Consider the following 57,671-nt stretch of genomic DNA (forward strand, 5'->3'; position numbering starts at 1 on the left):
TGTTTTGGCGAATACAAAACTAACCACTTTTACCGCCGTTTTCTATTAATTCACGCTAAGGTGCGATGAACCTTTTTTTATGGGAGCCAAAAGAGTTATCAGCACCGCCGGCTGGCGGTTAGTGCCGGCGGGGCACTTTTTCCCTGCTGACTGCCCTGTTAACCCGGACGATTTGCCGCTACAGTGAATACACCACTCACGACCAGGGAGGCGACTATGCTCTATATCTTTGATTTGGGAAATGTCATCGTTGATATTGATTTTAATCGTGTTCTGGGCGTCTGGAGCCACTTAAGTGGCGTGCCATTAGCTCAGTTGCAACAGCGTTTTACCTTTGATCAGGCTTTTGAACAGCATGAGCGCGGTGAGATATCCGACCAGCAGTTTGCCGACGCGTTGTGCAAGACTCTGGGAGTCAATCTCAGCTATGCCCAGTTTACGGAAGGCTGGCAGGCGATTTTTGCCGGTGTCCGCGACGATACGCTGGCACAGATGCATGCCCTGCGGGCTGCCGGACACCGGGTGGTTATTTTATCCAATACCAATAACCTGCACTGTACGTTCTGGCCGCAACAGTATCCGCAAATTGAGCAGGCTGCCGATGCAGTTTATCTTTCTCAGCAGCTAAAAATGCGTAAGCCGGAGGCGGCTATTTATCAGACGGTGCTGGAAAAAGAAGGTTTCGCGGCCATGGATGCAGTGTTCTTTGATGATAACCAGGCCAATATTGATGCGGCACGTCAGGCGGGGATCCACAGTGTACTGGTCAGCGGACCGGAGAGTATCCGCCAGTGGTTTGCTGCTCCTGGGGTGTAATGCTGAATGACCGCCACCGGCTGCTGTAGCGGTGTTGTGCAGGGAGCTGAAAACGATGAAACGATTTTTAAAATCAGCCATAAGCTGGCTGGCGGTGCTCTGGCGCAGAATCGATGAAGACAATATGACGGTACATGCCGGTAACCTGACATTTGTCTCACTGCTGGCGCTGGTCCCTTTAGCCACAGTAGTGTTTGCTTTATTTGCCGCCTTTCCGGTATTTTCAGAGATCAGCGTGCAGCTGAAACACTTTATTTTCAATAATTTTGTCCCGGCAGCGGGGACGGTTGTCGAAGACTATCTCGAACGCTTCGTTTCCAATGTCAACCGGATGACGGCAGTCGGCGCTATCGGGTTGATCGTAACGGCATTACTGTTAATACACTCGATTGACAGTGCACTGAATACTATCTGGCGCAGCCCGAAACAACGTCCGCTGGTCTTTTCTTTTGCAGTTTACTGGATGGTACTGACTCTGGGGCCGTTACTGGCCGGGGCTAGTCTGGCGATCAGTTCCCTGCTGTTTTCTGCCCGATGGCTGAATGACAGCGGTGTCACCCATTTTCTGGAACCGGCATTAAGGTTGTTCCCGTTATTACTGTCGGTGCTGGCTTTCTGGCTGCTGTACAGTATCGTTCCCACCCGACAGGTGGCATCACGGGATGCGCTGGCGGGGGCGGCGGTCGCCGGCATGTTATTTGAAGCCGGAAAAAAAGCGTTTTCGCTGTATGTCACCATGTTCCCGTCATATCAGATGATTTACGGGGTCCTGGCGGTGATACCTATCTTATTTCTCTGGGTCTACTGGACCTGGTGCATTGTATTGCTGGGCGCTGAGATTACTGTATCCATTGAACATTACCGGCAGCTTAAACATGCTCCGCAACAAGAGTCAGAGGTTTCATGATTGCGTTAATTCAGCGGGTTACCCGCGCCAGTGTCACCGTCGACGGTGAAATTACCGGACAAATAGCCGCAGGATTACTGGTCTTACTGGCCGTGGAGAAAGATGATGACCAGGCAAAAGCCCGGCGTTTAGCTGAACGGGTGCTGGGGTATCGGGTATTCAGTGATCCACAGGGAAAAATGAATCTTAACCTGCAACAGGCCGGCGGTAGTCTGCTGGTGGTATCGCAATTTACCCTGGCCGCAGATACCCGGAAAGGGATGCGGCCGTCATTCTCCGGAGGGGCGGCGCCGGATCAGGCCCGTGAGTTATATCATTATTTTAGTGACCACTGTCGCCAGCAGGGGGTGAATACTGAAAACGGCCGCTTTGCGGCAGATATGCAGGTCAGTCTGGTTAACGACGGGCCGGTGACATTCTGGCTACAGGTATAGGTGAGTTGCTGGCGACGGCAGCCTCGCTATCGTCGTCAGGCCACAGGGAGGATCGGTTGATGTATCATTTGCGTGTACCCCGGACAGCACTGGAACTGGAACGTTATTTCCGGTTTCGCTGGGAAATGCTGCGTAAGCCCCTGCAACAACCCGAAGGCTCAGAAAGAGAAGCCTGGGATGCTACTGCCCATCATCAGATGGTGGTGGATGAACAGAATAATCCGGTGGCCGTCGGACGGCTGTATATCAACGGGGATTATGAAGCATCAATACGCTTTATTGCGGTAGACCCGGCCCTCAGGGGGAAAGGACTCGGTACCTTGCTGATTATGACGCTGGAATCTGTCGCCCGCCAGGAGGGCGTAAAACGAGTGACCTGCAGTGCGCGGGAAGATGCCATCGAGTTTTTTGCCAAACTGGGGTATATCAATCAGGGCGAAATTATGGCGGCCCGCACCACACCGGTACGCCACTTTCTGATGATTAAACCGATGGTCTCCATGGATGATATTTTGCACCGGGCGGACTGGTGCGGACAGTTACAGCAGGCATGGTATGACCATATTCCCCTGAGCGACAAAATGGGGGTCAGGATCCAGCAGTATACAGGGCAGCGGTTTATGACCACGATGCCGGAAGCCGGCAACCAGAATCCCCACCATACCCTGTTTGCCGGTAGTCTGTTCTCGCTGGCGACTTTAACCGGCTGGGGGCTGATCTGGCTATTGCTGCGCGAGCGTCACCTGGGGGGAAATATTATTCTGGCAGATGCCCATATCCGCTATAAAAAACCGATTACCGGCCGTCCGGCGGCGGTGGCTGATTTAGGGTCGTTATGTGGCGATTTAGACCGGCTGGCCCGTGGCAGAAAAGCCAGGGTCAGGCTGGATGTCTTGTTACAGGGCGATGATGTTACCGGGGCGGTGTTTGAGGGAGTCTATATTGTATTACCGGCAGATCCGTTACTGACACTGGAGCAGGGTGGCTCAGGAAGTGAGTAACGCCCTCAGCCCGGTCACCGCAGGGCGGTAAGCGGGCTGAGGGAGGGGTTACTGATTTTTTCCTGCAGACATATCGTACTGCTGACTGCCGGTTGCGGTGGTTACCCGCAGTGAGCCGCTGACGGACGGACGCAACGGAAGATCAGCCTGTAAGCTGCCGCGGGCATTGAACGTAATATCACCTTTCCCCGGCTCGCCGGTTACCGGCCATCCCCAGTCAGTAAACATACTCACCGGTACCGCCTGACCCCGCAGGCTGAGGCTGAAATCACGTGAAGGCAGCTGAGAAATTTCAGCATTGCCGATCACCGGCCCCTTATCGGCCAGCATTTTGATATCGCTGACACTGATTTTCTGCCCGTCCGCATGCAGCTTCAGCCAGGGGGCGCGGAGATCCCGGCGGTTAAAGGTCGCTTCTGCGGCCTGCCATTCACTGTCCCCTGACCAGATCCCCCACTGATGCTGACGCGCCAGCAGTAACTGATTTCCCGTGGCATGTAATGCCGTCATCTGAAACGGGAAAGCCGGATTGATATCAATGATCAGCGAGTTATCGATAGTCAGCTTATGCAGCATGACAGAGTCGAGCCATTCCGGCAGGGGAGACAACCAGAACTGACGCCAGTCCTGAGGCAGGGTGTATTCCAGCCCGTTAAATGACAGGTTATTCAGTGCCAGTTGCCGGGTATCCTTCAGCCATTCACCGTCAGCGGTCACTGTTCCGTTTACCCAATGGGTACTGAATTTATTGATCTTCAGCCCCTGCGGGGTCGCTTCCAGCTCAGCCTGTGGACGGGTCAGCGCGTAGTCCCGCCAGACGAACTCGTTTGCCTGCAGGGAGAGTGTGCCGTTTTCTGTCAGCAGATTATTTTGCGGTATCGCCGGATTACTGAGTTGCAGAGTGAAATCGGTCACTGCCCAGTCAGGGCCGACAATAGTGGCGTGGTTCACCGAAATCTGCCGCGGGCGGATATTATGTTGTACCAGTGGTGCCAGAAAGTCAGGCAGTGTCTGCTGTGTCTGAAAGCGGGTATTCTCCAGGGACAGCTGCCGGATTTGCCAGTGGCCCTCTTCGCGGGTCATTGAACCGGAAAAGGTTCCGCGTTCTGCGCTGCCGCTTATCGTCTGCAGGTTAATTTGCTGCGGGGTAACGCTTCCCGTCGCATCAATGGCAGTCAGCTGCTGCTGCCCCAGTGTCAGCCGGCCGATACCTGCGCGAAAACGGTAATCACTGCCCAGCATATGAGCCGGGTCAGGTTTCCACGGCGTAATATCTGCAGAGGTCTGGCTGGCCTGAAAACCAGGGGTATCATCAGGCTGCACAATACTGATATTGTTCAGGGATAAGCGGTTGGCCTGCAACGGGAATGCTGTGCCGGGACGGATATTGGCCAGATCAATTTCACCGTCAGTCAGGGTCAGACTGTCAAAATGTGACGGATCGCTGAACTGCAGTAAAGAAAGGCCGAGCGTCACTTTCCCGGCGACCACCATGGCTGGCTGACCATCGTTCCCGAAGGTAAAATCGTCGAGGGTAACGACCAGTGGTGAACTGAGAGAGTGCCGTATTCTGCCGATAGACAGGTGATAAGCAGTATCGTCACTGATCCAGCGGCTCAGCGTACCTGCTCCCCAGGTACTTTTCAGGGCGAACCAGGCAGCAATCACTAACAGCAAAAGGATAAGCAGCAGTATCAGGAAAAATTTTCCAATAAATTTCATTATGTCAGTCCTGAGTCCTGAAAATAAGCTACTGCCTGTTATGCCTGAATTTCGCTCAGACCTCAATGTTGAAGATGCCGGTTACTGTCAAAAAAGCCGATAAATCGCCGGATAAGCGTTAAAAGAAATGAGCATTAAAAGAAAGCAGCCTGCCTCCCGGTGAGGGGGCAGGCCGGAAACTATGCATCCCGTCCGGTTTCCGGAAAAATCAGGTTAAGGATAATGGCGGTCAGGCCACCGGCGGCAATTCCGGAAGAAAGTAATGTTTTTAACCATTCCGGAGCAAATTGCAGAATTAACGGTTGCTGAGAGACACCGAGCCCGACGGCCAGGGAAATAGCAATGATCATAATCGCGCGACGGTCGATAGCCTGTCTTGCCACAATACGTACCCCGGAAGCGGCAATGGTGCCAAACATCACCAGAGTTGCTCCGCCGAGTACCGGTTCAGGAATATGTTGTACGATTCCGCTGACGGCCGGAAATAACCCCAGCAGGATCAGCAGCAGAGCGACTAAAAACCCGACATAGCGGCTGGCAACTCCGGTCAGCTGAATAACCCCGTTATTTTGTCCGAAACAGGAGTTCGGGAAGGTATTAAACAGGGCAGAGACACAGGAGTTCAGTCCGTTGGCCAGTACACCACCTTTCAGACGTTTCATATAGACCGGGCCGCTGACCGGCTGTTCTGAGACATCGGAAGTTGCTGTGATATCACCGATGGTTTCCAGCGAGGTCACCATAAAGACCAGCATTAAAGGCAGTAGCAGGTTCCAGTCAATGCCCAGCCCGTAATAGAAAGGTGTCGGCACCATAAGTAACGGCGCGTCGGCCTGCGGTGCGCTTGCCGGTAACATATTCAGGCACCAGGCCAGCAGATACCCTACTGCCATCGCGATCACCAGTGAGGCAATGCGCAGGTACGGGTTTTTCTGGCGGTTGAGCAAAATGATTGTCAGCAGGACTGCCCCGGCCAGTAACAGATTTTTCGGTGCCCCGAAGGTATGGTTATTCAGAGCGCTGAAACCACCTCCGATAGAGGTCAGCCCGACCTGAATCAGTGACAGCCCGATGATCATGACCACAATGCCCGAAACCAGCGGGGTGATCACCCGCCGGGCATAAGGCAGGATACGGGATAACAGCATTTCGGTGCAGGATGCCAGCATCAGGGTACCAAATAAGGCTGCCATCATACTGCTAATGTCTGCCCCGCCCTGTTTCAGGGCCAGCCCGCCCATGATCAACGGAGAAACAAAATTAAAGCTGGTGCCCTGAATAGATAACAGGCCTGAGCCTACCGGACCCCAGGTCTTGATCTGTAAGACAGAAGCAACGCCGGAAGCGAATAACGACATACTGATAATATGCCGGGTATCCTCAGGGGGCAGCCCCAGCGCCTGGCAAATTAATAATGCCGGGGTAATCACGGCGACAAACATCGCCAGCAGATGCTGGAGTGCCGCGAACAGTGCCTGAGGCAGAGGGGGGCGGTCATCAAGGCGATAAACCAGTTCACTGCGTGAAGATACGCTGGATTGACGGTAATGCGGAGCGTCGGCGGACATGAAACCTTTCCCGGTGGCAGAAAAAACAGCGATTTTAATTATCTGCCGCCTAAAAGCAAACGTTTGCCGGACGAAGGCAGAAAAAATCAGGCATGGCTAAAACGTTCGGTGGCCGGCAGCCAGCGTTCAATTAATGCGGCCGACTGTTGCGGATATTTCTGGTGAAGGTGACGGGCGATACGTTGTATCGCCGGAATCATCGCCTGATCACGCAGTAAATCGGCAACTTTAAACCCGGCATTACCGGTCTGGCGGGTACCCAGCAACTCACCGGGGCCGCGTATTTCCAGGTCATGCTGGGCAATCACGAAGCCGTCATTACTGTCACGTAATACCTGTAACCGTTTGCGGGCGGTTTTACTGAGGGGCGCTTTATACAACAGAACACAGTGTGATGCGACGGCACCACGGCCGACACGACCTCTTAGCTGGTGGAGCTGTGCCAGGCCCAGTCGTTCCGGGTTTTCGATAATCATCAGGCTGGCATTAGGTACATCGACACCCACCTCAATAACGGTGGTGGCAACCAGTAGCTGTAGCTGATTTTCTTTGAACTGCTGCATGACAGCCTGTTTTTCGGCAGGTTTCATTCGGCCGTGTACCAGGCCGATTTTCATCTCAGGCAGTGCCAGTTGCAGCTCCTGACAGGTTGCTTCGGCGGCCTGAGCTTCCAGTTGATCAGATTCTTCAATCAGCGTACATACCCAGTAGGCCTGACGTCCCTGCTGACATGCCTGTTCGACACGACGGATAATCTCTTCGCGGCGGGTATCCGGAATAGCCACTGTCGAGACCGGGGTACGGCCCGGAGGCAACTCATCAATGGTGGAGGTATCCAGGTCGGCATAGGCGGTCATTGCCAGGGTCCGCGGAATCGGGGTAGCGGTCATAATCAGCTGATGTGGGTGAAACCCCTGCTGTTCGCCTTTTTCGCGCAGTGCCAGCCGCTGATGAACGCCGAAGCGATGCTGTTCGTCAATAATAACCAGTGCCAGAGAACTGAAAATAACCTGTTCCTGAAACAGGGCATGGGTACCGACAATCATCGATACCTCGCCACGGGCGATGGCTTCCTGTTGTGCCTGACGGGCTTTGCCTTTTTGCTTTCCGGCCAGCCAGCCGACGTTAATCCCCAGCGGGGCCAGCCACTGGCGAAAGTTGGTGGCATGTTGTTCTGCCAGCAGCTCTGTCGGCGCCATCAGTGCAACCTGATGGCCACTGGCGATAACCTGCAGTGCCGCCAGTGCCGCAACCAGGGTTTTCCCTGATCCGACATCACCCTGTACCAGACGCAGCATGGGGTAATCCCGCGCCAGGTCCTGTTCAATTTCCTTGCTCACCCGCTGCTGGGCTGCCGTCGGGGTAAAGGGCAAGCTGGCGAGGAACTGGTGGGTTACAGGCTGACTGGCGGGAACCGGTAATGCATGATAGCGCTGAGCACCTGCCCGTACTGCCAGCATGCTCAGGTTATGGGCCAGCAGTTCTTCGGTGATCAGCCGTTGCTGAGCCGGGTGTTTGCCTTGTTCCAGCTCGGAGAGCTGCATCTCTGGCGGCGGACGGTGTAATACTTTTAATGCTGCGGGCAGAGACATCATGCCGCGGCTCAGTTCTGCGGGCAGTAATTCAGTGATCGGGCAGCTGTCCAGCAGTTGCAAAGCCTGATCCGTCAGTTTACGCAGTGTTGCCTGGCGTATCCCTTCGGTGGCCGGGTATACCGGCGTCAGGGTTTCCTGTAATTCGGTGTGATGTTGTTGTCCGGTGATACGGTATTCCGGATGGATAATTTCCGCACCACGCTGCCCGCGCTTAATTTCTCCATAGGCCACTACATGGCTACCGCTGGCCAGATTATTTTTCATTCCGGCATTAAAATTGAAGAAACGCAGGGTCAGAATACCGCTGCCATCACTGATTTGGCAGACCAGCATACGACGGCGACCGAAGGAGACTTCGCTGGAAAGTACCTCGCCTTCGACGGTGGCATAAAGACCTGGCAGCAGGTCATTAATCCGGTAGAGACGGGTACGATCTTCATAGCGTACCGGCAGGTGGAGCAACAGATCCTGCAGATTATGCAAGCCGAGTTTTGCCAGCTTAGCAGCCTGGCTGGCACCGACGCCGGTCAGGGTATTCAGCGGGATAGCGTCGAGCAGACGGCCTTTCATCTTTTCATCTTTCGGCTGCGTTCGGTTTCCTGCATAGCAGACCACCAGTCATCATCAGCCTCAATCTGCCCTTGCGGGTTGATATGCGGGCAGGGCAGGCCTTTCTGTTTCGCCACCCGCGCCAGTACCGGATAACCGCCTTCAAACAGCAGCCGTTGTTGTTCCTGGTTATCGAGCAGGCAATGACTGCGCTGATACATCCCGGCGATTTGCCGTTGCCGCTGGGCCTCATAGAGGATCAATGCCGAGGCCACGGAAACATTCAGCGACTGAACCATGCCCAGCATAGGAATAATAATGTCCTGATCGGCCAGCGCCAGAGCTTCGCGGGTAATGCCGGTTTTTTCCTGACCCATCAGAATACACACAGGACGCGTATAATCGATATCGCGAAAATCGACAGCCGTGTCTGACAGGTGAGTGGCCAGTACCTGCATCCCCTGCGCCTTTACCGCGCCGACGGCCTCGCCGATAGTGCGATGAGTGATAACTTTCACCCAGCTGTTGCTGCCGGCAGACGCAGAAACCATGGTGCGCATCCGGTCTCCGGGCCAGACGGCATGGACGTGAGGGATCCCTACCGCATCTGCGGTACGGATCACCGCAGAGACATTGTGGGGTTTGTGTACCTGCTCCATGCAGACCGTCAGGTCATGCTGGCGGCGGGCCAGCATTTCCGAGATCCGGGCAAAACGTTGGCTATTCATGCAAACTAATTTCGGTTCCGGTGTACTTTTATAACATCCGGCATGACACGGATTTTCCGCATAATATCTGCCAGGTGAATACGGTCATGGACCGTGAGGCGCATATACGCACTGTAAACTCTGCCATCCCGTTCTTCCGTATTCAGGCTCTGAATATTTGACTGGCTGGCATTGATCGCTGCTGTCAGGTTGGCAAGCGCGCCCTGATGATTCAGCATATCGACTTTTATTTCTGTGACAAAGTCCTGACCTGCTCCGCTGTCGTCCCACTCCACCGGCATAAATTTCTCGGCTTCTTTCTGGTAACCACGGATATTCCTGCAGGAATCATGGTGAATAACCAGCCCTTTACCGGGGCTGACATGCGCCACAATCGGGTCTCCCGGGATTGGACGGCAGCATTTGGCGAAGGTAATCAGCACACCGTCTGCCCCTTTGATCGGCAGCTTATGTCTTTTCGCCGATGCCTGAGGCAGGGTATCGGTAGTTTCCCCCGGCAGCAGATTTTTAGCCACCACCACACTCATCGCATTGCCGAGCCCGATTTCTGCCAGCAGGTCATCGAGACTGGCCAGTTTCATCCGTTCCAGTTCCTGTCGGATATTTTCCTGCGGTACGTCAGCCAGTTTTTTACTGCCTCCCAGCGCATGGCTGAGCAGGCGACGGCCGAGGCTTACGGACTCTTCCCGTTTCAGGTTTTTCAGTAACTGACGAATTTTCGCCCTGGCTTTGGAACTGACGACGAAATTCAGCCATGCGGCATTCGGTCGTGCGCCCGGGGCTGTGATAATTTCGATGGTCTGGCCGCTGCTCAGTGGCTGTGACAGGGGATAGGGCTGACGGTCGACCCTGGCACCAACACAGGCATTGCCGATATCTGTATGTACGGCATAAGCGAAATCGACGGGTGTGGCTCCGGCAGGCAATTCAACAATCCGGCCTTCCGGGGTAAAGACGTAAATTTCATCGGGAAACAGGTCCGATTTTACACTTTCGATAAATTCAAACGAGTTACCGGCACTTTGCTGCAATTCGAGCAGGCTTTGCAACCAGCGCTGGGCCCGCACCTGCGCAGTGGTGGTGCCGCTTTCTCCTTGCTGTTTATAAGCCCAGTGTGCCGCGACCCCCATTTCTGCCATCTGATCCATATCTTCGGTGCGGATCTGGACTTCTACCGGTACGCCGTGCGGGCCTATCATCGAGGTATGAAGCGACTGATATCCGTTGGCTTTGGGAATGGCAATATAGTCTTTAACACGGCCCGGACGGGGTTTGTACAGACTGTGCATTTGTCCGAGTACGCGATAGCAGGTATCCACATCTTTTACGATAACGCGGAAGGCGTAGATATCCATGATGGAATGAAAACGCTGCTCTTTGAGATGCATTTTCTGATAAATCGAGTAGAGATGTTTTTCCCGGCCACTGACGCGACACAGGATTCCGGCTTCCTGTAATCTGCCGTCTATTTCGGCGAGGATTTTCTGGATCATCTCTTTACGGTTACCGCGCGCCGCTTTTACCACTTCTTTGATAACGCGGAAACGGTTCGGGTACAGGGCTTCAAAGCCCAGCTCTTCCAGCTCGGTTTTCAGATGATGAATACCCAGCCGGTGAGCTAGCGGACTGTAAATCTCAAGTGTTTCTAAGGCGATACGCCGCCGTTTGTCCGGCCGCAGCGAACCAAGGGTTCGCATATTGTGGGTCCGGTCTGCCAGCTTGATTAATATGACCCGGATATCCTGCACCATGGCCATAATCATCTTGCGGAAGTTTTCTGCCTGGGCCTCTTTCTTATCGCGGAATTTCAGCTTATCCAGTTTGGATACGCCCTCGACTAATTCGGCGACACTGGAGCCAAACAGCTGTTCCATATCCTGGAAAGTTGCCGGGGTATCTTCAATGACATCATGTAACAACGCGGCCATCAGTGTTTCATGGTCGAGTTTCATTTCTGCCAGGATACAGGCAACCGCCACCGGATGGGTAATATAAGGTTCACCGCTGGAACGCGTCTGACCCTCATGAGCATCACGAGCGACAAGGTAAGCCTGCCTGAGTCGTTTAATCTGATCTTCAGGCAGATATTTTTCAATCAGTTGATTGAGGCTTTCAAACAGATACAAGGGCGGCCTGCAACAGTCAGATTAACGGTGACCTTCAGCAATCGCGGTGACAGCCTGAAGTTCGGCGGCTTCCTGCTCATGCTGTTCCTGACGATCACGGACATCCAGAATCTGGTTTGTGATCAGACCTTCTTCGATTTCGCGTAAAGCGATAACCGTTGGTTTGTCGTTTTCTTCCGGAACCAGGGCATCTTTACCGCCGGTCTGCATCTGACGCGCACGACGTGCAGCGACCAGTACCAGGTCAAAACGGTTTCCAACTTTTTCTACTGCGTCCTGAACGGTTACGCGTGCCATAAAAGTGCTACTCCACAGATGAGGAAATGACTGGGCATAATACTGAAAGCTGCTTCAGTGTGCCAATAGTTTGCTGATTAATGCATCATGCCGGGCCTGCTGACGGCCCATACGCAGACGTTCTGCGCGGATAATCGTTTTCAGGTCAGACAGGGCCAGATCAAAATCATCGTTTACGATCAGATAATCGTACTCTGCGTAATGACTCATTTCATCGACCGCTTTTTCCATCCGTTTTTCGATGACCGCTTCGCTGTCCTGACCACGGCCTCTCAGACGACGATCTAACTCATCCTTCGATGGCGGAAGCACGAAAATGGTTCGTGCCGCAGGCATCTGCCGGCGTATTTGCTGTGCCCCCTGCCAGTCGATATCCAGAAAGACATCGACGCCGGTAGCCAGCACTTGTTCAATCGCCTGGCGTGAGGTGCCGTAATAATTACCAAAGACTTCGGCGTACTCAAGAAATGCCCCGTCAGTAATCATTGCGCGGAACTCATCTTTCGTCACAAAGAAATAGTGGTCGCCCTGAACTTCACCGGGGCGCATATCCCGGGTGGTATGGGAAACAGAAACCTGAGTGTCATAAAGGGGCTGTGTTTTTAACAGCGCCTGAATCAGGCTGGACTTACCCGCACCACTGGGCGCGGAAACAATAAACAGTGTACCTTGAGCCATGATTATCTTGAATTGAGTAAAGAGCGGGGACAATATCCTGCCTATTATACACAGCCTCCGGCCCCGGCGCAGCGTTTGCATGCATTTAGCCGCAGATTTCTTTCTGTCAGTCGCCTGAACCGGCCGCTTCCCCGGCAGCAGTCTGTGGATGAACTCAGGAAATAATGGTGAAAACAACCGGCTGGATGAATATACCGGCCAAAAAGACGCTGACCGGTAATGATATTACGGGAATAATAATAACGGTCTTATTCTGCGTTCTCTCTGTAATAGCCAGAGTTTAAAATAATATGGCTGAAATGTTTATTTTTTTTAATGTTTTGTTTTATTTAATAATTGAAAATTTATTACTTATTAGTAAGTAAAAATATCCTCCTCCCGTTCGCACGAAAAAAACCATAATTTCCGGAAAAGAGACTATCTTTAAAGAGCGTTTTGTTCTGCATTGCATCAGCAGGTAGCTCCTTCTGTCTCTGTGGCTACCAGACCGCTGAAATAAGTGTTTTTCTGCCTGCAGATTCAGAAGGCACGGTGCCGCCTGTTATCCGGTGTTTCCTGACCTGTATATCAGACGACAAACTCCTCTTCAGAGAAATCATGAGGTTTACATGAGCAGCACGACCAAAGATTCCATCCGTGATCAGAACGATGATGTTTATGCTTCCGTTGATTTAGCCGCATCGTTACCTAAGTCCGAATTCCCTGAGCCAGAACGCAATCCGCGTAATGTTTTTAATGCGATCCGTGATGAGTTAATGCTGGATGGTAACTCTCGTCAGAACCTGGCAACCTTTTGTCAGACATGGGTTGATGATGAAATTCGCGAATTGATGGATCTGTCTATCGATAAGAACATGATCGATAAGGATGAGTATCCGCAGACGGCAGAGATTGAAGCCCGTTGTGTCAGAATGCTGGCAGACCTGTGGCACTCACCTTCTCCGGAGACGACCCTGGGATGTTCGACCATTGGTTCTTCTGAGGCTGCGATGCTGGGCGGCCTGGCCCTGAAATGGCAATGGCGTAAAAAAAGAGCGGCACAAGGTCTGCCTGCCGATAAGCCAAACCTGGTCTGTGGCCCGGTACAGATCTGCTGGCATAAATTTGCCCGTTATTTTGATGTCGAATTACGTGAGATCCCGATGGAAGGTGATCGCTTAATTATGTCGGCAGAAGAGGTCGTTAAACGGGTGGATGAAAATACCATCGGTGTTGTTCCGACCCTGGGGGTAACCTTTACCTGTCAGTATGAGCCGGTGAAGGAAGTGAGTGATGCGCTTGACCGTGTGCAAAAAGAGACCGGATTAGATATTCCTATTCATGTCGATGGCGCCAGTGGTGGTTTCCTGGCACCGTTCTGTGCGCCTGATTTGGCGTGGGATTTCAGTCTGCCACGGGTGAAATCGGTGAATGCCTCGGGGCATAAGTTTGGTCTGGCGCCACTGGGTGCCGGCTGGGTAGTGTGGCGTGAAGCCAGTGATCTGCCGGAAGAACTTATTTTTAATGTGAACTATCTCGGCGGTAATATGCCGACCTTTGCACTGAATTTTTCCCGTCCCGGCGGACAGATTGTGGCTCAGTATTATAACTTTCTGCGCTTAGGCAAGGAGGGTTACGCCAAAATCCACAATGCCTGCTACGCCACCGCACAATATCTGGCGGAAGAGATTAGTCGTCTGGGGCCGTTTGAAATTCTGTTTGACGGTGACAGCAGCAAAGGGATCCCTGCGCTGGCCTGGAAAGTCAAAGAGGGTCAGAATACCGGCGGTTATACACTGTATGACCTGGCGGATAAACTGCGCTCCCGTGGCTGGCAGGTACCTGCCTACTCGTTACCCGCCCACCGTGAAGACCTGGTGATCCAGCGCATTCTGGTACGTCACGGGGTTAGCTATGACTTAGCGACTCTGTTAATTGATGATATTAAACGTGCCTTAGAACACTTCAAACAGCATCCGATTGTTGCACCGCTTTCAGAACAAGAAGCCAGTGGCTTTAATCACGGCTGATTACCCTGTTATCTGAACCGGGGGGGATAACCCCCCGGTAATTTCATCTGCATTATTATCGGACAGAATAATCAGCTGTCGGGAGAACCTTATGACTACGACTACGACTAACGCAAATATCAGCCCCAGAAAGTTAACGCTGTTAGGTTTTTTCGCCATTACTGCATCGATGGTCATGGCCGTTTATGAATATCCGACCTTTGCCACCTCAGGATTCTCGTTAATATTTTTCTTATTACTCGGAGGATTTCTGTGGTTTATCCCGGTGGGTCTGTGTGCGGCAGAAATGGCGACTGTCGAAGGATGGCAGGAGGGGGGAGTCTTTACCTGGGTTTCTAATACCCTGGGTAAAAAATGGGGCTTTGCGGCAATTTCGTTTGGGTACTTACAGATAGCGGTTGGCTTTATTCCTATGCTGTATTTTGTGCTCGGGGCCCTGTCCTATATTTTGAAATGGCCGGAGCTGAATACCAATCCGTTACTGAAAACCGTTGCGGCACTGGTCATTTTATGGGGACTGGCACTGACTCAGCTGGGGGGCACGAAAAATACGGCCAGGATTGCGAAAGCCGGTTTCTTTGCCGGCATCCTGTTACCGGCGCTGATTCTGGTCGTGCTGGCTATCTGTTATCTGGCATCGGGCGCACCGGTAGCCATCGAGATGAGCCGTAATACTTTCTTTCCTGATTTCACCCAAATAGGCACCTTAGTGGTGTTTGTGGCGTTTATCCTCAGTTATATGGGCGTTGAAGCTTCTGCCACCCATGTTAACGAAATGAGCAACCCCGGCCGCGATTATCCGCTGGCGATCCTGTTGCTGATGGTGGTGGCGATTATCCTGAGCTCGGTCGGCGGTATTTCGATTGCCTCGGTTATCCCGAAAGACCAGATCAACTTATCCGCCGGTGTTATGCAGACTTTCAGTATTCTGATTGGTCATTTTGGCCAGGGTCTGGAATGGATCGTCAGAGTTATTTCGGCACTGTTGCTGTTAGGCGTGCTGGCTGAGATAGCAGCGTGGATTGTCGGACCTTCGCGCGGTATGCTGGTTACCGCCCAGCAGGGTATTCTGCCGGCACGCTTCGCGAAAATGAACAAAAACGGTGTTCCTGTGGCTCTGGTGATTTCTCAGTTGCTGATCACATCGGTTGCGTTAATTATTCTGACCAATACCGGTGGCGGGAATAATATGTCATTTTTAATTGCCCTGGCTTTAACGGTGGTGATTTACCTGTGCAGCTATTTCATGCTGTTTGCCGGGTATCTGGTGCTGGTGTGTAAGAAAGGTGACCTTAAACGTTCTTTTAATATTCCCGGAGGCCGGGGCGTGAAAATGGTGGTTGCCATTATCGGCTTCTGTACGTCTGCGATTGCGTTTATTGTCTCGTTCTTTCCGCCGTCTGGTCTGCCGGACAGCCACGACAATAGTATTTATGTAACCCTGCTGGTGGTCTGTTTTCTGGTTGTGCTGGCGTTGCCGTTCATTGTTTATGCGATGGGTAAAAAAGGTGCTCCCGGTTCGAATGTCAGGCTGGAGCCGGTTAAAGCGCATACGGCAGATAAAGGCCATTTCTTTATCCACCCGCGTGCCCGTTCACCTCATCATATTTTTGTCGATGATAAGAAGTTACATTAATCCGACCCCGGGTGATCAGGGTCTGTGACTGGTGCTGCGGCGGGGAAACGTGCTCCCCGCCGTACGGTATAACATCCGGCAGATGCAAAAAAGGCAGCCTTGCGGCTGCCTCTCCCGGCAATTCCTTTTGCAACCATTCGGCTGGAGTATTTACAATATCGCGAATAAAATACCTGATAGTTCATATCGTTATCGCTGTACTGACAGGAATGTTAACAACCGTGACCCCGGGTAAAGTGGCAAAAAATGCGGTTGTTGATCTGCGTGGAGGTGGTCTGCTGGCATTGTGAGCGGTGGTTTTATTACCGGTTTTTATCCGCGGGTCGGCCGGACAGGTCTGTGGCTGTCATAAAACTGTCATATTTCTTACATATTAATGTCACCAAACTGTCCTATTTTCCCTCGTGCAGCATGACAAACTCATTTAAAAATGGCACTGAGCCTGAGATTAACTCCCCCGGAGGGAATATGACACTGATGCGTAATACGGTAGCCCGCGTACTGGCAGCGACACTGTCTGTTGGTGCTGTTTCTGCTTTTGCAGCGACAAACTTAACCGGAGCTGGCGGCACCTTTCCTGCGCCGGTCTATGCCCGTTGGGCAGCAGATTACCAGAAGGTCGATGGCAGCCAGGTGAACTACCAGGGTATTGGTTCTTCCGGTGGCGTAAAACAGATCATTGCCAAAACCGTTGACTTTGGTGCGTCAGATGCGCCCCTGAGTGATGCAGATCTGCAGAAAAACGGTCTGTTCCAGTTTCCGACGGTGATTGGCGGCGTGGTACTGGCAGTGAACCTGCCTGGCGTCAAATCCGGTGAGCTGACGCTGGACGGTAAAACTGTCGGGGATATCTACCTCGGTAACATTAAAAAGTGGAATGACCCGGCTATCGAGAAACTGAACCCGGGCGTTAAGTTGCCGTCGACGGCGATTAATGTCGTACGCCGTGCTGATGGTTCAGGCACCTCATTCGTATTTACCAGCTACCTGTCAAAGGTGAATGATGAGTGGAAGGAGAAAATTGGTAAAGGGAATACGGTCAACTGGCCAACCGGTCTGGGCGGGAAAGGTAACGATGGTGTTGCTGCCTTTGTTCAGCGTCTGCCGGGATCTATCGGCTATGTTGAGTATGCTTATGCCAAACAGAATAATCTGACCTATACCAAACTGGTCGATGCCAGCGGTAAAGCGATTCTGCCGTCCGAAAAAAGCTTCAGTAACTCTGCGAAAGGTGCCGACTGGCAGCAAACCTTTGCTCAGGACCTGACCTACCAGAAAGGTGATGATGCGTGGCCGATTTCATCCACCACTTTTATCCTGGTGTATAAAAAACAGGCGGATGCAGAAAAAGGTGCGGCAGTGCTGAAATTCTTCGACTGGGCGTATAACAACGGCGGAAAAACCGCAGAAAGTCTGGATTATGCTGCTCTGCCGGAATCGGTAGTGACACAAATTCGCAGTGCCTGGAAAGCGAATATCACAGACAATAACGGCAAAGCACTGTATCAATAGGGTTATACTCCGTTACATCATGTGAACCCCATGGGCGGCTGATGCCGCCCTGTTAATAGTGAAGACTGAGACTCTTATGGCGGAAAGAAAGCCGACATTTAAAGCACCCGGAAAGCAGGGTGATATCATTTTCAGCGCATTGGTTAAACTCTCTGCGCTGGTGGTGCTATTACTGCTCGGTGGTATTATCGTTTCCCTGATTATTTCTTCCTGGCCCAGTATTCATAAATTCGGCTTTGCTTTCCTCTGGGATAAGACCTGGGACGCGCCGAATCAACAATTTGGCGCTTTAGTGCCGATTTACGGGACAGTTGTTACCTCAATTATTGCTCTGTTAATTGCGGTCCCTGTGAGCTTTGGTATTGCCCTGTTTCTGACCGAGCTGTCACCCGGCTGGCTGCGCCGCCCGCTTGGCACGGCTATTGAACTACTGGCGGCTATTCCCAGTATCGTTTACGGCATGTGGGGGCTGTTTATCTTTGCCCCGTTATTTGCCGAATATTTTCAGACGCCGGTCGGTGACCTGCTGTCATCGGTACCCTTTATAGGCCGGCTATTCTCGGGCCCTGCCTTTGGTATTGGTATTCTGGCGGCGGGTCTGATCCTCGCGATTATGATTATTCCCTATATTGCTTCGGTGATGCGTGATGTCTTCGAGCAGACACCGGTTATGATGAAAGAATCAGCTTACGGGCTGGGTTGTACCACCTGGGAAGTTATCTGGCATATTGTGCTACCGTTTACCCGTAACGGCGTTATTGGCGGAATCATGCTGGGCTTAGGCCGGGCACTGGGTGAAACCATGGCGGTGACCTTTATTATCGGGAATACCTACCAGCTGGATAGTGTCTCTCTGTATATGCCGGGCAATACCATTACCTCGGCGCTGGCGAATGAATTTGCTGAAGCCGAATCGGGACTGCATGTCTCTGCACTGATGGAGCTGGGGCTGATCCTGTTCTTTATCACTTTTGTGGTACTGGCTATCTCCAAACTGATGATCCTGCGTTTGGCGAAAAGTGAAGGAGCGCGCTCATGATTCCGGTGGATATAGAAAACCGCGCAGCGCTGGAAGCATCACGGCGCAAGATGCAGGCATGGCGTGGTTTTAAAAATAAAATCGCCTTATTACTCTCAATACTGACCATGGCGTTCGGTCTGTTCTGGCTGGTATGGATCCTCTGGACTACGGTATCTCGCGGGATTGGTGGCTTATCAGTTGATCTGTTTACCCAGATGACCCCGCCGCCAAATACGGATGGTGGCGGCCTGGCAAATGCCCTGGCAGGCAGCGGTTTACTGATCCTCTGGTCGACCCTGGCAGGCACACCTCTGGGCATTATGGCCGGTGTTTACCTGGCGGAATATGGCCGTAAATCTGTGCTGGCAGAAGTGATTCGTTTTATTAATGACATTTTACTGTCCGCCCCGTCGATCGTGATTGGCCTATTCGTTTACACCCTGGTGGTGGCGTATATGCATCACTTCTCTGGCTGGGCTGGTGCGCTGGCACTGGCACTGTTGCAGATCCCGATTGTTATCCGGACCACCGAAAATATGCTGAAGCTGGTCCCGGATACGATGCGTGAAGCTGCTTATGCCCTGGGAACGCCGAAATGGAAAATGATTCTGGTTATTACGCTGAAAGCCTCCGTCTCGGGCATCATTACCGGGGTACTGCTGGCGATTGCCCGCATTGCCGGTGAGACGGCACCATTACTGTTCACTGCGTTATCGAATCAGTTCTGGAGCACCGATATGATGCAGCCGCTGGCTAACCTGCCGGTGACGATTTATAAGTTTGCTATGAGTCCGTTTTCACAATGGCAAAACCTGGCCTGGGCAGGGGTGCTGATTATTACCCTCTGTGTGTTAGTGCTGAATATCGTGGCACGGATGATTTTTAGCAAACGTAAAAACTAATTTTTGCGGCGCGGCGAGAAGCGGTGCCGGAATAAGAGAGACGAACAATGAGTATGGCAAACATTAACCCGGCGTCGGCAAAAATCCAGGTACGTGATCTGAATTTCTTTTATAACCAGTTCCACGCACTGAAAAATATCAATCTGGATATTGCCCGTAATCAGGTGACTGCTTTTATCGGCCCGTCAGGGTGCGGTAAATCGACGCTGCTGCGTACCTTTAACCGGATGTTTCAGCTGTACCCTGAACAACGCGCAGAAGGACAGATTTTACTCGATGGCGATAATATCCTGGATAACGGACAGGATATTGCGTTACTGCGAGCCAGAGTCGGGATGGTGTTTCAGAAACCGACCCCGTTCCCGATGTCTATTTATGACAATATCGCTTTCGGCGTACGGTTATTCGAAAAATTATCCCGTGCCGAGATGGACGAACGTGTGCAGTGGGCGCTGACTAAAGCGGCGTTATGGACCGAAACCAAAGACAAGCTGAACCAGAGCGGTTACAGCCTGTCGGGTGGTCAGCAACAACGTCTGTGTATTGCCCGCGGGATTGCGATTCGTCCGGAAGTTCTGCTGCTTGATGAGCCCTGCTCTGCGCTGGATCCGATTTCTACCGGACGTATCGAAGAGCTGATCAGCGAATTAAAACAGGATTATACGGTGGTGATTGTGACCCACAATATGCAGCAGGCGGCGCGTTGCTCTGACCATACGGCCTTTATGTACCTCGGTGAACTGATTGAATTCAGTGATACGGATACCCTGTTTACTAAGCCGTCATGCAAGCAAACTGAAGACTATATTACCGGCCGTTATGGCTGATGCTCAGCCGGTATTCTGTAACGCTTAATTTTCGCCACCATTTTTCGCTGCCATACGGGTGCGACACTGGAGAACATGATGGACAGTCTTAATTTAAATAAACATATCTCCGGTCAGTTTAATGCTGAGCTGGAGCACATTCGTACCCAGGTAATGATTATGGGCGGACTGGTTGAGCAACAGCTGACGGATGCCATTAATGCGATGCAGAATATGGACCCGGAACTGGCCCAGCGGGTGATTGATGACGACCATAAAGTGAATATGATGGAAGTCGCGATTGACGAAGATTGCGTGCGTATTATTGCCAAACGGCAACCGGCAGCCAGTGATTTACGGATGGTGATGGCGATCATTAAAACCATCTCTGAACTGGAACGGATCGGTGACGTAGCGGAGAAAATCAGCCGGACGGCGCTGGAGAAATTTGGTCATAAACATCAGCCTTTACTGGTCAGCCTGGAGTCCCTTGGACGTCATGCGGTACAAATGCTGCATGAAGTGCTGGACGCCTTTACCCGTATGGATCTCGAGGCAGCAATACAGATTTACCGGGAAGATAAAAAAGTCGATAAAGAATATGAAGGTATTGTCCGCCAGTTAATGACTTATATGATGGAAGATCCGCGGACAATTCCCAGTGTGCTGACGGCATTATTCTGTGCCAGAGCTATCGAACGTATCGGCGACCGCTGCCAGAATATCTGCGAAATTATCTTCTACTTCGTCAAAGGTCATGATTTCCGGCATATGGGCGGTGATCAACTCGATCAGTGGCTGGCCGGAGATGACACCCCGGAATAACCCGGTGTTCCGCAGTCTGCCCGCCGCGTGGCAGGCTGCCCCTTTCTGTTTTTTCCTTTCTTCCTGATATTGGTAGCGTGTTGGTATCCCTGTTTTTATACTTTGCAGGTTTATTTTTCCGACCAGTCAAGGAACCCGAGCGTGCAAAAAAAGAAAACTGTAACCCCGGCAAAAGCCATGCTGGCTGCTGTCAGCGGCTATGCTATGGATGGATTCGATCTGTTAATCCTCGGATTTATGTTACCGGCTATCAGTGTCTCCTTATCACTGGACCACTCACAGGCGGGCTCACTGGTTACCTGGACGCTGATTGGCGCCGTAGCCGGCGGAATTATTTTCGGTCACCTGAGTGACCGGTTTGGCCGGGTCAGGGTATTAACCCTGACAATTTTAATGTTCTCGGTATTTACCGGACTCTGTGCGACGGCCCGCGGCTACCATGACCTGCTGATTTACCGGACCCTGGCCGGGGTCGGCCTGGGGGGCGAGTTTGGTATAGGGATGGCGCTGATTGCCGAAGTCTGGCCGGCCAGCAAGCGCAACAGAGCCTCTGCCTGGGTAGGTATTGGCTGGCAGGCCGGGGTGTTGCTGGCGGCAGTAATTACGCCACTGCTGCTGACAGTGATTGGCTGGCGTGGCATGTTTCTGGTGGGGCTGGTCCCGGCGCTGTTTTCGTTTGCCATCCGTCACGGGCTGAGCGAACCGGAATCGTTTATTCGTCAGCCAAAGAAAGAACAACAGCGTTCATTTATGTCCCGCCTCAGATTACTGGTAAACGATCGTGCCACGGCAAAAGCCAGCCTGGGGATTTTCATTTTATGCTCGGTACAGAATTTCGGTTATTACGGGCTGATGATTTGGATGCCCAGCTATTTGTCTTCATCGTTCGGTTTCAGCCTGACCAAATCGGGGTTATGGACCGCCGTGACGGTGGCAGGTATGACCCTGGGGATTGGGCTGTTCGGTATGCTGGCTGACCGTTTTTCCCGCTGGAAAATCTTTATTCTTTACCAGCTGGGTGCGGTGGTGATGGTGATTGTCTATGCCCGGCTGACCGACCCGTCCCTGATGCTGGTGGCCGGCGCGGTTATGGGGTTGTTTGTGAATGGTATGATAGGCGGTTACGGTGCATTAATTTCCGATACTTTTCCGGTCGCCTCGCGGGCCACTGCCCAGAATGTTCTGTTTAACCTTGGACGGGGCGTCGGCGGGTTTGGCCCGCTGGTAACAGGGATGCTGGCTTCAGAGTGGTCATTCAGTGCTGCGATTACGCTGCTGGCATTGATTTATGTGCTGGATATTGTGGCAACCCTGTTTCTGCTACCGCGCCACCAGGGCCAGGATGATGCGCTGGGTGCTATCGGCTAACCCCGCCAGCGGACAGACCGGCAATCAGGGTCTGTCCGCAGCGCAACTAATACAATTAAAAGAAATTTATTAATGAAACTTTCTGATAATCAGGTTTTATATTTTTACTGATCACGGTTATTTTCCCGGTTTCCGGAAGTTACCGGCAACCCTGTTTTTTCTTTCTGCCTGTTTCTGATGGATTTTTTTATTCACAGCAAATTACCTGGCTATTTATTGTTAATTACCGGAAGGCATTGTCTGACCGGCGGATAAATGTATGATATTGAAAACAGGGAGGGCAGTGTATATTTTGTTCCGGTAGCAATAACCGGGATATCAGGCTGATGACTGGATTATTGCTACTTACAACACCGGGAATATTAAAAAAAGGAAATTTTTATGAAAGAATTAACACAAACTGAAGTACAGACTGTTTCTGGCGCCGGGACTCTTGCCAGTTCACTGGGCTCGCTGGGTTCTATGGTCGGCGGCGCAATGAAACTGATCGGTATGAAAAACTCTGTCGCGAATGCTGCTGCTATCGGTAACAATATCGGCATGATATTTGAATCGGTATATGGTGCGTTTTCATCGACAGTGAAATTTTTCTTTGATAAAAAATAATTCTCTCTGAATAAAAGGTGTCGCCTTGCGCGACACCTTTTCATATTTCCAAAGGGTGAATAACGGATGTTTATCCTGGTGGTTAATTATACATAGCAATTTACATGGTTATCTGTCATGGAAGGTAAATCTATTTTCAGAAAGGAAGCGCTGGATAATATTAAAAATCAATGGCTGGGGAAGGCATTGTTAATTTCGTCCTGTCCCTCATGGCTGGTCGCTATTTTATCCGGGTTGTTCTTTTTAATAATTATGGCCGGTATTATCTTCGGACAATATACCCGGCGAATTAACGTTGACGGGGAAATTATTTCCCTGCAACAGGCAATCACTATATATGCGCCGCAGCAGGGCGTGGTGACCAGGACATTTCTGCAGACCGGACAACGGGTTAACAAAGGTGAGCCTCTGTATGAGATTGATGTCAGCCGGACCACCAGTAGCGGTAATGTCAGTGCTCGCGGGGCAGAAGCCATTAATTATCAGCTGACTCTGATAGAACAGATCATTGAAAAAACAGAACAAAATAAACAATCGTCATTAAACAGCCTGCAACAGCAACTGGCCCAATACCGGCAGGCTTATAAAAAGTCACAGGAATTGATCAGCAGTGCCGGACGCGGGCTACAGGATATGCAGAAAAGCATGGGTAATTATGACGATTACTTACGTAAAGGTCTGATTAATAAAGAGCAGTTTAATAATCAGCGTTATCTGTTTTATCAGCAGCAATCCTCGTGCAAAGCCTGAATACTCAGCTGATCCAGGAAGGGCTGCAGGTTATCAGTCTGGAGACTGAGATTGCTACCCAGTCAGCCGACTTTGATAATAAAGCAGCAGAATATGCGTTAAAACGCAGTGAGTTACAGCGCGAGCTGGCTGAGGTGAATGCCAGTGGTACGCTGATTATTACCGCGCCTGAAGAGGGTAATATCGAAAATATGGTGTATACGGCCGGGCAGATGGTGGCCGCCGGCGATAGCCTGGCACAACTGATGCCGGGAGGGCGTCCACAGTTTTTGCTGGTGTTGTGGCTGCCGGACAGCAGTGTGCCTTATGTGTCCCCGGGAGATGCGGTTAACCTGCGCTATGACGCTTATCCTTTCCAGAAATTTGGTCAGTTTCCTGGCAGGATTAAATCTGTATCACGGATCCCCGCCAGTGCGAAAGAGCTGATGATGTACAGCAGCATTGCACCTGCGGTGAATAATGGTGCAGGCCAGGCTTACTATAAAACGATTATTGAACTGGCGGCCGACAGCTTCAGGTTCCGTGGAGAATCAATGAACTGGTCAAATGGTATGAAGGCTCAGGCCACCCTGTTTCTGGAACGCCGGCCCTTATATCAATGGATCCTGTCGCCTTATTACGATATCCGGCGTAGCCTCGGAGGGCCGGTCTGATGAATGCCTCTTTTTTTGAGCAAATAAGCCGTCGGGTGAACTTTAGCCTGTGGCGGCGGGTGCCCGCCATCTTACAGACCGAAGCCGCTGAATGCGGGCTGGCCTGCCTGACGATGGTATGTCGCTATTTCGGGATGGACATTGACCTGTTAAACCTGCGTCGCCGTTTTGGTGTTTCATCTCATGGGGCGACACTGACCACCCTGATGCATATTGCCGGGCAACTGGCAATGAAGACACGCCCTTTGTCCCTGGATCTGGATGAAATAAATCAGCTGAAAAGGCCCTGTCTGCTGCACTGGGATATGAACCATTTTGTGGTACTGGTCGCAGTCCGGCGTTCACGGTTTATTATCCATGATCCGGCCCTTGGTCGCCGGATTATTGGGATGCGTGAAATGTCACAACATTTCTCGGGTATTGCCCTCGAAATCTGGCCGGATAACGAGTTTATCCCGCTGAAAGCCCGCTCCCGCCTCAGCCTGTGGTCAATGATGCGGAATATCTCAGGCCTGCCGGGCTTTCTGATTAAAATCTTTTGTCTGTCGCTGGTCGTTGAGGCGGTTAACATTCTTATTCCGGTCGGTACCCAGCTGGTTATGGACCATGTGCTGATTGCCCGTGACCATGATCTGCTGAGCCTGATTTGTCTGGGACTGCTGACCTTTATTCTGTTCCGCACTTTTATCAGTATGCTGCGTTCCTGGACATCACTGGTGATGCAGTCACTGATTGATATTCAGTGGAAAACCGGCCTGATGGATCATCTGCTCCGCCTGCCGCTGGTCTATTTTGAAAAACGCAAAGCCGGTGATATTCAGTCCCGTTTTGCGTCACTGGATACTATCCGCGGTACCCTGACCAGCAGCCTGGTGAACGGCATTATTGATATTATTGTTTCTGTCAGCGTGCTGGTGATGATGTATCTGTATGGTGGCTGGCTGATTTTTGTCGTGCTGGGGTTCACCCTGTTGTATATGCTGCTGCGCTTAACGACTTACCAGCGCTACCGCCAGGCGCAGGAAGAGCATATTGTGAAAGGAGCCCGTGCCAGTTCTCATTTTATGGAAACCTTGTACGGTATCAGCACCCTGAAGGTGCTGGGCCTGTCAGGCACCCGTTCCCAGTACTGGCTTAACCTGAATATTGATACCACCAATGCCGGAATCCGTATGAGCCGGCTGGATATGTTGTTTGGCGGGGTTAACTCGCTGATCTCGACGGTCGATCAGGTCGTCATTCTGTGGCTGGGAGCTTCAATGGTGATTGACGGCAATATGACAGTCGGCATGTTCGTAGCTTTTAATGCTTACCGTGGTCAGTTCTCAGAACGGGCGTCATCGCTGATCGATATGCTATTACAACTGCGTATGCTGGCACTGCATAACGACAGGATTGCCGATATTGTATTGCATGAGCCGGAAGCATTTCAGCCCGCCAGAAGTCTCTGTCAGCCGGATAAAGCAGCCGGTTTACAGGTTCGCGACCTGAGTTATCAGTATGACAAACTCAGCCGGCCAATCTTTTCGGACATAAATATAAGGGTCGATGCGGGGGAAAGTGTGGCCATTACCGGGCCTTCAGGGGCCGGGAAAACCACCTTAATGAAGGTGATGAGTGGCCTGTTAGCCCCGGACAGTGGTTCGATCCTGTGTAACGGCATTGATATTGCCGGGGCAGGAATTAATAACTACCGGCAGGGGATTGCCTGTGTGTTGCAGGAAGATAAATTGTTTGCCGGGTCGATCGCCGAAAATATTTCCGGATTCAGTGAACAAAAAGATATGCAGTGGGTGACTGACTGCGCCAGAAACAGTCATATTCATGACGAGATTATGCAGATGCCGATGGGTTACGAAACACTGGTTTCTGAACTGGGCGGCAGTTTATCCGGAGGGCAAAAACAGCGGCTGCTGATTGCCCGCGCGCTCTATCGTCGTCCCGCGATTCTGTTCCTGGATGAAGCCACCAGTCATCTGGATCTGGATAATGAAGCCAGGGTTAATGCCGCCATCAGCCAGCTTAAAATTACCCGAATTTTTATTGCCCACCACCCTTCAACTATTGCCTCTGCCGACCGGGTCATCGAATTACGCTGACCGGCCGGTACACCTGACACTGTCGTCTCTGACGACAGTGTCTTTCCCTCAGCCCCGGAGACTGGCTATCCCGTACTGCTGGCGGGTGTTTTAATTTTTCATAATATGCTATTGGTTCTGTATTCTGTCTGAATTTCAGCCACAATGATGGCTGCCGGTAACATGATGAGTATTTCAGGGGAAATTAACCGGCAGTACTGATCGGACAAAGGAGCACCGATGGAAATTAGCGGAGTGTTTTGGTTCTGGATCGCGATTGCTGCTATTTTTGCGCTGGTTGAGATATTTACCACCACCTTTTTCGGCCTGTGGATGGCTATTGCTGCCCTGATTCCGGCCATGCTGGTCCTTTTTCTGCCGGACTTCCCGGTGGCCGGGCAGTTGCTGGTCTGGATAGTGGCGTCGGTTCTCTGTGCCTGGGTATGGGTGCGCTGGATACGCAGTAAACCTGAGCCCTGGCTCGCTGAACCACTGACCGGTCAGCAAGGTATACTGGCCTGCGCGCTGACCCCGGGACAGCAGGGTATTCTGTTGCTGAGTAAACCGGTACAGGGACGTCAGGAGTGGCCTTGTATCAGCGACAGGGCGTTACCCAGGCAGACACGGGTAAAAGTGATTGCGATGGCGGGTGACGGTGTAGTGAAAGTTGACCTTGTATAATTGTTCTGTTCACCTTTAAGGAGGAGACCTTATGTCACCGGGACTGATGGCGTTAGGCTTAGTAATTGTGTTACTGGCAGTGACGTTTTTTAAATGTGTGCGTATTGTTCCGCAGGCTGACCAGTGGATTGTCGAGCGACTGGGGAAATATCACAGTACCCTCAATCCGGGACTGAATATTTTAATCCCGTTTATTGATGTGGTGGCTTATAAAATGTCGGCCAAAGACCAGATGTTTGAGGTGAAAGGTATTGAAGGGATCACCAAAGACAATGCCACTGTCGGGGTCAATGCGATTTGCTTTGTCCGGATAGCCGATCCTAACAAGGCGGCTTACGGCGTGGATAGCTATAGTGCGGCGGTACAGAATCTGGTGATGACCACTATTCGTAATGCTGTCGGGGGGATGAACCTGGATGATACCCTGTCTAACCGTGACCAGTTGGCGATTACCCTGCGGGCCAACATGGAAGAGCAGATGAATGACTGGGGGCTGATCCTGAGAACGGTGGATATTCAGGATATCACGCCCTCTGATTCTATGCGTAAATCGATGGAGCAACAGGCAGCAGCAGAACGGGAACGTAAAGCGACTGAAACCCGTGCTGAGGGGAACAAGAATGCAGCGATCCGTGAAGCTGAAGGGAAAAAACAGGCGATGATCCTGGATGCGGAAGCCAGACTGGAGGCCTCCCGGCGTGAAGCGGAAGCGATAGAAACCCTCGCCAGCGGTCAGAAGAAAGCCACCGACCAGCTAGCGGCTGCACTGAATGCCAGCGGCGGACATCAGGCGATGTCATTTCAGCTGGCTAATAACTATGTACAGACCCTGAGTGAGTTATCAAAAAGTGATAATGCTAAAGTTATCGCCATGCCAGCCGATCTTGCTCAGGCCGTTGGCGGGCTGCTGAATGCAGGTGCACTGATGTCGGTGGGTGCGGAAGCCGGTGCGTCGGTTAAATCACCACGCACTCAGGGGTAATCTGTTTTCCCGGCCGCTAAGCAACGAGTAAGGTGGCTGAGCTACTTGCCGGTCAGGATTTACGGCGGGCCACTCCCAGCTGACTGGCGACCTGCAGATGACGATATAACAGGGCCGAAGCCTGTTGATTATCACCCTCTGCCAGGGCATCCAGTATTGCTAAATGCTCCTGACAGGACACTTTGACCCGCCGGAGATTATTAATAGTATGTGTCTCTGTCAGACGCCGCAGACGGTTTTGCTGCTGAATGCTATGCAGGATAAAACGGTTGCCTGACCAGGCGGCCAGTAATTCATGGAACCGTGCATTACTTTCAATAAAATGTTGACTGTCCGGTACGCCATTGAGCAGTGCCAGCTGATTATCACGGCATTGCCGGAGCTGTTCTGGAACCACACAAAATCCGGGTTCCATCAGGGCTGCCGGTTCCAGTAGCATACGAAACCGGTAACTTTCCAGCCGCTGCTCTGCGCTTGCCAGCGTCGGCATCATCACCCAGCCATGACCATGTTTTCGCTGTATAATTCCTTCTTCTGTCAGGCGCTGCAGGCAGCGCCGCAGGATACTCTTGCTGCACTGATAACGGCGCAGCAGGTCACTCTCATTTATGTGCCCGGGCAGTGTCTGATTCAGATGGTCGTCAATAATAAGACGGTAGAGATCGTCTTCTGCAACCCGCAGTCCGGCCAGCGTGTTCTGCAAAGCCTCACTACAGGCCGTTGCTACAGTAAAGCCACAGTGTTTCTCTGCCGTCAGGATCTGTTGACCGGCCAGATAAAACAGAGCCCCGCGGATCGGTGATCGGGACACACCGAAATGCTGCGCCAGTTCGATCTCTTTTATGTGGCTGCCTGGCGGGAAATCTCCGCAGGCGATCGACTCAAGGATCTGTCCGGCGACTTTTGTTTGCAGAGGGGTCAGCTTACTCATTTACGGAATACTCATGTCACGTTCTCTCCGGACCGTCCGGAGGGGCACAGATAAACACTTATACTACGGGTTTACCCGTCGTATGTCAGGTTATGGTCAGAGCAGGCTGGTTCTGTCGGGGCAGAGGCCCCTTTAATCGGTATACCGGACACCGGGGGGAACCCCCCGGGAGATATTTGCGATGCAGGCAGGGCGGAAGCGCAGTCAGAACTGTGATATCACAGGTGTGTTCTGAACCGATGCGTTTTGCTGTTTTATTTGCCGATACAGAAGCTGGAGAAAATACGTCCCAGCAGATCATCGGCGGTGAACTCTCCGGTAATTTCGCTGAGTGACTGCTGCGCAAGACGTAATTCTTCTGCCAGCAGTTCGCCGGCCCGGGCACCGAGTAACTGGTACTGGCCCTGAAGCAGGTGACTGCTGGCAGCTTCCAGTGCTTCCAGGTGGCGGCGTCTGGCGATAAACCCGCCTTCAATATTTCCGGAAAAGCCCATACTCTGTTTCAGATGTTCGCGCAGCAGATCAATACCTGCGCCGGTGCGCGCCGACAGGCGGATCACGGTATTATCCCCTTGTTGTTCTGCCCCGAGAGCCTCACTGGTCACATCAGCCTTATTACGGATAACGGTTACCGGCAGGGCGGGTGGCAGCCGCGCGATAAAGTCCGGCCAGATTTGCTGCGGGTCTGTGGCGCGGGTGGTGGTGCCATCGACCATAAACAATACATGGTCGGCGGCGGAGATTTCCTGCCATGCGCGCTCAATCCCTATCCGCTCCACTTCATCACTGGATTCACGTAACCCGGCAGTATCAATGATATGCAACGGCATGCCATCAATATGAATATGTTCGCGCAGGACATCACGGGTAGTACCGGCGATATCCGTGACGATAGCGGCTTCTCTTCCCGCCAGTGCATTGAGCAGACTGGATTTTCCGGCATTTGGCCGCCCGGCAATCACCACCTTCATTCCTTCGCGCAATAAGCTGCCTTGCCGCGCTTCGGTACGGACGTTTTCCAGATCCTGCATAACCTGATTAAGCTGCGCCTCAATTTTTCCGTCCGACAGGAAATCAATCTCTTCGTCAGGGAAGTCGATGGCAGCCTCGACGTAAATACGCAGATGAGTCAGGGCCTCCACCAGATGGCTGACCCGCTGAGAGAAAACACCCTGCAATGAGTTAACGGCAGAACGCGCGGCCTGTTCTGAACTGGCATCAATTAAATCGGCAATCGCTTCGGCCTGGGCAAGGTCCAGTTTATCATTGAGAAATGCGCGTTCCGAAAATTCGCCCGGCCTCGCAATCCGCAGTCCCGGTAAGGCAATAACCCGTTTCAGTAACAGGTCGAGGATCACCGGGCCGCCATGCCCCTGTAACTCGAGTACATCTTCTCCGGTAAAAGAGTTCGGGCCGGGGAACCACAGAGCAATCCCCTGATCCAGTACAGTGCCATTGGCGTCCATAAAGGGCAGGTAGTCGGCATAACGTGCTTTGGGCAGTTTGCCTAAAATCTGTTGTGCAACTTCTGCGGCTTTCGGCCCCGAAATACGTAATATACCGACTCCGCCGCGGCCAGGAGGTGTTGCCTGGGCGACGATAGTATCGCTGTGGCTCATAGCTGTTCTCTCTTTTACCAATAAAAAAAGGCGGTCAGAAGACCGCCTTATCATATCCTGAGTGCCGTTAATGATCACGCCGCCGGTGGCTGGCGTGACAGGTTATCAGGCTTTTTTCTTACGGCTGTGTAATCCGCGTTTTTCCAGGCCGCGATAAATCAGCTGCTGCTGAATAATCGTGACCAGGTTACTGACGATATAGTACAGCACCAGACCTGACGGGAACCACAGGAAGAAGACGGTAAAGATGACCGGCATAAAGGTCATAATCTTCTGCTGCATTGGGTCGGTCACCGTGGTCGGAGACATCTTCTGAATGAAGAACATGGTTACACCCATCAGTACCGGCAGGATGTAGTACGGGTCCTGTACTGACAGGTCGTGGATCCACAGGATAAACGGAGCCTGACGCAATTCAACCGAGCCCATCAGCATGTAGTACAGGGCCAGGAAGATTGGCATCTGGATAACCAGAGGCAGACAGCCGCCGAGCGGGTTCACTTTTTCTTCTTTATACAGCGCCATCATTTCCTGACTCATACGCTGCTTATCTTCACCCAGACGCTCACGCATTGCCTGGATTTTTGGTTGCAGCATGCGCATTTTCGCCATTGAGGTGTATTGCGCACGAGTCAGCGGGTACATGATACCGCGGACAATAAAGGTGATAACGATAATTGAGAAGCCCCAGTTACCGATAAAGCTGTGGATAAATTTCAGCAGCTTAAACAGTGGCTGAGAGATAAACCACAACCAGCCGTAATCCACAGTTAAGTCGAGGTGCGGGGAAACGGCAGCCATCTGATCCTGAATTTCCGGGCCAACCCACAGGGTCGCATTCAGGTCCTGTTGTGCACCGGCGGCAATAGTGACCGGCGATGATTTGTAACCGATAGCCGCCAGACCGTTACCCAGATTACTGGTATACAGGGTGTTGCTGCCAGATGTCCGTGGAACCCATGCGGTAGCGAAATACTGCTGCAGCATAGCCACCCAGCCATTATCGGTACTGGTATTCAGGTTCTCATTATCAGCAATAGTATCAAATTTATATTTTTCATACTTTTCATTGCTGGTGGAGTAGGCCGCACCACGGAAAGTATGTAGTGCAAAGTTATTGCTGCCGGTATCGCGGGCTTTAGGCAGGGTGATTGTCTGCTTCAGCTGACCAAACATTGAAACTTCCAGCGGCTGTGCCGAGCTGTTATCAATATGGTAGTCAACATCAACCGCATAACCACCCCGTTTGAAGACAAACGTCTTGGTGTATACCACACCGTTCTCACCGGTCCAGGTCAGGGGAACACGAAGTTCGGTCTGACCGTCAGCCATCTGGTAGCTGTCCTGAGTGGTGGTATACAGCGGGCGGGCACCATTGGCAGGGTTATCCGGACCGTTACGGCCGGTTAAACCACTTTGCGCCTGGTACATAAAGTCAGGTGAGGTTTCCAGCAGCTGGAAAGGCTGGGTTGACCCGAGCGTCTTCGGGTAAGTGAGTAACTGGGCCTGCTCTACATCACCGCCACGGGTATTAATTTCAACAGACAAGACGTCTGTTCTAACAGTAATCGTTTTGCCCTGACCACTGGCCGGAACGCCCTGGTTTGCGGCATCGCTTGCGGTATTGTTCGTATTCTGAGTGGTCCGGGTTTGCTGTGGCTGTGGATTGTGGTCCGTCTGCCAGGCTTGCCAGATCATAAAAGACACGAACAGAAAAGCGATGAAAAAAAGATTGCGTTGCGAATCCATCGTTAGTTTTCTCTGGTATCAGTGTTTTTTGGCGGCACAGGATCGTCACCACCCGCGTGTAACGGATGGCATTTTAATACGCGTTTCACCGTCAACCAACACCCTTTTATCACCCCGAAACGACGTAAGGCTTCGATCCCGTAATGGGAACAGGTTGGATTGAAACGGCAATGAGGCCCCAGCAGGGGACTTATTGCCCGTTGGTAAACGCGGATCAGAACAATCAGGAGCCGCGTGCCAGGCGACAATGACGACGCCATAGTTTCTCCAACACTTCCGTCAAAGTATGGTTATCCAGGTCGGCAATCCCTTTTTTTGCAACGATGACAAAATCCATCGCCGGAAGCTCGTGCTGGCGCAAACGAAAACTTTCCCGGGTTAAACGTTTAATCCGGTTACGTTCATGGGCGCGTTTTACGTGTTTCTTAGCGACAGTAAGACCGATGCGGGGATGCCCCAGCGAATTCTGGCGGCCGAGAATAGTCAATTGCGGCGTGCCAGCTCGTTGTGGCTGCTGGAAGACGAAAGTGAAATGATTGGGAGTTAACAAACGTAACTCCCTGGGAAATGCGAGCTTACCCACCAGGGTTCGCTTTATTACTTAGAAACGGTCAGACGAGCACGGCCTTTAGCACGACGACGTGCCAGAACCTGACGACCATTTTTAGTAGCCATACGAGCACGGAAGCCGTGAGAACGGTTGCGCTTCAGTACAGACGGTTGAAAAGTGCGTTTCATGGCGATTTCTACCTAAACTTGAGAATGTTCACTTGGTGACGCGTAGCAGAGTCAGTAAACCGACCGACGCCTCAGTGTATTTTAATTAAAGAGGCGGGATTGTAATAACTGTACAGTCCTGAGTCAATTTACTTCGGCTAATAATGCCACCTTTATACCGGGTAACGGCCTGTTTGCCTGGTCACAATCCCCGGAGTCCGGAGACTGGCGGACAAACAGGCTGAGAATTATACGGGCTTCCTTATAAAGAGCAAGGATCCTTCCGGATCATCTGGTGATCGGCAGAAAAAAAGTGGCGGTAAGGAAGTCACGCCAGTGAAAAGATGAGATCTGTAATAGATTTCCGGCACCCGGGAGTACAGAGCGTGACCTCATCGCTGTCATTCTGAAATCCTGTGGATAAAATGGGTAAAATCAGTGTAGAAAAGGAGGATCTCTTGTCCGCTTTGCGCTATGATCCGTCGTTCCGCTGATGATCCTTCAGGGTCTTCCGGCGAGAATGATTTGCAGATCGTTGCAGCAGGCGATTTCTCCGTCTGTATCAATAATTAGTGTTTTCAAAAGATTAGCACCGTTTCTTGTCTTATTTTTGTACCAGTGGAGTCCGCCGTGTCACTTACGCTTTGGCAACAGTGCCTTACCCGTTTGCAGGATGAATTACCTGCCACTGAATTCAGTATGTGGATCCGCCCGCTGCAGGCTGAATTAAACGACAATACTCTGGCTCTGTACGCACCAAACCGCTTTGTACTCGACTGGGTGCGTGATAAATACATCAATAGTATTAATGCCTTGCTGAATGAGTTTTGTGGTGCTGACATTCCACAGCTACGTTTTGAAGTGGGTGCCAGACCTGCGGCGGCACCTGCGGCAGCACCTGCAGTGAGTACTGTTGCACCGCCGCATATTTCACAGCCTGTTCCGCCAGCTCGCCCGCCCGTTAGTCCGAATAACGGTCGTCCGAGCTGGGACAATGTGCCCGCGCCGGTAGAAGTGGCTTATCGTTCGAATGTTAACAGCCGGCATAATTTTGATAATTTTGTCGAAGGTAAATCGAACCAGCTTGCCCGTGCTGCCGCGCGTCAGGTCGCAGATAATCCGGGCGGTGCTTATAACCCGCTATTTTTATATGGCGGGACGGGATTAGGTAAAACGCACCTTTTGCATGCGGTGGGGAACGGCATTATTGCCCGGAAACCGAATGCAAAAATTGTGTATATGCATTCTGAACGCTTTGTTCAGGATATGGTAAAAGCATTGCAGAACAATGCGATAGAAGAGTTTAAACGCTATTATCGCTCGGTTGATGCACTGTTAATTGATGATATCCAGTTTTTTGCAAATAAAGAGCGTTCCCAGGAAGAGTTTTTCCATACCTTTAATGCACTTCTGGAAGGTAACCAGCAGATTATCCTGACATCAGATCGTTACCCGAAAGAAATTAACGGGGTTGAAGATCGTCTGAAATCACGGTTTGGCTGGGGCCTGACAGTGGCGATAGAGCCGCCTGAACTGGAAACCAGGGTCGCCATCCTGATGAAAAAAGCGGACGAGAATAAAATCCGTCTGCCGGGGGAAGTGGCTTTCTTTATTGCCAAACGCTTACGGTCAAACGTCCGTGAGCTGGAAGGGGCATTAAACCGTGTGATTGCGAATGCCAATTTTACCGGCCGGGCAATCACCATCGACTTTGTCCGGGAAGCGCTGCGCGATTTACTGGCTTTACAGGAAAAACTGGTCACTATCGATAATATTCAGAAAACAGTCGCAGAATACTATAAAATTAAAGTCGCTGATCTGTTGTCTAAACGACGTTCACGCTCGGTGGCCAGACCCCGGCAGATGGCAATGGCGATGGCAAAAGAACTGACCAACCATAGTCTGCCCGAAATCGGTGATGCTTTCGGCGGCCGCGACCATACGACAGTGTTGCATGCCTGCCGTAAGATTGAGCAGTTGCGTGAAGAAAGTCACGATATAAAAGAAGATTTCTCCAATTTAATCAGAACATTATCTTCCTGACGCTATGAAATTTATTGTAGAAAGAGAGCAGTTGCTCAAACCATTACAACAAGTGAGCGGCCCCCTGGGGGGACGTCCGACATTACCTATTCTCGGCAACCTGTTGTTGCAGGTTACCGATGGCGCGTTGTCTCTGACCGGTACCGATCTCGAAATGGAGATGGTAGCCCGTGTTGCTCTTAGCCAGCCTCATGAGGCTGGTGAAACGACTGTGCCGGCACGTAAGTTTCTGGACATCTGTCGCGGCCTGCCGGAAGGTGCTGAAATCCACGTTATTCTGGAAAACGACAGAATGCTGGTACGTTCAGGACGCAGCCGTTTCTCATTATCGACCTTGCCGGCGACGGATTTTCCAAATCTCGATGACTGGCAAAGTGAGGTGGAATTTACTCTGCCACAGGCGACACTGAAACGACTGATTGAAGCCACCCAGTTTTCGATGGCGCACCAGGATGTACGCTATTATCTGAACGGTATGCTGTTTGAAACTGCCGGAGAGGAATTGCGTACTGTCTCTACCGATGGCCACCGCCTTGCGGTGTGTGCCATGCCGGTGGGCCAGTCTTTGCCCGATCACTCGGTGATTGTACCGCGTAAAGGGGTGGTTGAACTGGTCCGATTGCTGGATGGCGGCGACACGCCGTTACAGTTGCAAATTGGCAGCAGTAACATCCGAGCCCATGTCGGTGACTTTATTTTTACCTCCAAACTGGTGGACGGACGCTTCCCGGATTACCGCCGTGTGCTGCCAAAAAATCCGGATAAAACACTGGAAGCCGGTTGTGATCTGCTGCGGCAGGCATTTGCCCGTGCGGCTATCCTGTCGAATGAGAAATTCAGAGGTGTCCGGCTGTTTATTACGGAAAATCAGCTGCGTATTACGGCAAATAACCCGGAACAGGAAGAAGCCGAAGAGATCCTGGATGTCAGTTACCAGGGCAGTGAGCTGGAAATTGGTTTTAATGTCAGCTATGTGCTGGATGTACTCAATGCCCTGAAATGTGAAAATGTCAGGCTGCTGCTGACTGACTCGGTTTCCAGTGTGCAAATTGAAGATGTCGCCAGCCAGCATGCCGCTTATGTGGTTATGCCGATGCGTCTGTAGCCTGCCATTCTGATCTTTTGTTTTCCCTGCCGCCATCTGCTGCAGGGAAACGGCTTTCCTGAATACGTTTTTCTCGCCCCCGGACGAATTTATGGCTCTTACCCGCCTGATAATTAAAGATTTCCGCAATATCGCTCAGGCTGATCTCTGCCTCTCTGAAGGGGTTAACTTCCTGATCGGCCCTAATGGCAGCGGAAAAACCAGTGTACTGGAAGCTATCTATACTCTGGGCCATGGACGGGCATTTCGTAGTACTCAGACCGGACGTGTGATCCGCCATGACCAGCCTTCGTTTGTACTGCATGGGCGGATTGACGATGCAAATCATCAGCACAGTATCGGGCTCAGTAAAGACCGCGCCGGAGAGAGTAAAGTCCGGGTCGATGGCAGCGACGGACACAAGGTGGCTGAACTGGCCCAGTTATTGCCAATGCAGTTAATTACCCCGGAGGGTTTTACCCTGTTAACCGGTGGCCCTAAGTTTCGGCGGGCCTATATTGACTGGGGCTGTTTTCATAACTACCCGGGGTTTTACAGCGCATGGAGTGATCTGCGGCGGCTGATAAAACAGCGTAATGCAGCACTGCGTCAGGTGACCAGCTATCGCCAGCTACGGCCGTGGGATCAGGAACTGGCCCCGGTGACACAGCAAATCAGTGAGTGGCGACAGGCTTATAGCGATGAAATTACCCGTGAGATTAAAGCCACCTGTCAGCAATTTTTGCCGGAATATGAGCTGAGTTTTTCCTATCAGCGTGGCTGGGACAAAGAGACGGATTATGCAGAATTACTGGAACGTAATTTTGAACGTGACCGGGCCCTGACCTATACGGCCAGCGGCCCGCATAAAGCGGATTTTCGTATCCGCGCTGCGGGCACACCGGTGGAAGACTTGCTGTCCCGCGGCCAGCTGAAATTATTAATGTGTGCCCTGCGCCTGGCGCAGGGAGAGTACCTGACACGTCAAAGCGGACGACGTTGTATTTACCTGATCGATGACTTTGCTTCGGAGCTTGATGACCAGCGTCGTCATCTGCTGGCAAGTCGCCTGAAATCGACAAAAGCGCAGGTTTTTGTCAGCGCCATTAGTGTTGACCACGTAATCGACATGAATGATGAAAAGGGCAAGATGTTCAGCGTAGAAAAAGGTAAAATAGCAGTTCAACCTGAAGATTAAAATGAGCGAGAAACGTTGATGTCGAATTCTTATGACTCCTCAAGTATCAAAGTCCTGAAAGGGCTTGATGCGGTACGCAAACGCCCCGGTATGTACATCGGTGATACGGATGACGGCACCGGTTTGCATCACATGGTATTCGAGGTTGTGGACAACGCCATCGACGAAGCACTCGCGGGCCATTGTAAAGAAATTATAGTTACTATTCATGCAGATAACTCGGTCTCTGTTCAGGATGACGGGCGCGGTATTCCGACCGGTATTCACCCTGAAGAAGGGGTATCGGCTGCCGAAGTCATTATGACGGTACTGCATGCCGGGGGGAAATTTGACGATAACTCCTATAAAGTCTCCGGCGGTTTGCATGGTGTCGGCGTTTCTGTGGTTAACGCCTTATCGGAAAAACTGGAACTGACCATTCGTCGTGATGGTAAAGTTCATCAGCAAACCTATCTGCACGGTGTCCCGGGCGCACCTCTGGCCGTTATCGGCGAAACGGACAGCACCGGGACGTCGGTTCGTTTCTGGGCAAGCCACCAGACTTTCACCAATGTCACCGACTTTGAATACGACATCCTGGCCAAACGCCTGCGTGAGTTATCGTTCCTTAACTCCGGAGTTTCTATCCGGCTGATCGATAAACGTTCTGACAAGAGCGATCATTATCACTACGAAGGTGGTATTAAAGCCTTTGTGGAATATCTGAATAAAAATAAAACACCTATCCACCCGAATGTTTTTTACTTCAGTACCGAAAAAGACGGTATTGGTGTGGAAGTCGCATTACAGTGGAATGATGGTTTCCAGGAAAATATTTACTGTTTTACCAATAACATTCCCCAGCGGGATGGCGGTACGCACCTGGCTGGTTTCCGTGCCTCCATGACCCGTACCCTGAATGCCTACATGGATAAAGAAGGTTACAGTAAAAAGGCGAAAGTCAGTGCCACGGGTGACGATGCCCGTGAAGGTCTGATAGCTGTGGTTTCTGTTAAGGTTCCGGATCCTAAGTTCTCGTCACAGACCAAAGACAAGCTGGTCTCTTCGGAAGTTAAATCGGCGGTTGAGTCGCAGATGAATGAGTTACTGGCAGAATATCTGCTGGAAAACCCGTCAGATGCGAAAATTGTCGTCGGTAAAATTATTGATGCGGCCCGTGCCCGTGAAGCAGCACGCCGTGCCCGTGAAATGACACGCCGTAAGGGTGCTCTGGACCTGGCTGGCTTGCCCGGCAAACTGGCTGATTGTCAGGAACGTGACCCTGCGTTCTCCGAAGTCTACCTGGTGGAAGGGGACTCGGCGGGCGGTTCTGCGAAGCAGGGACGTAACCGTAAGAACCAGGCGATTTTGCCATTGAAAGGTAAAATCCTGAATGTGGAGAAAGCGCGTTTTGACAAAATGCTTTCTTCTCAGGAAGTTGCGACCCTGATCACCGCCCTCGGCTGTGGTATTGGCCGCGATGAATATAATCCGGATAAATTACGTTATCACAGCATCATTATCATGACGGATGCGGATGTTGATGGTTCACATATCCGTACCCTGTTGCTGACATTCTTCTACCGTCAGATGCCTGAGATCATTGAACGCGGTCATGTGTTTATTGCACAACCGCCGTTATATAAGGTGAAGAAAGGTAAGCAGGAACAGTACATCAAAGATGATGATGCGATGGACCAGTATCAGATAGCCATTGCGCTGGATGGTGCGACCCTGCATACCAATGCCAGTGCTCCTGCGCTGAGTGGTGCTTCCCTGGAAGAGCTGGTTGCGATGTTTAACAGTACCGGGAAAATGATCAAACGTATGTCCCGCCGTTATCCGGTCGCGCTGTTACAGCGTCTGATTTATCGTCCTGAGTTAAAAGATTTAACTGATCAGGCAGAGGTTCAGCAATGGCTGGACGGGCTGGTGAGTGACTTGACTGAGCGTGAGGTTCATGGCAGCAGCTATTGCGGATTGATCCGTGAAAATCGTGAGCATCAGCGTTTTGAGCCGGTGTTACGTATCCGGACACATGGTGTCGATACGGATTATGCGCTGGATGCTGAGTTTATTGATGGCCCTGAGTATCAGAAGATCAATGCGCTGGGTGAGAAATTACGCGGACTGATCGAAGAAGATGCCTTTATTGAACGTGGTGAACGTCGTCAGCCAGTGGCGAGTTTTGAGCAGGCTGTTGAATGGCTTGTAAAAGAATCGCGTCGTGGTTTGTCGGTACAGCGCTATAAAGGGCTGGGTGAAATGAACCCGGAACAGCTGTGGGAAACCACTATGGATCCGGACAGCCGCCGTATGTTGCGGGTGACCATAAAAGATGCCATTGCTGCAGATCAGCTGTTTACCACCCTGATGGGGGATGCTGTTGAGCCACGCAGAGCCTTTATTGAAGAAAACGCACTGAAGGCTGCGAATATCGATATTTGATCCCGACGGGATTGCTCAATAACCCTCTTTGGTAACAAAGGGGGTTTTTTTTGGTCAGTAGTGCCGGGCAATGATGACTATTGCTGAACTAAAACTGCGGAAATACAGCGGCGTCCTGTGATCCCTGTGGAGTACTGGCAGGTTAATACTGTCAGGCTCAGGCTAAACAAGATAGCATCAGACGATATTTGGCAACTGATGAGGATATTATGGCAATAAAACTGATAGCACTCGATATGGACGGCACACTGCTGGATCCGGAGCATAAAATTACCCCTGCGGTGAAATCAGCAATCGCACGAGCACAGCAGCAGGGGATTATTGTTGTCCTGGCGTCCGGCCGGCCGCATATCGGCATGCAACGCTATATTACTGAGCTGGGCCTGGATAAACCAGGCCAGTTTTGTATCAGTTATAACGGTGCATTAGTACAACGTGCTGAAGATGGCAGTTGCGTTGCTGAAGTTACCCTGGGTCATGCGGACTATCTGAAATTTGAACAACTGGCACGGGAGTTTGGGGTACATTTCCAGGCGCTGGATAAAACCCATCTGTACACCCCGAACCAGGATATCAGTAAATACACTATCCATGAGGTATCTCTGACCGGAATACCACTGCGTTATCGCGCGGCAGCGGATATGGATCCGTCATTACGTTTTCCGAAACTGATGATGATCGATGAGCCTGAATTACTGGACGCTGCCATCTGCCGGTTACCTCCGGAAGTGAGGAAAGAGTATACCATTCTGAAAAGTGCACCATTCTACCTGGAGATCCTCAACAATCAGGTAAATAAAGGTGCAGCGGTACGCAAACTTGCTGAGCTGTCAGGTTTTTCTGCAGATGAAGTGATGGCGATTGGTGATCATGAAAATGATCTGGCGATGATTGCTTACGCCGGCTGCGGGGTAGCGATGGGCAATGCTATTGATTCAGTAAAACAGCAGGCCCGCTATCAGACGTCGTCGAATGCTGAAGATGGTGTTGCCCGTGCGATTGAACAGTGGGCATTATCTGACTGAACCCTGTACACAGGCCGTATCTGCGGCCTGTCATCGGTTCTTTTTCCCCCCTGGTTTAGAAACACTCAGCCGGTAAATCTTCCCCGCCATTTTTCCCGACCAGTATTACCCATAAGTTAAATAGTCTTTAGCAGAAGACGGCGGTACCTGTTAATGAAACGGTATTTACCGCATCATTTGTTAACAAGCTAATAATAACCATTGTTATCATTATCCCGTCAAAACAAATGACATTTTTTAAACATTTATCAGGTATCCGTTATGAAAACCATTACTACGCTTGTTGCTGCCGCAGCATTATCTGTCCTGTCGTTCGGGGCTTTTGCTATTCCTGTATCAGCCAGTGGCAGTACTCTGGACAGTACTGAAGCGAATATTGCTGCGCAGGCGAAAGCGGCAGGAGCCTCTTCTTACATCATTACCAGTGCCCGTCAGGCGAATGGTGTCTATATGACGGCGGAACTGAATAAATAAGCGGTATCTTACCGATGCCGATTGGCCGGTCACTGAAAGTAATCGCAAAAATAACCGATTAAATGTGATGTAGATCGCACTTTCAGTTAATAGACTAATAATAACAATAGTTACTATATGCACTATCAGAACGACAGCTGTTCTGCGTAACAACCATAAAGAAGGATTTTGACCATGAAAACTATGACTGCATTATTTACTGCTGCGATGTTATCTGCCCTGTCATTTGGTGTGTTTGCTGAATCAGTGTCTGCCACCGGCAGTACCCTGGACAGTGCTGAAGCCCATATTGCAGCGCAGGCAAAAGCCGCGGGAGCCTCGTCTTACTCTATCACCAGCGCCCGTGATGATAATGGCGTCTACATGACTGCTGAACTGAATAAATAACCGTCCTGTCTTGCTGGCGCTGTATTTCCTGACCGGTAACCTCCTCAGAAAATAAAACAGATCTGCCGCGATAAGACGCGCGCCACGGGTTAACCCGGGACAATGTGTACCCTGCGTAACAAACCATAAACAAGGATTTTGACCATGAAAACGATGACTGCATTAGTTGCTGCTGCGATATTATCTGCCCTGTCATTTGGTGCGTTTGCCGAATCAGTGTCTGCCTCGGGCAGTACCCTGGACAGTGCTGAAGCCCATATTGCAGCGCAGGCAAAAGCTGCGGGTGCCTCCTCTTACTCTATCACCAGCGCCCGTGATGATAATGGCGTCTATATGACAGCCGAGTTAAATAAATAACCGCATTTGTTATTGAGTTCATTACCGGAAAGCTGCCTCAGGGCAGCTTTTGTTGTTTATCTGTCCCGCTTATGCTGGCACTGTCGGGCAGAATATTGCATATTCCCTTACCCCCAAGACTCATGCGGAACAGGCCATGCCGGACAGACAACTGACTTTTGAATCCCGTCATCATCAACTGACAAATGCTCAGATATGGACACCCGACAGCCAGTGGCTGGTGTTTGATGTGCGCCCGCCGGATGCAACCTTTAACAGCCAGACGGTGGAACGTGTAAATATAACGACCGGGGTCAGGGAAGTGATCTATCGGGCCTCACAAGGTGCCTGTGTCGGGGTAGTCAGTTGCAGCCCGCAATTACCGGAACGTTATGTCTGTATTCACGGGCCGGAAAATCCTGATCAGAGCTGGTATTACGATTTTCACCACCGTCGCGGGGTGATTATTAGTGATGGTCAGGCCGTGACCCTTGATGGCTGTGATATTACACCGCCTTATACGGCGGGTGCGTTACGTGGTGGCAGTCACGTGCATATGTTTGATGCAGACGGTGAGTTTCTCAGCTTTACCTATAATGACCATGTGATGCATCAACGTTCCACGGCTGAAGATTTACGGAATGTCGGAGTCGCGGTTCCCCTGCATCCGGTGATCGTCAGCAGGCAGCACCCGCGCGGACACGATGGCAGCCACTTTTGCGTCATTGTCAGCCAGACCACCCCGTTTCCTGATCCCGGCAGTGATCAGATTAATCGCGCCTATGAAGAAGGCTGGGTCGGGCATAAGGGCTACCGGAAAGCCAGCGGTGAATGGCAGCGCAGAGCGCTGGTCTTTATCGGGGATACACTGTCGACTGAAGGAAAGAAGGTCCCGGAGATTTTTATTGTCGATTTACCTGACGACCCGGCCGATTTTGCGGTGGCCGGTGAATACCCGTTACAGGGGACCGGGAGCTGGTTACCCGCCCCTCCTGCCGGCGTTACGCAACGCAGGCTGACCTATAGCCGGGGAATTGCACTACAGCCGCGCCACTGGCTGCGAACCTCGCCTGACGGCAGTATGGTGACATTTCTGATGGCAGACACCCGGGGTATCATTCAGTTATGGGGTGTCTCTCCTGCGGGTGGCAGCCCGCAACAGATTACGGATTTACCCCACAGTATCAGCTCGGTGGTTAACTGGCATCCGCAGGTCCGGCGGGTCGCTTTTATCTGCGATAACAGTGTGATGATTTGTGATCCTGACTCCGGAGATTGCCGGCGGGTGACTCAACGTACCACAACAGCACCCTGTGGCGATGCTGTGGTTTGGTCTCCGGATGGTGAAAAAATCGCCTTTATGCGGGATATTAACGGTTGGCGGCAGCTGTTTATTGTGGACGGTTTTGTATTGTAGCAGTGCTGCTGGCGGGCAGTGATTCACGGGTTTTCGCCAGACGTTCACTTTCTGCCACCCTGGCCCGCAGTGATGTACCGCTTTTACCTGTGTCTTCGCGAAAGTAATCCCACGGCAGTAACAGGGTATCCATTACGGCTGAAAAGGGGTAATCAACGACTGCCAGCGTTTTAATTGGCCAGCGGGTATTATCATCTTTAAGGATTTCGGTATTTGCCCGGGTCCCCGGATAATATCCCTGGTCAGCCCCGGTATGTGACATCACACTGGAACAGCCAGTGGACGAAAACGCACACCAGACAATTACGCCTGCTGCCGGAATCCTGTTTCTGGTTTTCATCATCATCATCCCTTTTCATTCCCGCAGCCTGATATTTCAGACAGAGTTAATCGTTGCAGATAAGCGCGCATATTGCGGTCAAGGTTCCCTGAGTGTAAGTCAATTCGTGGTCACTGGCTCAAAAAAACATCTTTTTGCTTGAAAAAAATGCGATCGACCCCACTATATGAGTAAGGCTCCGGATTTCGCCATCAGGGTTATCCGGAGGTTATCAGCCTGTCCCTCAGGGAAGGTGAACAATACTTGCTGACATTCAGGAGTCTGTTATGCGTAATTTTGACTTATCCCCGTTATATCGTTCTGCTATTGGTTTTGACCGTTTATTTAATCTGCTGGAATCTAATCCGAACCAGTCTAATGGCGGATATCCTCCGTACAATGTCGAACTGGTAGATGATACCCACTACCGGATCACTATTGCCGTTGCCGGCTTTTCGCAGAAAGAACTGGATATTACGTTTCACGATAATATGCTGATGGTCCGTGGCTCTCACCCCACAGAACAGAGTGAGAAAAAATACCTGTATCAGGGGATCGCTGAGCGTAACTTCGAGCGTAAGTTCCAGCTGGCTGATCATATCCTGGTGCGTGATGCACGGCTGGAGAATGGTTTACTGAGCATCGACCTGGAACGTATTACTCCGGAAGAAGCCAAACCCCGCCGCATCGAAATCAGTCACTCAGCGGTTTAATGGTTGCTGAGTATGCTCTGATTAAGCGCCGCAGAAATGCGGCGTTTTTTTATCTGTTATTCGTTAGGTTCCCGGTGAGTCGTTGCTGTAGCTTTCCGGCAAAGGTATTGACCAGCAGCCCGGCGATAATCACCATAATGCCGGAGATCTGTGCAGGACTCATAGATTCGTGTAACAGTAAGGCTGCACTGAATATCCCTGCGACCGGGACCAGTAAAGCCATGGGGGCCACCCGTGAGGTTTCATAACGGGCCAGTAAGCTGCCCCATAATCCATAGCCTATAATCGTCGACAGTAGTGACAGATAGATGACCGCGAATACACCCGTAAAAGAAAAATGTGTCAGGCTGTACTGGATGGTGTCGATACCGTCGAACCACCAGCTACAGAGCATAAACGGCAGTAACGGAATAAACGCACTCCATACCACCAGTGACATGGCGGGCACCGGATAATGGCGCATAATGACTTTGTTGGTGATATTTCCCAGTCCCCAGCAGACCGCTGCCGCCAGAGTGAACAGCAATGCGATGAGTGGCATACCGACAGTGCCTGTTCCTGTCAGACTGTGCTCTGCCAGAAAAATCATTCCGCAGACAGCAATCAGTAAGCCCGCAATGTTATACCAGCGCAGTGATTCCCTGAGAAACAGGGCCCCGAATAACAGCGTAAAGAATACCTGCGCCTGAAGGATCAGCGACGCGAGCCCGGCGGGCATCCCGAGCTTAATCGACAGAAACAGAAAAGCGAACTGACCGAAACTGATGGTCAGTCCATAGGCCAGCAGCCATTTGAAAGGCACTGCCGGCCGGCGAATAAACAGGCAGGCAGGAAAGGCCACCAGCGCAAAGCGCAGGCTGGCGAGCAGAAAGGGCGGAATATCGTCCAGGCCGACTTTGATAACAACGAAATTCACACCCCAGATAATCACCACGCAGAGTGCCAGGATAAAATCTTTAGAACGCATAAGTAAACCTGTGGAATCAGAAGGTTAACTAACCTGCTAATGAATATAATTTATCCAGCTCTTCAGCAAGAATAATGACTGCCCGTTCGATTTCTGCATTATCAGGCACATAATTCATTCGCATGCACTGATGGGTATGGGCCCATTCGTCCTGCAATCCGGGGAAAAAGAAATGCCCCGGCACCATCAGTACACCGCGCGCTTTCAGGCGATGGTAGAGTGTTTCGGTGGTGACCGGCAGCTCATGGAACCACAGCCAGAGGAAAATAGCGCCTTCCGGTTTATGGATCAGACAGCGTTCTTCCGGAATGTGGCGGCGGATCAGTGCGATAGTTTCTGCGACCTTATGACGGTAATAGGGTTTGATCACCTGCTCTGATAATTCCAGTAAATCATTACGACAGATCATCTGGTGGGCAATCGCAGGTCCGACACTGCCCGGGGCCAGGCTGATAATACCGTTCATATTCCCCAGAGCCGTGATTGTCTGCTGGCTGGCGATAATGATCCCGCACCTTGCGCCGGGCAGCCCCAGTTTTGACAGGCTCATACACAGGATAATGTTCTGATTCCACACGGCATTGACGTCGGTAAAAATGATACCCGGAAAAGGCAGCCCATAGGCATTATCGATCAATAGCGGAATATTATGCTGTTGTGCCAGCTTATCCAGTTCCAGCACCTCTGCATCGGTAATCACATTACCTGTCGGGTTGGTGGGTCGTGAGACACAGATCAGACCAATATTGTCATCGACAGTAAGGTTGTCCATATCGATATGATATTTGAACTGCCCTTCCGGTAGATGGCGGATGGCCGGCCTGGCGGCGATAAACAGATCTTCTTCCAGACCCGCATCGGCATAGCCCAGGTATTCCGGGGTCAGAGGGAACAGGACTTTACGTGTTGTTCCGTCAGCCTGTTTACCGGCAAACAGATTGAACAGATAAAAAAAAGCGCTCTGACTGCCATTAGTCAGTGCAATATTTTTGGCAGAAATATCCCAGCCCTGACGTTGCCTGAGTGTTGCTGCCAGACTTTCCAGTAACTTGTCTTTGCCGCGCGGGCCATCATAGTTACACAGCGCTTCTGTCAGTGTGCCACTCTGGTGCATCTCTTCCAGTAATTGCTGAAAATATTCATCCATCTGCGGAATTTTTGCAGGGTTACCGCCGCCGAGCATCACGGTACCCGGGGTACGTAAACCCGCCCCCATATCTTCCATTAAACGGGAAATACCGGTCTGACGGGTAAATTTGTTACCGAACTGAGAAAAGTGCATAGAGGACAATAGTTGGTTAATCGGTGGTAATCTCACCATAGCGCCCGCCATTGGCGGGCGCAATGATTATATTGATGTTTTCTCCGTATTCCGCGGAAAACTAGGCCGGATTAACCGCCTGAGGATTTACACAGTTTTTTTCCAGCTTACCGTCCAGCGCCGCAATCAGATTTTCCACGGCATCACGTTTCATCCCGTAACGTGTTTCATGGGTCGCCGAACCGACATGTGGCAGCGTAACCACATTCGGTAAACTCAGCAGTTCTGCATTTGCCGGAACAGGTTCCTGTTCAAAGACATCCAGCCCTGCGGCATAGAGGGTGTGGTTTTTCAGTGCCCGGGTGAGGGCCTGCTCATCAACGACAGGCCCCCGGCCGGCATTGATCAATATCGCGCTGGGTTTCATACGGGACAGTTGTTCTTCGCCGATTAAATGCCGGGTTTGTTCAGTCAGCGGCAGAATAACACACACAAAATCACTCTGTTCAAGCAGCTGATTAATATCACAATATTTTGCAGAAAACCGTGATTCTGCCTGCGGGTGGTGTTTACGTGCGTTATACAGGATATTCATACCAAAGCCGTAATGAGCACGTTGTGCGACGGCCATCCCGATACGGCCCATGCCAACAATACCCAGAGTTTTATGGTGCACATCAATACTAAAGTGTTCAGGGCCAATACTTTTTTTCCATTCGCCGGCTTTGACCCAGCTATCCAACTCGGTCACCCGGCGTGCACTGGCGAGGATCAGTGCGAACACCGTGTCAGCGACGGTTTCGGTCAATACGGTAGGGGTATGCATTAATGCAATCCGGCGCGCATCCAGTGCATCAAGATCAAACAGATCGTAACCGACAGAAATTGTTGAACAGGCGCGCAATGCCGGCATCTGCTCCAGTAAGGCCTGATCGACTTTACTGCCGGAACCCAGCAGGCCCACAGCCTCAGAAAATGCAGCTGCATGACTGGCAATGGTGTGGCTGTCCAGATTGCTGACTTCGGTGACCTGGTAACGGGCTTCCAGCTGACTGCGCAAATCAGCGGGTAATGGTTCATAAAGTATTACGGAAGGTTTCATTCAGTCTCTCTTTATCATTACTGGTTGAGTTATACCGCGGGTCCCGTACCGACATTATCGGTGGTTCCGGAAAACAGAGGAGTAATCAGCCGGGAATATTCAGCGGACGGTGCACCGATCAGTCTTGCCGGAGCAAACTGACATAGCGACGGGTGACCGCAGTTAAGTCGCCGCCTGATAATGGAAATTCGATGCCTCGCGGTACGCGGGCGGGCAGGGCAGCCAGTAACTCGCGCCACTGGCTGTCATGCTCATCGGGCGGAACGGCCTGAAAGCCCGAAGGGTGCGGAATGGCGACTTTGACATGAATATAACTGACATAGGGGGCTAACCGGCTGGCGGCTTGTTCGGGAGATTCCCCGATCCATCGCCAGTTGCCTGTGTCGAATGTCATGCCCTGCAGTTTTTCAATACCATTGAAAGCGAAGAAAAAATCTTCCATCGGTGCGATTTTTCCGCCAGCCGTCTGATCATTCTCAATAACAATCGGGACCGGACAGGCTTCAATTGCCGCTGTCAGTTGTTGTCGGGTGACATCTCCGGCAGGGTACCCGAGGGATAATTTCAGTACCCCGGCATTGAGTATTGCGGCTTCCTCAAAGTAGGTCTGCAGGCCGGGGTTGATTACTCCGGGTGCGGTGAACAATGTATCCGGTACTGAATAGAAGGCGGTTAGCCGGTGACGGGCGATATCGGCCGCCAGAGCAGGCAGCCTGCTGAGTTCATCGTCAGAAAATAGCTCACGGCGGATTTCGACACCGTCAGCTCCGGCTTGCTCAATAACCGGAAGAAAAGCCCGCTGGCCTCCGGCAGCCAGTACTTCCTGTTTACCGTATGCTCCGGTAACGACAATAATCTCAGCTCCCATGTTCTGCCCCTTATGCTTTATCAGTCATGCATTAAGAATTTCTCACTTATACGCTATTTCTATCCGAATGGTATCGGTTCCACCAGGCGGAAAACAAAATATTAGATGTATATCTCAAAACTGACTGATTATTACTGCAGCAGTGTATTTCAGAGTGGCTGACTGGAGCCGCGTACCACCAGTTCACCACTAAAAAATTGTTCTGTTTTTTCAGCGTCCGGATGTTTAATCCGGTGAATGACGCTTTGCAGTGCCCTGTAACCAATCTGGTGGGTTGGCTGTTTCAGGGTGGTAATACCGCTCCCGACCAGTGAAGACCAGTTCATTTCATCGAACCCGACCAGCCCGGCATCGGTACCGGTGACAACCGCTTGCGCCTGCAACGCTTTCACCACCTGTAATGTCAGCGGCCCGTTAGCGGAGATAATGGCACAGCGCTGATGGCGGTGACGGTGCAGGAAATCTTTCAGACAAAGACTCAGCTCCGATGTCTGATGCAGGGCAATCTCCGCATTTTCACCCTCGACATCGGGACAGGCAGCGATTGTCTGCCGGAAAGTCTCAAGTCTTTCACGGCGGGTATTGACGCTGCCAATGGGTTCACTGATAAACAACAGAGCCGTGTATCCATTATCAGCCAGATGACGGGTCACTTTTTCTGACGCTTCATGGTTATCGAGGCCGATAACATCACAATCGAAATCAGCAATTTTCCGATCAATCAGGGTCATCGGCAGGCGCGATTGTTGTAACCTGCCGAGTTCTTCTTCCCGCATGCCGACAGCATTAACGATAATTCCTTCCACCTGATAGCTGCTCAGCAACTGGATATAGTATTGCTCCAGGGCAAGTTCGTTATTGGTATTACACATCAGCAGGGTAAAGCCATAGTCTCTGCAGGCGGCTTCAATGCCGCACATTATCTCAACTGAATAGGCATTGGTGATATCCGCAATAATCAGACCAATCAGTCGTGTCCGGCCGCGTTTCAGGCTGCGAGCCATCTGGCTTGGCCGGTAATCGAGGGCGGCAATTGCCTGCGCGATGCGTTCTTTTAACGCGGGAGATAATATATCCAGCTCACCATTAAGGTAGCGGGAAACACTGGTTTTACCTGTGCCCGCGGCTCTGGCGACGTCGCTGATTGTGGCTCTTGCTGGCCTGCTGGTCATTCCGTCTGTCTCCTGTTAAACCCGCAGGAAAGCGGATCCTTTGGGTTAATTATGCCTGTCTGTAAGGAGAGATTCGACCCTGCAGTACGTTCATCGGGTTATTTACCGGCATTCACTGACCGGAGGGGAGGTTATCCTGGTGGCAAAAACAGTCCGTCTGGTGATCGATAATCATACCTGTCGCCTGCATAAATGCATGGCAGATGGTCGGTCCGATAAAGGTAAACCCCCGCTTTTTCAGAGCCGCGGACAGGCGGGTTGCCTGAGGGCTGGTGGTCGGTGCGTCACGATAGCAGGCATAGCGGCTCACCTGTGGCTGATGATTGACGAATCCCCATAAAAAATCACTGAATGGCTCACCGGCCGACTCCATCGCCAGCATCGCCCTGGCATTGGTAAGCAGTGACGTTATTTTCCCCCGGTGACGAATTATTGAGGGATCGCGCAAGCGTTGTTCAATATCGTCATCAGTCATGCCGGCTATTTTACGGGCCGAAAACTGGTGGAATAATCGCCGGTAGGCCTCGCGCTTACGCAGTACGGTTATCCACGACAGACCGGCCTGCTGACCTTCGAGGCACAGCATTTCAAATAAGCGCTGCGGATCTTTAACGGGGACGCCCCATTCATGGTCATGGTAGGCAATATAAAGCGGGTCATCACTGACCCAGCCACAACGTGTAATCACCATTCTTCTCTCCTGCCAGTGAGTGCCGGGCCTGCCCGTTACCGCCAGACAGTGTCTTTCTGGCCGTCATATTGATCTCATGTTTTTGCGATCCGCGACGACAAACTTGATACACTATCTGCCGGTGGTTCGGTGGTGTCATTCATACCCTGAACAGAAAATTCTATAACATCAGGTTCTGCTATGCCGGTTAAAATTTTAGCCTCATCAATCATCGGGCTGGATGAATTCAGCCAGGATCCCGTTTCTGCACTGCAAAGCGCCGGGCAGGGAACGCTTGCGGTATTTAACCAGAATGCCCCGGTGATGTATGCGCTGACCGCTGAGCGGCTGGCAGAACTGTTAGCTGCGGAAACTGCGCTGCAACGACCGGCGGATATCGTGCTGGATGAACAGTTCTTTGACCCGCAAGCGGCATCGCCCGCCGCCTTACGTATTCCGGCCGGTAAGTTTCCGATGTTTGCCGGCTGGCAGCCTGATAAAGATTTTCAGCGTCAGGCAGCACTGTGGGGAATAGCCCTGAGTGAACCAGTTACCGATGAAGAGCTGGCCTCATTTGTCGCTTACTGGCAGGCTGAAGGACGGGTGTTTCATCATGTCCAGTGGCAGCAGAAACTGGCCCGCTCTCTGCAGACAGGCAGAGTGACTAAATACAGCCAGGGACGCCGTGACCTGACCGGGGTAGCAGAACCGGACCGTCAGACACCTAATGGCTTCAGGGGGGAATAATGAAAACACCGGAAAATCTTTTCAGTCGTTTACAAAGATTAATGCCTGCCGGGATCCAGCCTAAATTTACCAGTGGCGAGGAGTTACTGGCGTGGAATAAGCAGCAAGGCTTGCTGCGCTCGCAGGCAATTGTGCGTGAAAATCGTGCGATGAAAATGCAGCGTATTATGGGGCGTTCCGGGATCAGAGAGCTGCATATTAACTGCTCATTTGATAATTATCGTGTGGAATGTGAAGCACAGGGTAAGGCCCTGGCCATGGCGAGACAGTACGCCGCTGAATTTGAACACAGTATTGCCAGTTTTGTGTTTTCCGGTCGTCCCGGTACCGGCAAAAATCACCTGGCAGCGGCAATAGGTAACGATCTTATTTTACGGGGTAAGAGTGTACTGATTGTGACAGTCGCTGATCTTATGTCCAATATGAAAGGCACCTTTAGCGGCGACAGCGACCTGACCGAAGAAGGGCTGATCCATGATCTGAGTAGTGTGGATTTGCTGGTGATTGATGAAATCGGTATGCAGACAGAATCGCGCTATGAAAAGGTTATTATTAACCAGATAGTTGATCGTCGTTCTTCTTCTAAACGGCCGACCGGTATGCTTTCTAACCTCAATCACGATGGGATGAACGCATTACTGGGTGAACGTGTGATGGATCGTATGCGGCTGGGGAACAGTATGTGGGTGCGTTTTGACTGGGATAGCTACCGTGATCGGGTGCGGGGTGATGAGTACTAAGCCGTGGCCGGGAGTCAGTGCTCCGTCACCGACTGATGTAAACATTGCAGGGTTGTCAGGGTAAAATCGGAGAAATTTTTGCAGTGTCGCAGTAATAATGCAGATTTCCGGCACATCAGAGCGACAAACAGTTCATAGAGCGCCATGATTTCTGCATATTCGGTTTTACTGATCGCCAGCAAAAAAATGACATAGGCCCGTTCTTCTCCCCAGGGCACACCGTCTGGTGCCAGCAAAGTATAAACCACGGTTTTTTTGGCTTGCAGCCCGATGGCGTGAGGCAGGGCAATACCTTCACCCAGCAGCGTACTGACAATTTGCTCACGTTCGCTCACCGAAGCATAAAAGTGTTCATCAACAATATCTTCCTGCTGTAACTGATCACATACTCTGCGGAACAGTTCTGCACGGGTCAGCCGCTGGCTGAGGATCATAAAATGACGGGCATCAAAAAAACGTTCCAGCATCCGTGGCCAGGTACGATCTGTAAATACCTGACGACCAATCATCTCCCACTGATATTCACTCGGGAAGGGTGACATTACGACGACCGGTTTATTTTTGGTACTGAGACGTACGGTGGAGATAACAAAGTCTTCTTCAATGACAGACTGCTGTTGATACTCTCGCAGGGTAACCGTCTTTTTGATCATAATCTGCGGGTAGCGACGCAGCAGCAGAGCTTCGATGACCCTGATAGTTGATTGACCGGTATTACAGACCACCAGGACTTGCGGCTGATATTGTTTACCCGACGGAGACAGTCTTTCCAGACCGACCCCGATATGCAGAACCAGAAATCCGATTTCATTTTCACTGATCGGGTAATGCATTTTCCCGGCACATTCAGAGACCGCAGCCAGGGTCATATCATAGGCCATCGGGTAATACTGTTTGATATTGCTGAGTAAGGGATTCGGGATGGTAATTTGGTAACGTACGCGGGTCAGCATAGTGCGGATATGGGCGAGAAGATCACTGCATAACTGTGTATCGTGACACAGGTCAAAATTATAATGCCGGCCGATATAACTCAGAATAGCATTCATCAGCCGGAGGCTTTCATCAGGAAACCAGAGGCTGACTGTGTCTTCTCCGTGACGACGGGCGGCAATGTTGATACCGAGACAGGTCTCCTCGGCTTCCGGGACCTCTGACCCGCCGGGCAGTAGCTGGCGTATAATCTGCCGTGCGGCATGGCGTACCTCGGGGGCCATATCATCGGCGGTAAAATCATCAAGCCGATATCCCGCTTTCAGGCGTTGCAGCGAAATACTGCAATATAACTGCAGATAAAGGACATTATTATCGCTCATACGGATGTTATAGCGGCTGAAACTCTGGTGGAGAATATCGGGTAGTGCCGGGTTTATCTCCGGGCTGAACAGGGTGATGGCATTATCAGGCTGGATCTGCTGACAGTAAAAGTCAGTCAGACAATGACGGAGCGCCCGTTCACTGCCGAACAATTTCATGCCATACCTTGGCCTGTTTTCTATGGTCAGCCGGTAACGGTGGAATGTCTGGCGTACTTCTGCCATTTCACTTTGCAGGGTCGCGCGGCTGATAAAACATTCATCGGCCAGCTCTTCCAGCTTTACCGCCCCGCTGGCCGTGAGAAAGCGGTGCAGTAAATAATGTACCCGGGCAGCAGGAGAACGCGGGACATTATCCGGCCGGGTGCTCTGCGGCAACTGACTGAAGCGGGTTTTATCCGTAATCTGCAACTGGTAGCCCGCTCCGCGGATAAGACGGCAGCGGGCACCGTAGTCAGCCAGTGACTGGTTCAGACAGGTGATGTCCGTACGCAGTGTACGTGTGGAAACCGTGAGCCGCCTCGCCAGTTCATCCGGCGGCAGTACTTCGTTTTGCAACTGTTCAAAGAGCAGCGCAATGCGCTGACTAGGGAATTTCACGGTTTCCTTTCTCCGGAGGTTATCAGCCTAATTGCTGCATTGTCATCTCAAGCAGCTTACCCACATCCTGCGGGCGCGAGTTACCTGTCTGCGGATCAATAATCGAACTGTAAATATGCGGAATAATTTTTTCGACCCCTGCATCCAGCGCTATTTTCAGGATTGCCGGATAATTTTGCAGGGTGATACCCCCTGTCGGTTCGAGCCAGAACCCCTGATCAGCACAGGCTTCGGCAACCGCTTTGTACTCATCAATCGCCTGCAGGCCGCCCATCGGGAAATATTTTACCGAACTTCCCCCCATGTCTCTGAGCAATGCAATGGCACTGGCCACGGGCACAATTGCATCCGCCGCCCGTGAACTCAGGGGACCGGTAGATATTTTTACCTGGCCCGGAATACCGGCAGGGGAGATCAGCCCATTGACAATGGTCTGCGTCTGCCCCAGTAAAGCCCTGCAGGTCGCAACACCGGTAAAAACCTGATTTACATGCTGCGGCTGAAGCCGGGCAGCAATCGCACTGACCATCGCTGATTGTTGCGGGTCTCCGCCCCCTAAACCCACTGACAGGGCATTTTCGGTGACGGCTGCATACTCGCGCATATCTGCCACAGCACTGTCGACCGACGTATACTTTTTAGATAAGACCCCAATCAGTACATAACCTTTTGCCGCCAGCCAGAGTTGCCTGGCATTTTCTTTCGAACCGGCCAGTACATTCAGGCAGACCCGATTCTGATAAAAATGAGTGGTCAGGGACATAGGATTTTTTCTCCGTTGAGGATGGTAGTAATCCGCTGGAAAATAAAAGTCAGCTGTGTGGTACTGATACTGCGTACATCCACTTCTATACTGCCTTCGCTGGCGTTATAACCGCGGCAATAGATAGCAATATCGCCTTCCTGTAATTGCTGAAGGATCTGTCCGGCCGTCTGGCCGGTCACTGTTTTATCAAACTGAATCCGCGTCTGGGCAATCTGGCGGCCTGCGGTGTCATACACCACACTGGCATCAACACCGCTAAGCGTATTAAGCTGGCGGATAAAAGGCGCCATTTTTGCTTCCATATCGGCCATGGCGGGCCTGCTGCGTTGCAGGTAACGCTCTATCGCCTTGCTGAGGCCAAGAATACTTTCCTTGCCGACCTTCATGGCACGTCCGATGCCGGATGATTGTTGCCTCACCCATCTGACGGGCTGCTGCCGGCCAGCCACCAACCCGCTGGCTGGTCCTTCAATGGCTTTCGCACCACTGTAAATCACCAGGTCAGCACCACAGTGAGAGTAATACTGCAGGTCTTCCTCGGCGGCGGCATCGACGATCAGCGGGACATGGTGTTGTCTGGCGACTGTGACCGCCTGTTCAATACTAAGATGGCTCTTCTGCACACAATGGTGGGATTTGATATATAAAATAGCCGCCGTTCGCGGAGTAATGGCCATCGCCAGCTGTGCGGGCGTGCACTGGTTAGCGTAACCGGCTTCTTTGAGTTGTCCGCCGCCCAGTGCCACCAGGGTACCTACGGGAGCGCCAAAATTCACGTTGTGCCCTTTGGCTATCACTATTTCATGGGGAACCTGTAATGGTGCCGTGTGCAGGTTTTCCAGTAACCAGGGATCATCTTTGACGATGACTCCGGCGATGGCCTGAGTGATACCGGCCGCAGCACAGGATACGACCACGGCATCTTCGGTCCCGAGTAAACCGGCAATATATCGCCCGCTATTCTCTGCCAGTGCCTGCATTTCGAAATAGTGGCTCAGACCGTCACTGACCGCCCGGATAACATCATCATCCGGGGTTGAAACACCGAGGATAGTCATACGGCCAGAGGCATTAATCACCTCTTTCAGTCCGTATTTTTCATACACTGAAGACATGGTTTTTTTTCCTTCATCAGTTATACACCAGTGCCCGCCGGTAATGGCTGCCAGCGGCCGTAGCAGATACTCGCCATCCAGGATATTGCCCTCCGCATCAGTAAACTGTTGCCGGTCCCTGCTGAGATCAAAAATAGTCAGGTCAGCATCCGCGCCTGGCGCCAGGCGGCCTTTTCCCTGTAAATTCAGCGCAAGGGCAGGATGGCAAGTTACACGGTCAAGGACTTGCGAGAGGGTCATCCCGAGATGAAGAAATGCGGGCATTACCCGCGCAAGACTCCGGACCGGGCCCTGTCGCCGGTTCTGGCAGTAAATATCGGAGCTGATGGTATCGGGCAAAATCCCCCGGCCAATCGCTGTACGCGCCACCTCAAAAACGAAACTGGCACTGCCATGCCCGACATCCAGCAGGACGCCGCGCTGCAATGCATGGCTGACAGAGGTTTTCAATCCCCCGTCGGGGGTAAGTATCTGATTGGGTTTGCCGTTAAAACAATGGGTAATAATATCGCCCTGTCGCAACTGCCGGGTAATCTCATCAAGCCCGGGCGGCGCATTTCCCAGATGAACCATCAGGGGCAAGCCGGGATTTTCCTGCTGCATCTGGCGGGCGATTAATAAGGGCGTTATGCCATTATCTCCGACGACACTGCTGCTCATCCGGGCTTTCAGGCCCACAATAAACGCCGGATAATCCTGTATTGCCCGCCGGACGGCAGTATTATCAATCAGTGACAGTGCGGAGAGTTCATCCTGTCGGGCAATACCGCAGCGGGCAATATTCAGCAGGGCATAGACACAGGTACGGACCGTTCGGGTTAACTGATAGAAATCGCCGATGTTATCGGCACCGGTACTGCCGGCATCAATAATGGTGGTGACCCCTTGTTCCACACCGACCTTATCCGGTTCATCATGATAAACCGGTGATGGCGGGTAACAATGCACATGGCAATCTATCCAGCCGGCACTGACCAGGTAACGGCCATTCAGCGGGTATTCCCTGAGAGCATTACCGGGAAACTGCCCGAGTGCCGCAATCCTGCCCTCTTGTACCGCGATATCTGCCAGTTTCCCGTCACCGAGACGCGCACCGCGAATGATAAAATCAAACATCAGAACTCCTTATCCGTCAGACAATCATTCTGCCTCCGTCATGATCATCCGTCGGGAAGCAGAGCCGCCGCACTCACAGAGAGACAGGGAAAAGGGTACCCAGTAACATTGCACCGAGAATAGCACCGCCGGTAATCGGCTTATCCCACAGATAAAACAGCAGTGCACCGGCCAGTGACCCGAGGCCAATCGGTATGGACGTTGCCATGGCTGACAGAATAATCAGTGGCCCGAGAAAACGGCCTGATGCGTTACCGGCCCCCATCATGACGTCAGCACCGTAGGTTGAATGGCTGTTATTAATCGTGAATTTCCTTGCCAGGATAATAATGTAGCCAATCGCCAGCCCGAGCAGAAAACCGGTGACCAGAGATAACAGAAAGCTGGTCACCGGTAAGGTGATCCCTGCGGCCAGCAGCAGAGCCGGTACCCCCAGGCCGATACCGGTCTGGATTGCGCCACCGATATCCAGGATACCGACCAGTGAACCTTCGATTATCCTGGCGAACAGGAAACTGGCACCGAATGCGGCGACAGCGCCA

The 57,671-nt window shown here is 51.6% G+C and carries 55 protein-coding genes and 1 pseudogene (1 of these 56 running past the window's edge); 30 read left to right on the top strand and 26 right to left on the bottom strand.

Going from position 1 to position 57,671, the window contains the following annotated elements; all coding sequences use genetic code 11:
* Positions 1-216: 216 nt before the first annotated feature.
* Genes yihX through fabY form a run of 4 tightly spaced genes read left to right on the top strand, consistent with a single transcriptional unit; the run spans position 217 to position 3,158 of the window.
* On the top strand, positions 217-816 hold the full coding sequence (gene yihX, locus JK198_RS06230; protein WP_212707294.1) for a glucose-1-phosphatase: 600 nt from the start codon (positions 217-219) through the stop codon (positions 814-816).
* A 55-nt stretch (positions 817-871) separates the two neighbouring features.
* Positions 872-1,723 (top strand): virulence factor BrkB family protein, encoded by an 852-nt coding sequence (locus JK198_RS06235; RefSeq protein WP_212710298.1) that lies wholly within the window; start codon positions 872-874, stop codon positions 1,721-1,723.
* Positions 1,720-2,157 (top strand): D-aminoacyl-tRNA deacylase, encoded by a 438-nt coding sequence (dtd, locus tag JK198_RS06240; protein WP_212707296.1) that lies wholly within the window; start codon positions 1,720-1,722, stop codon positions 2,155-2,157. Before JK198_RS06235 ends, dtd begins: the two co-directional genes overlap by 4 nt.
* A gap of 59 nt (positions 2,158-2,216) precedes the next feature.
* Entirely contained in the window at positions 2,217-3,158 is a 942-nt protein-coding gene (fabY, locus tag JK198_RS06245) for a bifunctional GNAT family N-acetyltransferase/hotdog fold thioesterase (protein ID WP_212707297.1), read from the top strand.
* 48 nt (positions 3,159-3,206) lie between these two features.
* Here the strand turns inward: fabY and JK198_RS06250 are convergent, their stop codons facing one another.
* The 7 genes from JK198_RS06250 to gmk all read right to left on the bottom strand — a co-directional run bounded on the left by JK198_RS06250 (position 3,207) and on the right by gmk (position 12,421).
* Entirely contained in the window at positions 3,207-4,880 is a 1,674-nt protein-coding gene (locus tag JK198_RS06250) for an AsmA family protein (protein ID WP_212707298.1), read from the bottom strand.
* Positions 4,881-5,059: 179 nt separating this feature from the next.
* Entirely contained in the window at positions 5,060-6,448 is a 1,389-nt protein-coding gene (locus JK198_RS06255; protein WP_212707299.1) for a uracil-xanthine permease family protein, read from the bottom strand.
* A gap of 86 nt (positions 6,449-6,534) precedes the next feature.
* Positions 6,535-8,613, bottom strand: a complete 2,079-nt coding sequence (gene recG, locus JK198_RS06260; protein WP_212707300.1) for an ATP-dependent DNA helicase RecG — start codon at positions 8,611-8,613, stop codon at positions 6,535-6,537.
* The gene (trmH, locus tag JK198_RS06265) at positions 8,610-9,320 is read right to left on the bottom strand and encodes a tRNA (guanosine(18)-2'-O)-methyltransferase TrmH (protein ID WP_212707301.1); all 711 of its coding nucleotides are present in this window, start codon (positions 9,318-9,320) and stop codon (positions 8,610-8,612) included. The genes recG and trmH overlap by 4 nt, the downstream gene beginning before the upstream one ends.
* 5 nt (positions 9,321-9,325) lie before the next feature.
* Complete coding sequence (gene spoT, locus JK198_RS06270) at positions 9,326-11,446, bottom strand: bifunctional GTP diphosphokinase/guanosine-3',5'-bis pyrophosphate 3'-pyrophosphohydrolase (RefSeq protein WP_212707302.1); 2,121 nt, start codon at positions 11,444-11,446, stop codon at positions 9,326-9,328.
* A gap of 21 nt (positions 11,447-11,467) precedes the next feature.
* Positions 11,468-11,743: a DNA-directed RNA polymerase subunit omega gene (gene rpoZ, locus JK198_RS06275; RefSeq protein WP_212707303.1), complete on the bottom strand. Its 276-nt coding sequence runs from the start codon at positions 11,741-11,743 to the stop codon at positions 11,468-11,470.
* Positions 11,744-11,797: 54 nt separating this feature from the next.
* Positions 11,798-12,421, bottom strand: coding sequence for a guanylate kinase (gene gmk, locus JK198_RS06280; protein ID WP_212707304.1), 624 nt, complete (start codon positions 12,419-12,421; stop codon positions 11,798-11,800).
* Between the two features lie 608 nt (positions 12,422-13,029).
* Here gmk and JK198_RS06285 point away from each other — a divergent pair.
* From JK198_RS06285 to JK198_RS06345, 14 genes are all read left to right on the top strand, one after another.
* On the top strand, positions 13,030-14,430 hold the full coding sequence (locus JK198_RS06285; RefSeq protein WP_212707305.1) for a glutamate decarboxylase: 1,401 nt from the start codon (positions 13,030-13,032) through the stop codon (positions 14,428-14,430).
* Positions 14,431-14,521: 91 nt separating this feature from the next.
* The gene (gene gadC, locus JK198_RS06290) at positions 14,522-16,066 is read left to right on the top strand and encodes a glutamate:gamma-aminobutyrate antiporter (protein ID WP_212707306.1); all 1,545 of its coding nucleotides are present in this window, start codon (positions 14,522-14,524) and stop codon (positions 16,064-16,066) included.
* Positions 16,067-16,534: 468 nt separating this feature from the next.
* Positions 16,535-17,578, top strand: a complete 1,044-nt coding sequence (gene pstS, locus JK198_RS06295; RefSeq protein ID WP_212710299.1) for a phosphate ABC transporter substrate-binding protein PstS — start codon at positions 16,535-16,537, stop codon at positions 17,576-17,578.
* 76 nt (positions 17,579-17,654) lie between these two features.
* The gene (pstC, locus tag JK198_RS06300; protein ID WP_212707308.1) at positions 17,655-18,617 is read left to right on the top strand and encodes a phosphate ABC transporter permease PstC; all 963 of its coding nucleotides are present in this window, start codon (positions 17,655-17,657) and stop codon (positions 18,615-18,617) included.
* Complete coding sequence (gene pstA, locus JK198_RS06305) at positions 18,614-19,501, top strand: phosphate ABC transporter permease PstA (RefSeq protein WP_212707309.1); 888 nt, start codon at positions 18,614-18,616, stop codon at positions 19,499-19,501. The genes pstC and pstA overlap by 4 nt, the downstream gene beginning before the upstream one ends.
* A gap of 53 nt (positions 19,502-19,554) precedes the next feature.
* Complete coding sequence (gene pstB / locus JK198_RS06310) at positions 19,555-20,328, top strand: phosphate ABC transporter ATP-binding protein PstB (protein ID WP_212707421.1); 774 nt, start codon at positions 19,555-19,557, stop codon at positions 20,326-20,328.
* A 78-nt stretch (positions 20,329-20,406) separates the two neighbouring features.
* Positions 20,407-21,132, top strand: a complete 726-nt coding sequence (gene phoU, locus JK198_RS06315) for a phosphate signaling complex protein PhoU (protein WP_212707422.1) — start codon at positions 20,407-20,409, stop codon at positions 21,130-21,132.
* Between the two features lie 177 nt (positions 21,133-21,309).
* Positions 21,310-22,500 carry an MFS transporter gene (locus JK198_RS06320; RefSeq protein WP_212707423.1) on the top strand — a complete coding sequence of 397 codons (1,191 nt, stop codon included), beginning with the start codon at positions 21,310-21,312 and terminating at the stop codon, positions 22,498-22,500.
* Positions 22,501-22,881: 381 nt separating this feature from the next.
* A complete protein-coding gene (locus JK198_RS06325) occupies positions 22,882-23,106 on the top strand; it encodes a hypothetical protein (protein WP_212707310.1) in 225 nt (74 codons plus the stop codon).
* Positions 23,107-23,223: 117 nt separating this feature from the next.
* Entirely contained in the window at positions 23,224-23,856 is a 633-nt protein-coding gene (locus JK198_RS16790; RefSeq protein ID WP_249213274.1) for a biotin/lipoyl-binding protein, read from the top strand.
* On the top strand, positions 23,844-24,509 hold the full coding sequence (locus JK198_RS16795; RefSeq protein WP_349290185.1) for an HlyD family efflux transporter periplasmic adaptor subunit: 666 nt from the start codon (positions 23,844-23,846) through the stop codon (positions 24,507-24,509). The genes JK198_RS16790 and JK198_RS16795 overlap by 13 nt, the downstream gene beginning before the upstream one ends.
* Positions 24,509-26,608, top strand: a complete 2,100-nt coding sequence (locus JK198_RS06335) for a peptidase domain-containing ABC transporter (RefSeq protein WP_212710300.1) — start codon at positions 24,509-24,511, stop codon at positions 26,606-26,608. The genes JK198_RS16795 and JK198_RS06335 overlap by 1 nt, the downstream gene beginning before the upstream one ends.
* Positions 26,609-26,827: 219 nt before the next feature.
* Positions 26,828-27,268 carry an NfeD family protein gene (locus JK198_RS06340; protein WP_212707313.1) on the top strand — a complete coding sequence of 147 codons (441 nt, stop codon included), beginning with the start codon at positions 26,828-26,830 and terminating at the stop codon, positions 27,266-27,268.
* A gap of 31 nt (positions 27,269-27,299) precedes the next feature.
* Positions 27,300-28,250, top strand: coding sequence for an SPFH domain-containing protein (locus JK198_RS06345; RefSeq protein ID WP_212707314.1), 951 nt, complete (start codon positions 27,300-27,302; stop codon positions 28,248-28,250).
* Positions 28,251-28,302: 52 nt separating this feature from the next.
* Here JK198_RS06345 and JK198_RS06350 read toward each other — a convergent pair whose 3' ends face one another.
* From JK198_RS06350 to rpmH, 6 genes are all read right to left on the bottom strand, one after another.
* Positions 28,303-29,181: a GntR family transcriptional regulator gene (locus JK198_RS06350; protein WP_212707315.1), complete on the bottom strand. Its 879-nt coding sequence runs from the start codon at positions 29,179-29,181 to the stop codon at positions 28,303-28,305.
* 254 nt (positions 29,182-29,435) lie between these two features.
* Entirely contained in the window at positions 29,436-30,800 is a 1,365-nt protein-coding gene (mnmE, locus tag JK198_RS06355; RefSeq protein WP_212707316.1) for a tRNA uridine-5-carboxymethylaminomethyl(34) synthesis GTPase MnmE, read from the bottom strand.
* A 105-nt stretch (positions 30,801-30,905) separates the two neighbouring features.
* Entirely contained in the window at positions 30,906-32,549 is a 1,644-nt protein-coding gene (gene yidC / locus JK198_RS06360) for a membrane protein insertase YidC (protein WP_212707317.1), read from the bottom strand.
* A 2-nt stretch (positions 32,550-32,551) separates the two neighbouring features.
* Positions 32,552-32,809, bottom strand: a complete 258-nt coding sequence (yidD, locus tag JK198_RS06365; protein ID WP_212707318.1) for a membrane protein insertion efficiency factor YidD — start codon at positions 32,807-32,809, stop codon at positions 32,552-32,554.
* Positions 32,773-33,132 (bottom strand): ribonuclease P protein component, encoded by a 360-nt coding sequence (rnpA, locus tag JK198_RS06370; protein ID WP_212707319.1) that lies wholly within the window; start codon positions 33,130-33,132, stop codon positions 32,773-32,775. The genes yidD and rnpA overlap by 37 nt, the downstream gene beginning before the upstream one ends.
* 14 nt (positions 33,133-33,146) lie before the next feature.
* Positions 33,147-33,287, bottom strand: a complete 141-nt coding sequence (gene rpmH, locus JK198_RS06375; protein ID WP_000831330.1) for a 50S ribosomal protein L34 — start codon at positions 33,285-33,287, stop codon at positions 33,147-33,149.
* Positions 33,288-33,896: 609 nt separating this feature from the next.
* Between rpmH and dnaA the strand changes: the two genes are divergently transcribed.
* From dnaA to JK198_RS06420, 9 genes are all read left to right on the top strand, one after another.
* Positions 33,897-35,309, top strand: coding sequence for a chromosomal replication initiator protein DnaA (gene dnaA / locus JK198_RS06380; RefSeq protein WP_212707320.1), 1,413 nt, complete (start codon positions 33,897-33,899; stop codon positions 35,307-35,309).
* Positions 35,310-35,313: 4 nt separating this feature from the next.
* A complete protein-coding gene (dnaN, locus tag JK198_RS06385) occupies positions 35,314-36,414 on the top strand; it encodes a DNA polymerase III subunit beta (RefSeq protein WP_212707321.1) in 1,101 nt (366 codons plus the stop codon).
* A gap of 91 nt (positions 36,415-36,505) precedes the next feature.
* Entirely contained in the window at positions 36,506-37,591 is a 1,086-nt protein-coding gene (gene recF / locus JK198_RS06390; RefSeq protein WP_212707322.1) for a DNA replication/repair protein RecF, read from the top strand.
* 18 nt (positions 37,592-37,609) lie between these two features.
* A complete protein-coding gene (gene gyrB / locus JK198_RS06395) occupies positions 37,610-40,018 on the top strand; it encodes a DNA topoisomerase (ATP-hydrolyzing) subunit B (RefSeq protein WP_212707323.1) in 2,409 nt (802 codons plus the stop codon).
* Positions 40,019-40,227: 209 nt separating this feature from the next.
* Positions 40,228-41,043: a sugar-phosphatase gene (gene yidA, locus JK198_RS06400; RefSeq protein ID WP_212707324.1), complete on the top strand. Its 816-nt coding sequence runs from the start codon at positions 40,228-40,230 to the stop codon at positions 41,041-41,043.
* A 261-nt stretch (positions 41,044-41,304) separates the two neighbouring features.
* A complete protein-coding gene (locus JK198_RS06405; RefSeq protein ID WP_212707325.1) occupies positions 41,305-41,517 on the top strand; it encodes a YdgH/BhsA/McbA-like domain containing protein in 213 nt (70 codons plus the stop codon).
* A gap of 174 nt (positions 41,518-41,691) precedes the next feature.
* The gene (locus JK198_RS06410; RefSeq protein ID WP_212710301.1) at positions 41,692-41,904 is read left to right on the top strand and encodes a YdgH/BhsA/McbA-like domain containing protein; all 213 of its coding nucleotides are present in this window, start codon (positions 41,692-41,694) and stop codon (positions 41,902-41,904) included.
* A gap of 144 nt (positions 41,905-42,048) precedes the next feature.
* Entirely contained in the window at positions 42,049-42,261 is a 213-nt protein-coding gene (locus JK198_RS06415) for a YdgH/BhsA/McbA-like domain containing protein (RefSeq protein WP_212707327.1), read from the top strand.
* Between the two features lie 136 nt (positions 42,262-42,397).
* Positions 42,398-43,657, top strand: coding sequence for a DUF3748 domain-containing protein (locus tag JK198_RS06420; RefSeq protein ID WP_212710302.1), 1,260 nt, complete (start codon positions 42,398-42,400; stop codon positions 43,655-43,657).
* Here JK198_RS06420 and JK198_RS06425 read toward each other — a convergent pair.
* Positions 43,632-43,997, bottom strand: a complete 366-nt coding sequence (locus JK198_RS06425) for a YceK/YidQ family lipoprotein (RefSeq protein WP_212707424.1) — start codon at positions 43,995-43,997, stop codon at positions 43,632-43,634. The two genes, JK198_RS06420 and JK198_RS06425, sit on opposite strands and share 26 nt — an antisense overlap.
* A 266-nt stretch (positions 43,998-44,263) precedes the next feature.
* Between JK198_RS06425 and ibpA the strand changes: the two genes are divergently transcribed.
* Entirely contained in the window at positions 44,264-44,689 is a 426-nt protein-coding gene (ibpA, locus tag JK198_RS06430) for a small heat shock chaperone IbpA (RefSeq protein ID WP_212707329.1), read from the top strand.
* Positions 44,690-44,738: 49 nt separating this feature from the next.
* Here ibpA and JK198_RS06435 read toward each other — a convergent pair whose 3' ends face one another.
* From JK198_RS06435 to JK198_RS06465, 7 genes are all read right to left on the bottom strand, one after another.
* Positions 44,739-45,656: an EamA family transporter gene (locus tag JK198_RS06435; RefSeq protein WP_212707330.1), complete on the bottom strand. Its 918-nt coding sequence runs from the start codon at positions 45,654-45,656 to the stop codon at positions 44,739-44,741.
* Between the two features lie 28 nt (positions 45,657-45,684).
* A complete protein-coding gene (locus JK198_RS06440; RefSeq protein WP_212710328.1) occupies positions 45,685-46,938 on the bottom strand; it encodes a valine--pyruvate transaminase in 1,254 nt (417 codons plus the stop codon).
* Between the two features lie 100 nt (positions 46,939-47,038).
* Complete coding sequence (gene ghrB, locus JK198_RS06445) at positions 47,039-48,019, bottom strand: glyoxylate/hydroxypyruvate reductase GhrB (RefSeq protein WP_212707331.1); 981 nt, start codon at positions 48,017-48,019, stop codon at positions 47,039-47,041.
* A 118-nt stretch (positions 48,020-48,137) separates the two neighbouring features.
* Positions 48,138-48,887, bottom strand: a complete 750-nt coding sequence (locus JK198_RS06450; protein WP_212710303.1) for a sugar phosphate isomerase/epimerase — start codon at positions 48,885-48,887, stop codon at positions 48,138-48,140.
* 149 nt (positions 48,888-49,036) lie between these two features.
* Positions 49,037-50,059: a LacI family DNA-binding transcriptional regulator gene (locus tag JK198_RS06455; protein ID WP_212710304.1), complete on the bottom strand. Its 1,023-nt coding sequence runs from the start codon at positions 50,057-50,059 to the stop codon at positions 49,037-49,039.
* 112 nt (positions 50,060-50,171) lie between these two features.
* Entirely contained in the window at positions 50,172-50,744 is a 573-nt protein-coding gene (locus tag JK198_RS06460) for a DNA-3-methyladenine glycosylase I (protein ID WP_212707426.1), read from the bottom strand.
* Positions 50,719-50,889: a hypothetical protein gene (locus JK198_RS06465; RefSeq protein WP_212707334.1), complete on the bottom strand. Its 171-nt coding sequence runs from the start codon at positions 50,887-50,889 to the stop codon at positions 50,719-50,721. The genes JK198_RS06460 and JK198_RS06465 overlap by 26 nt, the downstream gene beginning before the upstream one ends.
* 41 nt (positions 50,890-50,930) lie before the next feature.
* On the opposite strand from JK198_RS06465, the gene dnaT reads away from it, so the two are divergent.
* Positions 50,931-51,476 (top strand): primosomal protein DnaT, encoded by a 546-nt coding sequence (gene dnaT / locus JK198_RS06470; RefSeq protein WP_212707335.1) that lies wholly within the window; start codon positions 50,931-50,933, stop codon positions 51,474-51,476.
* On the top strand, positions 51,476-52,216 hold the full coding sequence (gene dnaC / locus JK198_RS06475; protein WP_212707336.1) for a DNA replication protein DnaC: 741 nt from the start codon (positions 51,476-51,478) through the stop codon (positions 52,214-52,216). Before dnaT ends, dnaC begins: the two co-directional genes overlap by 1 nt.
* A gap of 14 nt (positions 52,217-52,230) precedes the next feature.
* Here the strand turns inward: dnaC and JK198_RS06480 are convergent, their stop codons facing one another.
* The 5 genes and pseudogenes from JK198_RS06480 to JK198_RS06500 all read right to left on the bottom strand — a co-directional run.
* On the bottom strand, positions 52,231-54,132 hold the full coding sequence (locus tag JK198_RS06480; protein WP_212710305.1) for a PRD domain-containing protein: 1,902 nt from the start codon (positions 54,130-54,132) through the stop codon (positions 52,231-52,233).
* A gap of 22 nt (positions 54,133-54,154) precedes the next feature.
* Positions 54,155-54,895, bottom strand: coding sequence for a KDGP aldolase family protein (locus JK198_RS06485; protein ID WP_212710306.1), 741 nt, complete (start codon positions 54,893-54,895; stop codon positions 54,155-54,157).
* Entirely contained in the window at positions 54,886-56,013 is a 1,128-nt protein-coding gene (locus JK198_RS06490) for a DgaE family pyridoxal phosphate-dependent ammonia lyase (protein WP_212710329.1), read from the bottom strand. Before JK198_RS06490 ends, JK198_RS06485 begins: the two co-directional genes overlap by 10 nt.
* 3 nt (positions 56,014-56,016) lie before the next feature.
* Positions 56,017-57,129: pseudogene (locus tag JK198_RS06495) on the bottom strand (amidohydrolase/deacetylase family metallohydrolase); the annotation flags it as partial.
* A 73-nt stretch (positions 57,130-57,202) separates the two neighbouring features.
* Positions 57,203-57,671, bottom strand: partial view of a DUF4310 family protein gene (locus JK198_RS06500; RefSeq protein ID WP_212707340.1) — the 3' portion only. It continues 176 nt past the right edge of the window; 469 of the gene's 645 nt are visible here — the last part of the coding sequence; its start codon lies off the right edge, out of view — the gene reads right to left on this strand; the stop codon is at positions 57,203-57,205.

The organism is Tatumella sp. JGM91, from assembly GCF_018257575.1.
GTDB lineage: Bacteria > Pseudomonadota > Gammaproteobacteria > Enterobacterales > Enterobacteriaceae > Tatumella > Tatumella punctata.

Coding starts and splice junctions, on each gene's coding strand:
- rpoZ (WP_212707303.1), bottom strand. CDS start 11,743: ATGGCACGCGTAACCGTTCAGGACGCAGTAGAAAAAGTTGGAAACCGT.
- mnmE (WP_212707316.1), bottom strand. CDS start 30,800: ATGAGCCACAGCGATACTATCGTCGCCCAGGCAACACCTCCTGGCCGC.
- pstC (WP_212707308.1), top strand. CDS start 17,655: ATGGCGGAAAGAAAGCCGACATTTAAAGCACCCGGAAAGCAGGGTGAT.
- pstA (WP_212707309.1), top strand. CDS start 18,614: ATGATTCCGGTGGATATAGAAAACCGCGCAGCGCTGGAAGCATCACGG.
- JK198_RS06325 (WP_212707310.1), top strand. CDS start 22,882: ATGAAAGAATTAACACAAACTGAAGTACAGACTGTTTCTGGCGCCGGG.
- dnaT (WP_212707335.1), top strand. CDS start 50,931: ATGCCGGTTAAAATTTTAGCCTCATCAATCATCGGGCTGGATGAATTC.
- pstB (WP_212707421.1), top strand. CDS start 19,555: ATGGCAAACATTAACCCGGCGTCGGCAAAAATCCAGGTACGTGATCTG.
- gadC (WP_212707306.1), top strand. CDS start 14,522: ATGACTACGACTACGACTAACGCAAATATCAGCCCCAGAAAGTTAACG.
- JK198_RS06250 (WP_212707298.1), bottom strand. CDS start 4,880: ATGAAATTTATTGGAAAATTTTTCCTGATACTGCTGCTTATCCTTTTG.
- JK198_RS06420 (WP_212710302.1), top strand. CDS start 42,398: ATGCCGGACAGACAACTGACTTTTGAATCCCGTCATCATCAACTGACA.
- dtd (WP_212707296.1), top strand. CDS start 1,720: ATGATTGCGTTAATTCAGCGGGTTACCCGCGCCAGTGTCACCGTCGAC.
- yidA (WP_212707324.1), top strand. CDS start 40,228: ATGGCAATAAAACTGATAGCACTCGATATGGACGGCACACTGCTGGAT.
- JK198_RS06425 (WP_212707424.1), bottom strand. CDS start 43,997: ATGAAAACCAGAAACAGGATTCCGGCAGCAGGCGTAATTGTCTGGTGT.
- trmH (WP_212707301.1), bottom strand. CDS start 9,320: ATGAATAGCCAACGTTTTGCCCGGATCTCGGAAATGCTGGCCCGCCGC.
- JK198_RS06405 (WP_212707325.1), top strand. CDS start 41,305: ATGAAAACCATTACTACGCTTGTTGCTGCCGCAGCATTATCTGTCCTG.
- gyrB (WP_212707323.1), top strand. CDS start 37,610: ATGTCGAATTCTTATGACTCCTCAAGTATCAAAGTCCTGAAAGGGCTT.
- JK198_RS06285 (WP_212707305.1), top strand. CDS start 13,030: ATGAGCAGCACGACCAAAGATTCCATCCGTGATCAGAACGATGATGTT.
- recG (WP_212707300.1), bottom strand. CDS start 8,613: ATGAAAGGCCGTCTGCTCGACGCTATCCCGCTGAATACCCTGACCGGC.
- recF (WP_212707322.1), top strand. CDS start 36,506: ATGGCTCTTACCCGCCTGATAATTAAAGATTTCCGCAATATCGCTCAG.
- phoU (WP_212707422.1), top strand. CDS start 20,407: ATGGACAGTCTTAATTTAAATAAACATATCTCCGGTCAGTTTAATGCT.
- ghrB (WP_212707331.1), bottom strand. CDS start 48,019: ATGAAACCTTCCGTAATACTTTATGAACCATTACCCGCTGATTTGCGC.
- JK198_RS06485 (WP_212710306.1), bottom strand. CDS start 54,895: ATGTCCCTGACCACTCATTTTTATCAGAATCGGGTCTGCCTGAATGTA.
- JK198_RS06340 (WP_212707313.1), top strand. CDS start 26,828: ATGGAAATTAGCGGAGTGTTTTGGTTCTGGATCGCGATTGCTGCTATT.
- JK198_RS16790 (WP_249213274.1), top strand. CDS start 23,224: ATGGAAGGTAAATCTATTTTCAGAAAGGAAGCGCTGGATAATATTAAA.
- dnaC (WP_212707336.1), top strand. CDS start 51,476: ATGAAAACACCGGAAAATCTTTTCAGTCGTTTACAAAGATTAATGCCT.
- yihX (WP_212707294.1), top strand. CDS start 217: ATGCTCTATATCTTTGATTTGGGAAATGTCATCGTTGATATTGATTTT.
- rpmH (WP_000831330.1), bottom strand. CDS start 33,287: ATGAAACGCACTTTTCAACCGTCTGTACTGAAGCGCAACCGTTCTCAC.
- dnaN (WP_212707321.1), top strand. CDS start 35,314: ATGAAATTTATTGTAGAAAGAGAGCAGTTGCTCAAACCATTACAACAA.
- JK198_RS06490 (WP_212710329.1), bottom strand. CDS start 56,013: ATGTCTTCAGTGTATGAAAAATACGGACTGAAAGAGGTGATTAATGCC.
- JK198_RS06455 (WP_212710304.1), bottom strand. CDS start 50,059: ATGACCAGCAGGCCAGCAAGAGCCACAATCAGCGACGTCGCCAGAGCC.
- JK198_RS06350 (WP_212707315.1), bottom strand. CDS start 29,181: ATGAGTAAGCTGACCCCTCTGCAAACAAAAGTCGCCGGACAGATCCTT.
- JK198_RS06435 (WP_212707330.1), bottom strand. CDS start 45,656: ATGCGTTCTAAAGATTTTATCCTGGCACTCTGCGTGGTGATTATCTGG.
- JK198_RS06415 (WP_212707327.1), top strand. CDS start 42,049: ATGAAAACGATGACTGCATTAGTTGCTGCTGCGATATTATCTGCCCTG.
- gmk (WP_212707304.1), bottom strand. CDS start 12,421: ATGGCTCAAGGTACACTGTTTATTGTTTCCGCGCCCAGTGGTGCGGGT.
- yidD (WP_212707318.1), bottom strand. CDS start 32,809: ATGGCGTCGTCATTGTCGCCTGGCACGCGGCTCCTGATTGTTCTGATC.
- JK198_RS06465 (WP_212707334.1), bottom strand. CDS start 50,889: ATGACACCACCGAACCACCGGCAGATAGTGTATCAAGTTTGTCGTCGC.
- JK198_RS06345 (WP_212707314.1), top strand. CDS start 27,300: ATGTCACCGGGACTGATGGCGTTAGGCTTAGTAATTGTGTTACTGGCA.
- JK198_RS06440 (WP_212710328.1), bottom strand. CDS start 46,938: ATGCACTTTTCTCAGTTCGGTAACAAATTTACCCGTCAGACCGGTATT.
- JK198_RS06450 (WP_212710303.1), bottom strand. CDS start 48,887: ATGGGAGCTGAGATTATTGTCGTTACCGGAGCATACGGTAAACAGGAA.
- JK198_RS06255 (WP_212707299.1), bottom strand. CDS start 6,448: ATGTCCGCCGACGCTCCGCATTACCGTCAATCCAGCGTATCTTCACGC.
- JK198_RS06335 (WP_212710300.1), top strand. CDS start 24,509: ATGAATGCCTCTTTTTTTGAGCAAATAAGCCGTCGGGTGAACTTTAGC.
- JK198_RS06320 (WP_212707423.1), top strand. CDS start 21,310: ATGCTGGCTGCTGTCAGCGGCTATGCTATGGATGGATTCGATCTGTTA.
- fabY (WP_212707297.1), top strand. CDS start 2,217: ATGTATCATTTGCGTGTACCCCGGACAGCACTGGAACTGGAACGTTAT.
- yidC (WP_212707317.1), bottom strand. CDS start 32,549: ATGGATTCGCAACGCAATCTTTTTTTCATCGCTTTTCTGTTCGTGTCT.
- ibpA (WP_212707329.1), top strand. CDS start 44,264: ATGCGTAATTTTGACTTATCCCCGTTATATCGTTCTGCTATTGGTTTT.
- JK198_RS06410 (WP_212710301.1), top strand. CDS start 41,692: ATGAAAACTATGACTGCATTATTTACTGCTGCGATGTTATCTGCCCTG.
- pstS (WP_212710299.1), top strand. CDS start 16,535: ATGACACTGATGCGTAATACGGTAGCCCGCGTACTGGCAGCGACACTG.
- JK198_RS06235 (WP_212710298.1), top strand. CDS start 872: ATGAAACGATTTTTAAAATCAGCCATAAGCTGGCTGGCGGTGCTCTGG.